Consider the following 56,565-nt stretch of genomic DNA (forward strand, 5'->3'; position numbering starts at 1 on the left):
ACCCAAAATCAGATCATCCAGCAGGCATCTCAGACTATTTTAAGTCAGGCTAACCAACGTCCTACTGTCGCTCTTAGCCTGTTAGGCCGCTAAACAAGGTTTCGTTTCTCATATTATCTCAAGGCCGTTTACTAACATTTGCGGCCTTTCTTAGGATGAACTTATCGCAGACAGTTTATTCGTAAGTGGCATGTATGCCCTTTACAAATACATTGATTGCAACATGCAAGGTGGAGATAGAGCCTCTTGGCATCTCTCTACTGACTACCACGATCGGAGAGACTCATCATGGCTCTATACGTCAACACTAATGTGAGCTCCATTAATGCTCAACGTAAGCTGGCCAACTCTACTTTAGCCCTCAATACCTCTTATCAGAGACTCTCTAGTGGTCTTCGTATCAATAGCTCTAAGGACGACGCTGCTGGTCTGCAGATCTCTGATCGCTTAACATCCCAGATAAATGGCTTAAATCAGGGAAATCGTAATGCTAACGACGGTATTGCCTTAGCTCAGACCATCGAAGGTGCACTCGACGAAACTACCAACATGCTGCAGCGTATCCGTACCTTAGCCGTACAAGCTGCAAACGGTACAAATACCGCAAAAGATCGTAAGGCACTCCAAGAAGAAGTAACCTCTTTGTCCCATGAGATCACTCGTATTGCTAAAAAGACCACCTTTGCTGGTGCTTTAGTTTTAGATGGCGGCGGTGACAATACCTTAATGCGTAAAAAAGGTCAGCCTGCAGGTGGTCAGCAGAAGTACGAGTACTTCTTTCAGATTGGCGCTAATGCTCAGGATGAAATCACCCTTGAGTCTGGAGCTTTCACCATGAAAGGCATTATGCTTATGGCTAATGAAGGCTTACAAGGTGCTGCCCAATTGAAGATCTCTAATAATGAGGCAGAAGCTGGAAAGGCAGGACATTTCGGTTTAGCTAAGCCTGCTGGTAACAATACTGACTCTGCAGCTTACTGGGTTGTATCAACACCTTCTGCAGCTCAGAACACTCTTGCAAGCATTGATAAGTTCATCGAAGCAGTGGACTCTAAGCGTGCTGCGCTTGGTGCTTTGCAAAATCGTATGGAATCAACCATCCGTAATCAGAGCTCTATTGCAGAAAATGAATCTGATGCTCGCAGCCGTATTCGCGATACTGACTTTGCCTCTGAGACTGCTGCGCTGACTCAAAACCAGATTATTCAGCAAGCATCTCAGACTATATTAAGCCAAGCTAATCAGCGTCCAACTGTTGCTCTTAGCCTGTTAGGTCGCTAGTAGATTTATAAAGGCACTGTCTTGCTAAAGGCATTGCCTTAGTTAAGGCAGTGACTTTCTAGAGGCAATGTCTTAGTAAAGATTTGATTCTCTTATATCGTTAAGGCTGCATACTCTCACTTGCGGCCTTCATTTTTTGAGTTAAATCTCTTTTGCGATGCAACATCGATTTGTAATGGGCGTTTTAGCCTCAAGAATGGCTGCTTCTAATGTGTCTCTTCTAGCTTGGCTAAGCTTTCTCTTATCTTTTTGGCCAGCTTAATATATCAAACCTATCTTTACTATCCCAATCTATCAGGCCTATCAAGGACAGTTACATATTTGCTGTTGCTTGTGTAGGCTCATAATGCAAAGGGGACACATAAAGTGTCCCCTTGCATTTTCATTAAGTATCGTGATTGTTTGACTATGGGATTACTTCTTATTGAATTGAAGCATTGGACGGTTACCAGAGCCTGCACGCATGATTTGGTATTCCATGAGAGCCTTGGCAGTTGCTGAAATAGTCATCTCACCAATACGCTGTGCACGTGATGGAGTGCCCTTAACATTACGTACGGAAACAGCCATAACCATACGATGTCCTCTCCACTCAATGTAGGCCATGTCATTTACCACTGAAATGTGACCTGGCATTTCCATAAAGCCACCAACACCCTCGAGTGAGTAGATTCGTAAGTTAGATGAATCAGTCTCCTGAATCAGAGCATTACGCACACCCTTTTGGATGGTCTTCTGGCTACTTGGATTGAAGTACATGATATCGTTGATGAAGGTACGCACATCAGAGTTAATGTAGTCATCCTGGAAATAACTAGCCATGAGCTTTGCTGACTCATAGAGTGGAGCTGCGTTCTCGTAGACCAGATTTGGATTTAAGAAAGTATCCACATCGTTATATCTGTAGTGCATACGCTCTACACCCTTAGTCTTACAGAACACATCTAAGGTAGGTAAACTGCCGATGTAAGAAAGAAGAATGCCGCTAGCATTAGAGTCTGCCTGGCCTAAAGAGTACTGCATCAGTTCCTTGATGCTCATAGACAGACGACGAGAGTCGGCATTCTTGAGTGCCTCAACCTCTTGATTGTACTGTTCGTATGTACCTTGTGGCTGGCTATGGAGTTTGGCCTGTTCTCGAGCGGCACTTACATCACCTGATTGGAATGCTTTAACCGCACCTGACAGCTGGCTTCGCTTTTGAGCTTTACTTTGTCTGTGAGCTGCACCACCAATAAGCTCGCCAGTTGGGTCCAAAATATCTCGACCTACGGTAGCAAAAAGGATCTCAACTAAAGGAGAGAATACAGAGCGATTAAGCTGCGATACATCAAAAGAAACACGATAGTCTGGACCATCAGATCGTGCTGACATTAAAGATCCGACTGCATAAGCTAAGTGGAATTTGCTCAGACCAAAGAGTGGGTAATCACGGTTGTCTTTAAGCGCAATAATGCCATTCTCGTCCATTAAAACAAAGCTCAGCTCTGCATTTAAATCTTTTTCAACACGCTGAATATCGCGAATGAGCTCAGTGGCATCATCTTCATTTTCAAGGAAGAATAAATTAGCTGTTTGAGGCAGACGCTTGAATATACGATCATGCTTAGAAAAGTCGCCAAAAGGCTTGTAGTTTGGATCGCTATTACGTGTCTCACGCTGCTCGTTGTCATAACGCTCTAAACGTTCTTGCTGATCATTTAAAGCGGACTGACTTGCCTCAAGTGCACGCTGCCTGCGCTCCTCTGCTAAGACATGAGCTGGCTTTTTGACAGTTCCAGTGATTGGATCGTAGTAAGGAGAGGCTAAAGGATTTTCCTCTTCTGCCTGTGCTGCTGTTGCAGTATAGCTGCTGTAATTAGCACTTAAGTTGCCGTGCTTGGCATAAACTGTATTGGCACCATAGTTAACTTTTGGATCCGGAGCTGGAACAAAAATGGTGCTGTTCTTTAAGGTTACGTTGTGTAGCTTCTCTTCAGATGCGTGTTCGTCTTCATACCACATCTGATATTCAACAGGCATAGCATAAGCGCTGCTAATCATTGCTACACTTGAAGCAATTAATGATGCACTCAGAGTAGTCATTACCGCCTTAGACAATAGGCTAGACTTAAAGATTCGCTTGTGACACTTTAACGAATTGGCAAGGCTGTGCTTATCAGATTCATCATTAGTGCAGAACATGACACTCTCCTTGAGTACTATCTTATGCAGTTCGATAACTAAGTTGTTATAGCTGCAGCTTCATTTAACGCTTCACAAAACTCTATAGCGATGTTCGTGCCATATTATATCTATGGCACCATTTTTAGTTATTATCGTGCACAATAGAAGCAATGAGATTAAGCAAGCTAAAGTACTAATCTTAACTAGTAAAGAAAACAAATCTAGCTAAAGCTATTAAGATTGTGAACATCATCATCACAAGTGCAGATAGACATACCGTATGAAAAGGTACGAATACGCTTATTGTATCCTAAAAAGGCATCTAGCTATCAGATAGCCACTGCTCTGCCCAATTTTTGCGAATTAAGTACAAATTCTGTAGCTCGTAGCTGCTTCCTGAACAGCTTTTACACGTAAAGAATGAGATGTTTCATCAAGTGTTGAACGTACAAAAAAGCATGTGTTTCACAGCTCAAGACTAGCGGCCTTGAACCTGCTTAAATAAGCAGTTTTATTGAGCTTCACGCCTTGTAAGATTGTAATTGCTCTTAACATGTATTACATGGCTTAAGATGCTAGATCTACTACGTTGAATAGCTGACGCTCAATCTCACTGACAGCAACCTTAAATGGATCATCTACTGAGTCTATCTGCTCTGCTGTTAGATGAGGGCCTTTAGATACCACATATGGGTTCTCGGTAAATGCCTCAATAAAACCACTTAAGATACCCGCAATAGACCCGCCTAAGATATCGGCCTTGCCAATTGGTACACGAACGATTTGGGCATTATGCTTAGTGTCACTCTCAAGCTGTCTGAAAAAATGATCAAGCTTACCCATATCAACTTCGGTATTTGGATAATACTTGCGGCAGAAATAATAGATTTTGACATCATCTAGCACTTCGTTATCTCGCTTAATCGAGCCAGTAAACAGCTTGTAGTAACGAGTATTCACATCGAGCTTTTGCTCAACGTTATGCAACAAGGTGCAGTACGGAACAGCACTTAAATTTAAAAAGCGGCTATTGCGACTTAATAAGAAGCGTGGAATTGATGGTTCTTCATCGCAATCAAAACTAACATTAGAGAACTTTAAATCTCTAATCTCGAGTGCAACAGAGCTCTTGGTCTCTTTGTACAGATCAGACTTAGTTAAAAAGATGTAAGAAAAGTTTGGGTCTAAACTACGTACACCAATGCCGTGCTTGATGCAGTAATTGCTAAGCACATTTACATCTGACAGTGTTGTCTTAGGATCGTATTGCTCATGCTTGCAAAACGAGTATGAAAAAGCCGGCAGAACCAACAGACCATCGTCTGCAATCACTTCAAAAATTGCATCCAAATAGAAACGTTCGAGCTCTCTACCGCCTAGAATTGGTCGACCCAACTTAAACAGGGAACAAAACGCAATCACCGTATCTGACTGCTTAAGTCCAGTAGCTTGAATAGCATGCACGAGCTCATCAAAAGTAAAGCGCGATGCTTTCTTATTCATATTTTGAGTGTCTGCTGAACTTAGAGGCATAGTTAGCTCCAAACGTAATGCTTTGTGACCCTTAGTTGACTCTGCTTAACAGTGTACAGAGGTTGTTTTTACAGCATCTGAACATTCTCAGTGGCATGCTGCCATGAGTATTAGCCAGCTGTATATGTGCTTAAGATGCGGTCTGTATTGCCCATGAGTCATGGGCATTTGTATGAGTTAATTAAAAAATGTTCTCATACAGTTCTAAGACAGTATCAGCATCTAAAATATCGCCAACCTCAACCTTTACACCATGAGTAGCAAGCTCCTCAATCAAGCTGAAAATGGTGATGGAGGAGTAATCTGGCAACTCTGAGATATCAGTATCATCAGAGATTTCGCTATTCAGGTGCTTGCCAATCAGTTTGTAAAATTCTACTTTGTCCATGGTTTTCTCGAAATGACTGAGCCAAATATGGCTGTACGATCTGTCTGGTTATACTTTGCAATTATAGTCATATGCATGCTAACAGACAGCTGTAGTGACTATGAGTAGTTGTTCTGAATATGAATGGCCTAGTCTAGCAGCAAGTTTGCTGTTTAGCATTTAGCTTACATCGGTATAGCCACTTAACTCACAGTATTTACTCATTAACAACTGTTTGATGGCCTTACGATCAACTTTGCCATTAACATTCAGAGGGAAGTCTTGTAGCGCTAAGACATAAGCTGGCTGCATATACACAGCTACATGTGCACGTCCTTTTTGATACAGGAGCTCACACTCCTTTTCATCGGCACCTTCTACGGCAAGCACTAGTTCATTTGAGCGACCGCCCTCATCAGGTACTTCATAAGCAATAGCTCGAACTACATAGTTAGTTAATGCGCCGAACTGCTCATCTACTTCGTACAAAGATATTCTAAAACCATGCAGTTTGAGCATGTCGCCATCACGACCGATGTAGTAAAAAACTCTCTTTGAGTTCTCATCTAATCTAAAGCATACTAAATCGCCGGTGCGATAGTACTTTGAGCCATTACGCTCAATGAAGGCGCTGGCATTTTTCTCAGGCATTTGCCAATATCCAGCGGTTACTTGTGGGCCGCCGATGAGTAACTCACCGACTTCACCTTCGCCTTTCTCTACCCCATCCTCGTCGCACACGCAAAACTCTACGCCATCAAAGGCATAGCCAAGAGGAACAATGTCGTGCAGCAGCGGTGTTTTTGCCGAATCTACTTTGGAGTCCTCTGAACCAGCCTCATCTTGTTGCATATTAGATAAGACAGATTTTTCAACCTCAAAGATCGATACAGCTACGGTTGCTTCAGTTGGACCATAAGTATTGTAGATAACTGTGTTTGGACACAGTAAAGAATAATCATACGCCTGCTTATACCACAAAGCCTCGCCAATAAATATGCTCAGACGAACGCTAGGCAAAGCGCCTACTTTGAACATACCAGATTTCTTGATATATGAGACCATGGCAGGAGTGATGTGCACGATGGTGATACTGTTCTTTTCAATAAACTTAACAGCATTCATCACATCACGCTTAGTAGCGCATACAACAGTTGCTCCACAAATCCATGCACAAATTGGATCTTGCAACGAGATATCAAAAGTTATCTCAGCAAAGTTAGAGAAGATATCAGACTCTTGATAGCGATAGATCTTGGTAATGGTCTCAAAATACTTAGACCAGTTAGCACGGGTAACCATAACTCCTTTAGGCGCTCCTGTAGTGCCTGAGGTATAGAGAATGTGCATGATATCTGAAGATGACATCTTGCTTCGTGCTAACTCAAAGTCAAATAGCTGCGCTTGTACAGCCATTGACTCTTCAGTGTCATCATAAATGATGGACTTAGCGATGACAGCGTTGATAAGCTCAATGGTTTGTGCGCTTATATCTGCAGCGCCTTGAGTAACTGCATCTGCTTGGCCTTGGCTATTGGCATCGACATGGCCCTGAGTGTTTGCCCCTGCAACGCTTTGAGTACAGGCAATGGCTTCTTGTACGGCATTTTTTAGCTCAAGAGCCACGCTATTATTACAGATTATGTCTATTGACTTGAGAGTCTCTTGAGGCATATTTAGCAGCATCTTAGCTGCATATGAAACCGCCTCTGGAGCAATAAAGATGTGCGAGCTTTGTGAATGGGCACAAATAAAGGCCGATTTTTCACATGGATTAATCAAATTAAGCGGAACATAAGTTACCCCGCTCATAATGCTTGCTGCAATGGTGGTGTACATATCAAATGTACGGCCAGTGCACAAAGCTATACGGCCGACCTTGTTAGCAAGGAGCAGTGCCGCAAAAGAAAAAGAGCGATCACGCAGGTTTGCATAGCTACAGCGCTCTTTTTTGACGATGAGTGCTGTCTTATTTGGCTCCTTAGCATGGTTAATTGCATTAAAAAGTTTGTCTGCAATAGACTCACAACTATCCACTACTAAGTCTGCCTTGTCCTGCATAATTACCTCAAAAACCTTATGTCATGCTATGTCACTCTGTTGCAAAAGTTCAGATAGCTTACAACAGAGCATTGTGGTTATGTCTAATCATTATGATACATGATGTCAACTAATGAACAGAGAACATAAGTCTGTTTGTGTCAGCCTAGTCGCATAGATCATGTGTTTGCTGGGCACGCCTAGTCGCATAGATCATGTGTTTGCTGGGCACGCCTAGTCGCATATATCATGTTTTTGCTGGGCAAGCCTAGTCGCATATATCATGTTTTTGCTGGGCAAGCCTAGTCGCATATATCATGTTTTTGCTGGGCAAGCCTACTTACATAGATCATCAGTGATCATATGTTTGCTTGTGCAGACTAAGTGCATAGAACATAAGGATATTGGTGCAGGCCTACACCCATCTGCATGCTATGCACGTTCATGGATAAAGCTATATTGTTGGCTAGTCGAACTCGAAAGAGTAGATGATGTCGACAGCCTGGTCGATGGATGAGACAAATTCGGCGTAGAGGTTACGGATGAGCTCGTAGCGAATCTTGAATTCGCCAACGGAGTTAAACACGCCGTAGCCATAGGACAGACGCAGCTTGCGTGTCACGTAGCCTTGAACTTCAACTTGAGTATTGTCACCACGACCTTGTGTACCAAGCTGCACATTATCTACACCAAAGGCACCTGCAACACCTTGAGCAAGGCCAGAGAGTCCTGAGACGCCTAAGCCTAAGATCATATTGGAGTTGTTGCTATCTTGGTTAGCTACATTCTTATCGAGGCCGTGGCCGTAGAGAATGTAAGAGAGCACCTCGTTTTCACTCATACTTGGCTTAGAGAAGAGCTTGATATCAGGAGCCTGAGCGGTACCAGTTACACGAGCACCCACTACAACATCGCCTTCAATTGACTCAGGATCGGCCACCACTTCAACATTTAAAGTTGGGTTAGCAATTTCGCCATTGAAGATCACGCGTGCAGTGGCAAAGTTAAACTTACGACCATAGACGTCAGCAGTACCGTCGACAACGCGAATCTCACCTGCTGATCTAATGTCTTTATGTTCTAACTTCTTGTAGATATCAATGCCGCCAGCAAGATTACCTTTAACCATGCCCATAGCCGCAAAGCGCACGTCATCACCAAACTTCACGCCTAAGTCGATAGTGCTCTTAAACTGTGGCTCACGAGCCTTTTTCATCAGAGATAGCGAACCATCATCCGGAACTAAGATTTCATCTGAGGATACCGACTTACCACTACCGGCAACATCATGCACAGTAATACGAGCAGTATTAATCTCTACATCACCAGAGATATCAAGAACTTCGCCTAAGGTTACCTTGGTGTTGATATCAGCTACAGCTGTACCATAGCCAACTAAGAACACTGGCAGCTTCTTGGCTTGAGCGACTAACGAGCCGTCTGCACCTGTAGACCAGTCTAAATCACCATCAAGCTTTAAGCTACCACCATTAAGCACGATAGTGCCATCTAAATCACCTTTTTGACCATTTAAGCCAACCTTAAAGTCAAAGTCATTGACCTGACCAACATCGTAGCGAGGTACAGCGCTACCCTTGGCAGTCATATTGCCAACGAGTAATGGGCTTGAAAGGTTACCACCGATCTTGCTATCTAAGTTAACCATACCCTTAAGCTCAGTAAAGCTTCTACCAACATTGGATAAGGTCTCTAAATCAAAATCGATAATCTTAAAGTAACCAGCAAGCTTAGCATCGGTGGCTGGATTTTTGATATCTAATACTGAGTCAATCTCTCCACGACCACCGCGTAACTTCATATTGACGGTGTTGTGCATGATGTTCTGACCGATATGTGAGGTAAGGTTGAATGAGTCGTATACGACGCCAGCACCAACATCATGGAAGACATAGCCATCAGCACTGTCTACTCTTAGATCAATATTTGGCTTGCCATTTTTAATCACCACATCGGCTGATGCCTGTAGTGGTACACGCATGCTCATGCCTTCAGGCATAAAGACACTTAAGCTTGATACATCAAAGTCGTTGATTTGCACTGAAGTCTTGAGATTGTCTTTTTCAAACTCAGTCTTAGCTACGTGGATCTTGCCAATTTCACCCGTGAGTTCAATTGGAGTTACGCTACCTTTAACCTTACCAAAATCAATATCAGCAAAGACTGGAGTTTCTAAGGAAATGCTACCTGCTTTATCGGTGGACAGATACAGTTCTAACAAGTTTGCTGTATAGAGCTTATCAAGGAAGTTCAAGCTACCATCAACAGTAACGTATACAGAAGATGCACCACCACAACTTGCTGAGAGATTGTGACGCAGTGGAGTACCAGACAGATCGATAAAGCAATTACGGTTAGCAGTTAGCGCCTTGGTTAGACGTACACGATCTGCAAGTGCAGTGAGGTTTAATGCGCGGGTTTGAGTGTTAAAGCCAGCATTTAAGATCACCTTACGCAGTACAGTATCACCATACTTAATACGTGGAGCGGAGCCTGAGATTTCAAAGTTGAGATCCTGCAATGAGCCAGTGCTATTGATAAACAGTGAGACACCGCCAATTAGTTTTGGATAGATGTACTCAAGGTTCTTAATATCAATCACCGCGCTTAAGTCAGCGCCATTTGGCGCTACCTTTCCTGAGGCGATTACCGTGTTATCGCTTTGGGTAACTCTGAGGCTATCAACTCTAAAGCCGTTGTGAATATCGCCTACGACATCCTCAATATCAAACGATGCCTTGTGACCATTTAAATGCACCTCACCACGGATAAAGCGAACATTGGCCATGACCTCTGGCAAATCTTTACTAAAGATTTGTTCAAGCATAGTGGCTGGTTTTGCTTGCACTTCTGAGGCAATACCTGTGGAGTCAGTATAAGAGCCAATATTATTTGGCTCATCGATAAAGCGCACTGCATCAACGTATTCTTGCTGAGAGATCAGTAGATCAGTTGGATTATCGGCTACACCATCAGCCCAAGCTGTTGTTCTTGCAAGAGGACGTACTGCCGCTAAGGACTGACCTTTTGAGACAGCCTCAACAGCTGCAGGAGTTGCAACTAAAGCTTGCGCAGCCTCAGTGTTGCCTGAGAGTAATGCCTCTTCAGCATCAGCAATCTCACTTGCGTCAATCGCACCAAAGGCCATCAGCGCAGAGCTCTTTGCTCTTTGTACACTTCTAGCTTTATCATCGGCTGGATCTTGAGAACCATCCTTAGCAGTGTTTTTCGCTGCTGCATTGGCTACCTTGAGCACCTTTGCCTTGCCAGTTACACCGCTTTTCTTTACCTCAGCAAGTAAACGGGCCTCTAAAGAGTCAGCATCGAAGTCATCGAGCTTAACTGAGGTCTTAGGAATACGGTTAGCAAGATAAGCTGGCTCACCTGCAACAGCTAACGCACTTGGGGCATTTTCCTTTCTATTCAGGATAGCCACTAAGTCACTATCGAGGCTAAAGGAGCCTGCTAGCATTGGGGAGACAAAGGATAAATCACTAATCTTGCCCTTAGCTTTAAGATCAGCACCATAAACTTCACCATAGAACAAATCGCCGGTGATATCGGCCATCATGTCATCGTTCTTGTATTTGCCGTTGATCTTAAAGGTATCGATATGAGCTCTTTCATAAGCGATACTAGACTTGATGTTAGTAACTACATTCTCAAAACCATAGCCAGAGATATTTGCCTTAAGCTCTACATCAATACCATCTGCTAAGTTACCTGCAGTATGTAAATCAAGCTTCTTAGCATTAACAATTGGCTTACCAAAGATTGGATAAGTAATATCTTTAGTCTTTAAATCGATGATAACTGGCAGAGCGCCGGATAAGACATTAGCGTGAACATTAAGCTCAGAGCTACCACCAAGGTTTAATAGGCTGTGAAGACGCAGATCAGTTAAGTCACCCTCAACTGAGACCTCGCCACTTAAGCCGTACAACAGACCTTGCAAGAAGTCATGAGTCTTGTCGTTTTTGTAGCCCTCACCTGAGAGAGTAAAGTTGAGATCAAAATACTTATCAAAGTTAAGATCACCAACAGCCTGCACCTTGCCAAAGACATGGTCTACATTAAGCTTGCTTACCTTAAGCTCAGTTCCGACCCATGAAGCATCGGCCTCAATGTCAGCGCTCAGAGTATCAAAACCCTCTTGATAGTAGCGAACCTTGGTAGCCTTAAACTTCTCTACAGTAATATCAAAAGGCAATACGATAGAAGGTAAGAACTCAATAGAACCATCCCCTGATCCAAATGCCTTAACAGCAGCATGAGGCTTCTTTAACTTAGCATTGTGCTTGGCAATAACCTCTTCACCCTTGTGAGATTTTTCTAAGCGAATCTGCTGAGCAATTGTGCTTGCAGTAGCGCCAGTTACTGCATCAATAAAGTCAGCTGCATTGAGAGCTGCAGCCTCAGATTGCGCATGAATTTGTTCAGAGATGCTTTGCTTACTTGCCTCAATGGACATGACACGCTCATGCTCGCTCATGACTTTGCCATTGCTAGCAACACCATTAGATGGTGCTGCGGCCTTTGAGTTTAGGGCCATAGCACTGCTTGCCATAGAGCTTCTAGAGGCATTGCTTGCGCTAGAGTGATTCTTATCTACGTTTAGAGCAGCACCATTATTGGCATCAGAGTAAGCATTGATACCCTTGAGTAAGGCTTTTTCATAGTCATCGACATTGGTAATATCATGACTACGAATCACGCCATCTTTCTTTGCCTTGTGAGGCTTAGTATCTTGTGGACGGGTGATGCTTGGCTTTTCGCTTAAGAGCACTGGCACTTTATGCTCGTTAAACAGAGCACTTTCCATGGCCTTGGCAAACTCTTCAGGATCTTTGTAGACAAGACTATCTGGACGAATAGTAATCTTGCGCTCACCCTTGGCCGCACTCTTATCGCCCGCTGCAGTCTTATTGGCTGCAACACTATTATCGCCTACTGCAAGCTTGTCACCTGCTGCAGTCTTATTGGCAGCAGCACTCTTGTCGCCTGCTGCAGTCTTGTCGCCTGTTGCGAGCTTATCCTTGGATGCTTGCTTGTCGGTAGCACCATTTGCAGCTACCTTGTTGCTAGTGCCATTGGCAGCTTGCTTATCGGCTGTGGTTTTAGCTGCGGTAAGCTCTTCTGGGCTGTCGATAGTAGCTGAGGCGGTGGCTGGGTTGAAGTCTTTAAAGAGCTCATCTTCGGCAACTTCAGCTTGGCGCTCGTTGTGCTCAGAGGCAATCACCATTTCTACAGTCTTGCCTTGCTTAGCTGCAGCAACTAAGGCCTTAGAGGCATCATCAAGATCGCTAAGACGAATGATCTGACCATCCACCATAACAGCAAGTGAGCTATCTACTCGGTTAACAGCCTCATTGTCGGCGTTCTCTTCAGCAACATCGGCCTCGTTCTTTAAATGAACGGTAGTGCCATCTACATACAGATGCTTAGAACCTACTTTATCCGAACGTGCCCATAAAGCAGAGTTTAAGGAGCTTAACTCTACATCCACAATTTGTGAGCGGAATGCAAAATCAGATACGTCAAAGCGGTGAATATCAATATCCACTGGGAATGACATTCTAAATGGCTCAGTGCTTGGCTCTTGCTTCTCTTTTGATGGGCCTTCAAAGAGCTTGTCGGACAGCGCTACAGTAAGCTTATGTGCCTCTAAATTATTAACTGTGAAGAGCATAGAGGTGATGTCTGACAGATCATAATCTAAGGTCAGTTCATCAGCGGAGATCGCTACTACATCACGGATATCAACTAAGGTATGACCAAGCTTTAGACCGCTTAAAACTGAGCCTGACTCAATGGTGGTATCGATAATGATGAAATCAGGAATAAAGCGTTGCGAAAGGGCTAAAGCATTGCGAGCACCAGATAAAGTGCCTAAGAAGTAATAGAGCACGCCAAAGAGAATGCACATGAATACAAATAGTGCACAGAGCATATGCTTAAAGCACTTAAGCATGCGTCTTTTAAGGCTCTGACGTGGCTTGCCATTTAGCTTGCTAGTAGCTGTGATCTTAGATGCTACTGTATTGCTCTTAGCATCTTTTGCTGAATCTTTTTTAGCTGCGTCAGAGGAGGATGCTCCTCCTTGAGCACTCATGTGGTTTTTCTCGTTTCGGTCCAAGGCCGAAGCTTTATGCTTGAAGTACATATTTTCGACCTTTACTAAAATTCAGGACCAAAGGCAAAGTGGAGCTGATAGACCTGTTCTTGGTTCTTTTGCAGACCCACTGCCACATCTACACGGACAATACCGTATGAAGATAAGAAACGATAGCCAAGACCTGGGCCATACATTAACTCATCTTTGTAATCATCAGTTGCTGTACCCACATCGCAAAATAGCGCTAAACGTGAGTTACTAATACCCATTGGGAATTGAAACTCTGCACTACCCACAGTTAAGTACTTAGCACCTTTAAGTCCACCCCATGGTTGTTTAGCTGATCTATCACGATAGCCAAAACCACGAATGGAGTTGTCGCCACCTGCAAAGAAACGCAGTGATGGAGGGACTTCACCAGCATCAGGACCAAAGTTAGCACCTTGTTCTAAACGGAACAAGAAGCGAGTGTTCTCACTAGGCGCAATCACACCCTTGTATGTGCCTTTGACCTGCACAAAACTGTTATCCGAGATCGCACCTGCTGCACCCAATGCCTCTAAAGTTATAGAGTAGCCACGAGTTGGATCATAGCCACCAGAGCTTTCACGACGGGTAAAAGACACTGCCGGCATTAAGTTGAGAGTACGGCCCTCTTCTTTTGCCTGATCAAAGTCTTCATACTCCAAACGCAAGGCATAATCACGTCTCCAACGACCAGTCTGATTAGCAATATAGTGCACCGCAAGCTGAGTACGATCAGATAAAGTGTCGTTAAAGTCAGTATGAGTCTGAGCTGCATTAATGGTGTAATAATCAAGATTTGGATTTTCGCCAGGGATCTTGTAAACGAGCTGTGCATCCTGAGTGATCTTAGTTAAGGTCATCAGAGTGCTTAATGAGTCACCACGAGAGTTCAAAAGTGGCTTATTCCACTCAAGCAATACACGAGGGCCTTCATCAGTGCTGTAGCCAAGACCAATACGCATATTGTTATTGGCACGACGCTCTAAATGCATCTCTACTGGCACTTGGAAGTTCTCAGCCTTATCCAATACCGGACGCACGTCTACAGAATTGTAATAGCCAGTCTGATTTAAAGAAGATACAAAGTTATTGATCTTCTTAGTGGCAAACTTATCGCCTGTCTTAAAGTTTTGTAGCGGATGGCTTGGCTTATAGAGCTCAGCAGTCTCGTCATTCATGATGAGTTCACCAAAGTCATAACGCTTGCCAGAATCGTAAACGAGCTCGATATCAGCAAAGTTTTGGTTTTGATAAACCATAATACGCTTTGAGGTGAACTTACCGTCAAAGAAGCCCATGGATAAAGCTGTGTTATGAATAGCGTTCTTTAGCTCTTCATAGACACCATGATTAAGAATCTTGTATGAGCCAAGTTCAGTATTTTTAAGCAGATCTTCAAAGACCTTGTACTTAACGCCCTCGCCTAAAACCTCAATCCTAGACTGACGAATGTACAAAGGCTTGCCTTGTTCTACCTCAACCTTAACTACTGTATCTTCTTTTTTGTCTTTCTCAGGCAGAGTAACTTTGATCTTTGGATGATAGTAACCATAGGCACGTAAGGCCTTAGTGGTAACTTCCTTAATCTCACGAATATAGAAAAAGGCACGCTTCTTTGGAATAACAGCAAGAGATCCTAAGTGCGCCTCAACATTAGTTAACAGCTCTCCAGATACACCACTAACGCTAAAGGACACAGGATCTTCAACTAAAACTTCACGCTCAGGCAAATCATCATTAGTCGAGCATGAACTAAGTGCCACCGATGCACAGCCAAGCATAGCTGCCCATACAGACAGACGTAAGTACTTACCACCCACCGCCATAAACGAGGCTAATGGAGATGTAACAGGAGCTGCGTGGGCTGCGACAGAAGATGCTAGCGCATCTGCCTTGCCACCATCCAAGATAGAAGGTACGCCCGCAGCAACGCTAGAGGCAAAGTCTTTCTCGCTGCCAAAGTTCATGGCAACAGTCTTTGCTGTCTTATTAATCTCTTGGCGCACACATTGAGCTACGCAACTTGGCTTGAGCTTAGATTCAAGAGATTGATTAGCAGCCAATGAAGCTAAACAGCTTTTTTCCTGAGCTGATGTAGCTAAAGACACTGCAGCAAGGCTACTGCAAACCTCATCCTTGCCATTGCGAACAACGACATGGCTTTGTTTATATGACTTGGAGGCCTTGTAGTGCTTATTAGAGTGCTTACGGCTCTTACTTGATGATTTGCTAGCTCGATTAGCTGTCTTGCTTGATGATTTGTTGGCTCGTTTAGCTGTATTTCTAAAGGCCTTAGAGGATGTATTAGCACGCACTGCAGCGCAGTTAGAGTGAGTTTGCTCTTGCTTAGTAGTATCTGCTGCGGTGTTGGCAACAGATGCATGGGAGAAATTACAAGAGCTCTTAAATTCGTTTACTGCAGAGTGTTTATAAAGATTTTGGGTGCAATGGAGCGTAGGATTACCAGTAATTTGTTTTACCGGTAAACGCTGACTTAATGCTGAAACTATGCTCTTGAGCATCTATTTCTCCGTTGCAACACAAGAAAAGTGCTAATTAGACTCTTAATTTAGTAGCTGTCATCAGCTTCGACAATAAAAGCCAAGTTTGCTTTGCCACCACAATATCACTATCTAAGCAAGCACTTTACAGATACGATGCATGAGACTGCATAGTGCTACTTTTAGCTAATGCCTTGAACTATGCAATGCCTCAGCTGTAACTTGCTTAAGCTGTAGCTTTTGTTGTTGGGCTTAGCAAATGCTTTAATCCATCTGACAAAAGTCATCTAAGCTACATGCTTGCATCCCTCTAACATGAAGCCTCTAAACTTCGTGCACGAGGGCGTTGCCCCCCATAGCGCTCTTTAGCGAGAGTGGACCATAGCTACAAAATTAATCCTAGCTTATCGTCAGAATGTTTAGAGTAGTGTAGTGATGCCTCTATCTACTCTCATCGTGCCGCATCTGCTAGCGTCAAGCGCTGCTTAGCTGAGCTTTTTGCGTGGGTGCGGCGCGATATGCAATTACTTAAGACGCTGCAGCTCACGTGAAGATAAAGTAGCAGCGGCATCGTTTGGATAAGTCTGAACTACTAATTGGAAGTAGCGAGTAGCCTTATCCTTATCGCCTAAGAACTTAGAGATCATGCCAAGCTTGTATAAGGCATCTGGACGCTTTTGTGAGTCGGCAAAACGAGCTACGTTTAAGAAGCTTAAACGTGCCTGCTCGTAGTTTGCCTGAGAGTACTGAACCTGACCGAGCCAGTACCAAGCATTTGGAGTTAAGGCATTGTCTGGATACTTCTCAACGTAGGCCTTAAATGCAGCAGCTGCGCCATTTAAGTCGTTATTCTGTACCTTGGCATAAGCATCGTTATAAGCCTTGCGAGACTCATCAGTTACGCCAGTGAGCTTACCAGTTGAAGATGAGGCAGCATTGTTGCTTGGAGCTGCAGGAGCTGCACTTGGGGTATTGCCAACTGGAAGATTGACTACAGTGTTATTGTTTGAGCTTGAAACTCCACCCTGGCGGCTTGCTAAATAACGTAATTGCTCAAGCTCACCACGTAAGGTCGCAATGTCCTGCTGCAGCTGATAGATCTGATTTTGCTGAGCATTCATGGTGCGCTGCTGCGCATCAAGCTGACGCTGCAAACTAGCCTCGTCAGCCATTGCGTTGGTTAACAACATTGTTGCAATGGTACCTGTCAGCATACCAAGCAAAAAGATAAATCCTACCTTAAACTTCACTGGTTATTCTCCCTTAACCCATAGACATATGGCGGTACATCATATCTACATACAGAACTCATGATGCCTACCTTGCCATTATCTTTTATGTGCAAGCAAGTACTTGCAAAAGCTTGTTTGCAATGCCCTCAGGCATTACACCAAAATCCTTAAACTTGCATACTAAGCAATATATGCAAGTAATCTTGCTAAACCTCATGGTTAGCAAGATGCGGCACTTTGTGCCTAAAAATCCTAGAGCATCAGACAGGTTATGAATAAAGCCTATCCTTGCTCAATACTAAGCTTAGTCATGCTCAGCAACAATGCTTGAGGCTACAGCATCTTCAGATGCTATGTGCACCATGCTTATAAGCGACTGTACAAAAGCGTGAGCGTTGCAAAACAATGGCACGTGCAGCTTAGAAAGGGCAAGCGTTGCTCAAGAATGGCAGGCATTGCTTTTCCTTACGTAGCATTGCCTTCATTGCCTTCATTGCCTTGTCTTGTTTTGCACATGCTTAATATGCATGAGAGTTAGCCTAGCAATTACATCACAAAAGGCATAGCTCTAAGACAGACTACTATCTTAACTAGCGTGCAGCTACTGCCGCTTTCGCTAGCCTTTGCATGTTGACAATACAGTTAAGCTTAGATTATAGCCCAGTAGTGGCGTATCGTCAGCCCTCATAAGCTTTTGATGCAATTGCACTGTAATTAACTTTGTTTATGAGCAATCTTTTTTGTTACTTAGCTTAAGGTCGATTTTTAGCCAAAAATTTCATCTAAAACCAGCCATGAGGCTAGATTGCATCTATGATGGCTTGAGATTTTTGAGCTTTTGAGATCACACTTTTTGCCGACATTTTTCACGATTGCGGCGCATTGTGACTTAGCTTAGCCATAAAGCCCGCCTATTTTGATTGCGACTACAGCAATTTGCTTTCGTCAAGAGCCGTAAATGACGCCATAGCACAAAAAATATTTTCTGCACGAAATTTCAAAATCTTGTATCGATTTTGAATGGTAGTTCACACTTTTAACATGTGCCCACCAAGCTCTCTTTTGTAAAACGGATTTTGTATACCACTTTTAAAGGCCTAATAATTGAGAACTGGCTCACAGAATTTGCAAGCACTTTCACTCCACACCCCAAAGTAGCTACTAAAAGCCCATATATACGCCATTCAAGCCTGCACAAACGGCTCATGCAAAAATCGCTAACCAAGCGTGATCGAGCTCACACTTGCTTTTCAGCACTACTATGGCCACTTCTGTCACTGTCATGCTGACAAACGCCGTATTTAAGCCATTTAAATAGATACAAATATGGCAAATTTGTCAAATAACTAAGCCTGCTTTGTCTAAATAGCAATCACCTTAGCAAAATGCCCAAACGTACATTTGAATCTACTATGAATCATTATTTCGGCAAATTTTTGAAAATCCGCCCATGGGTCTATCATTGCCTCAAAAGACGATGACCCGAGCAGCATTCAATAGCGCCCCCGCCACCGCCTAAGTAGTTCTCACGATATCTACCAACTGAAAGTGCACAGAGCCTATGCTTTGGCGCTTACGTTCCCTTAGCTTTAGCCACGCAGTTGCTTATGCTGCTGCGCTAACACTCAATAGCTTTCATTGGTTGGATTCACTGAAGAAGACGCCAGTTTGTAACTAAGGCCATGTGTTACTTATGCATAGCCTTGATGATTGCAAATCAAGACAGATTACAAAGCTGCAAGCTCGACTTAGTCAAGCTTCAATATGCGCAACTAATTTTGCTTTTCGGAGGCGGAAGACTCTATCACCAATTTTGCGGTGCTTAAGAGTTTTCCAATTATTTATGACTTGTTCCAATGCCCTTGCTCATTCCCAGGCTTTCGTGCATGCAGCTTGGTCAACTGAGCTAAATGATCTTGCTTTTAGCAAAACAAATTACTACCACCGACTCTTAAACAAGAGCATTACTCCCCACTCTAAATGGGCACTCCATCAGGACGCTGCACTCCTCTCTCAAGTGTATCAGCGTCAGCTATGTACACGCTTAGGACGTAGCAGCGCCTAGCAATCCACGCTTTTCAAAGTTCAAAGATAAAGGTGCTAAGCCGCAGCCATTAGACACAGCACAGCCCAATGAATTCAGCTACGGCCGATGCATGGACTAAGTCCATGCTGATGCTGATGCTGATGCTGATGCTGATGCTGATGCTTAGCAAGGCTAGCACCCTAGGCCTTTGCACGCCCAAATTAAGCTTACTGCACTCATACAAATACGATATTTATCGTATTTGCATACATAAAACGAACAACACTGCCTGAGCTATTCAGACATTCAAATGTATTAAAGAGGCCTTGGCCTCTGGAGTTTTTACTATGTCACTAGCCTGTTTCGGAGCTCGTTTAGCCCCTCAAGTTAACAATACTGCCACTAGCAGTCATGCTCCTAAGCAACCATGTGTTGATGCTACCCTCGCCTCATACAGCGCTGATGGAGTACTTCTGTGGAATCCGCATGGACAAAAGTCAGATGCTGTAAATAGAAATACTCGTAGCCATGGTGCTGCTAACTGTTCATATGCTGACTGCACCGCACCACGTTTGTCTACTTTTACCATCAGCTTGTTAATGGCATTAAGCTATATATCAGTCATGCTGCTCATTGTGTATCTGAGCATCTTTTGTATGCCCGATGCAAATGCCTCAGCAGCTAGCGCCGGTTCAGGTCTGCCATATGAAGTGTGGCTCTCAGCTCTGCAGCGTTCAGCCACCGGCCCAATTGCCTTTACCATTGCGCTTTTAGGCATTATTGGTTGTGGCGCTACCCTCATCTTTGCTGGTGGTGAAATCAGCCGTTTTATGCGCTCTATCATCTACATAATTTTGGTGATGACTCTCTTGCTAGGCGCTAACTCCCTCATGACCAACTTCTTTAATGGCGCTTCTATCAATCCACCTGTGGACGCTAAGAGCGCAGATGCAAAATCAAGCGCACAGAATACTGCAGCAGAAAGTGCACAGAATACTGCTGAAAAGTACGCAGCGGAGCACTCACACAAGGCCGATACTTCCACAGGAACTTTCGCATCTGACAGCGATGCTGCAGCAGCTGCAGCGCTAAATGAAAGCGCTAAGCCAGCAGTAGATCCACGTGCTGCTAATGGTTCTGATCCACTTTCTTTAGCATACAACAGCGCTGCTTATAACAAGCAAGCTCAGGATATGGCACGTAGAGAGCTTAAGCCTTCAGTTTTTGCTCAGCAAAGACAGAGCAGCGCAAACTCATCACATGACTTAATTGTTGTAGATGAGGCACTTGAGGAGTTAAGACAAGACTTCTTAGCCATCAATCCTGATCTTACATACGAAGAGCATATTGATCGCTTTATCTCAGGCCTTCTTAATGGCTATGGTATGGACTCTTCTAATCAGTCTAATGCCAATAACTCCAATACCAAAGACACCGATAAGTACAAGCATCCATCCGTCTTTGTGCCTAAGGAAAGTGTGTATAGCTCTCACCCTTACTTTAACAAGACCTTAAGCGCTCTAAGCGAGGTTTATGACCTTAACTCTTATCAGTCATCACCACTACCTCTGATGAATAACGAGCTTACCGTAAAGATGTCACAAGGCAGCAATGGTGATTTAGAACTACAGCTCTTTGAGTTCTCAAGTCGCACTTTAAAAGGCTTTATGCCAAGCCACCTTGACCTTAAAGACACGCGCCTATCCTGAATTGCTCCAGTGCTGATCTTGTTTTTAAACGTCATCTTTTTCTTTAGCTTTGTTAAAGACCAAAGAAACAGCACTCAAGCAAGCTTAGAAGATAGCTCTGACACATTCATACAGACAGACAATTTGCTGATTTAGTTTATGCGAGAACATCGAGTTTATAAGGCTTTAGGCAATTGCACGCAGATCTTAGGCTGCGACCGTGAGCTGTTTATGTGTAACACCTTAGCCTTAGTCACCTTAAGTATCTTCACGTACAACTTCGTCACCTTAATCATCACATTCACCATGTGTTTGATGATCTACTTTTGCCTCTATCAAATGGGCAAATACGATACACGTATGCGCCAGGTGTGGCTGAGATCTTTGCGCTACAAAAACTACTACACCGCGCATTGCCAATACTCAAACCAAAGCTTTTACGCCAAGCGTTAAAGCATCTTTAGTCCACGCCTGTAATGGCATGGTTTAGTCGGTGCCTCATTAGGCAATGAGTTCTCTGCGCCTCATTAGGCAATGAGAAGCACTAGCCTTTAGATTGGGCCTACATTGAAGGGCTTTTATGAAACAGCAAAATGGAGTTGTAAGACTCTCGGGACTTGCCAAGGTGGTAAGTACCGTAAATGAACTTAAGCGACATGGCAGCGTAGCCTCAGTGTGCGTTTTATCGCTCTCTTTAAGTTTTCTTCTGCTCGCAGCCTACATCAACCGCACCGAGCAAAGCATCATTGAGCCTTATTTGATTAGTGTGGACTCACATGGTGTGGTCTTAAATCAAGGGCGTATTAGTCACAAGCTCACTTCAAAAGAAGAGGTGCCAGCAGCGGTCATCGACTCACTCGTGTCTGACTTTATCCGCGACTTACGCACTGTAACTTTGGATAAACAACTGCAAGCACAGCTTATCAATAAGGTCTATGCCTATATTGAGCAAGGCTCGGCAGTACACCAAAAGATCAATAACTTCTACACAGACAATAATCCCATGAGCACCAACCTCGGTGGTTTGTCGGTGCAAGTTGATATTGCCAACTTAATTCATCTAGACAACCACACTGTGCAAGTGGACTGGAAAGAGTCGATTAGCTCTAAGCGCGATCTCAAAGTCAAAGTCCATAAAAAGCGAGCACTCATTAGCTTTAGCTTTGCTGATGCTAATCAAAAGACTGCCGCTAACTACTTAGACAATCCATTGCAGCTGTACATATCCGAACTCTTAATCTCAGACGTGATCGCCTGATAACTACACTTAAAACTAACTAGCAGGCCTTCTGGGAGTACTTATGAACTTACGCAAGTCTTTTCAAAATAATATAGCAGCCCCTGCAGCAGCATCTGATGAAGCTGCAGCTGTATACGAGTTTGCTGCTACCAATGCAGCTCCAAACTACACCTGGCGGCATCAAGCCATGCATGGTACAAGCATGCTGGGTACTAGCATGCAGGATACTTGCAAGCTGGGAAGTAGGATGCTGGGTAAGCGCACTTTTTCGCATCTTAAGCTTAATACCTGTGCCTGTTTATGCATGAGCGCCTTGCTGCTTACTAGTGTGCCTACTTGCTTTAGTCTTGCTCATGCTGATAGTGCCCTTGATGACATCATCGCTTTAGGAGGTAATCAAAATACTCTATCTAAGCAAGATATTGAGATTCTTAAGGCTTTAGAGGCATCTAACAATCCTAAAGCTAAAAAGTCAGCAGTAAGCCGTCCAATCGTTGAACGCCCTGGCGAAGTACGCTTTGTCTATGGTGCAGGCAGGCCTACCGTTGTGTGTTCTTTACTGCATGTGTGTGACATTTCACTTGAACCTGGCGAGAGCGTGGTAGATGTGCAAACTGGCGATTCAGCTCGATGGGTTGTAGGCAGATCAGCTCATGGTTCTGCTCAAGGCATGGTAGAGCATGTAACGATTAAACCTACCGACATTGGTCTTGAGTCTAATCTCACTATCTACACTGATAAGCGCAGTTACTCCATTGACATTAAGTCCTCAGCAAAAGACTTCATGCCTAATGTAAGTTTTATTTATACCGAACAGAGTATGCAGCGCTATCAAAACATCAAAAACGAACTGCTCGCCCGCAAACGTAATAACGAGCTGAACTTGTCAGCAAGTGGCGAGGAGCTAGCGTTAGCTGATGAAGATGAGTATGTATCAGAGACTGCAGCTATACCTGGACGCAAACGCGCTAAAAGCTCTGTAGCACTACTTTCTGGCCTGGACTTTAACTATCAGGTCAGTGGCGATAAGGAAGTCATTCCGCTACGTGTCTTTAATGATGGCAAACATACTTATGTACAAATGCCGCAAAAGCTCTCTGAGGGCATGTTGCCAGCCATAGTTGAGGTGACGCAAACCCATGTCTTCTCTGAAGACGCCACTGCAGTCACTAACTATCGTTTGCTGGGCAATAACTTTGTGGTCGATGGCATTCCACGCCATCTACGCCTCTTTATTGGAAATGAAGACTCAGGACGAGCTATGAGCGCCGATATTATCCGCAATTCTTAATATCACCCACAGTGCTCACACTCATAACACTTGTTTTATTGCGCTCTAGGCAATTACTCCTCTTAAGAGAGGTTTGCGATTAATTATGATTAACTCCAAACAGCATCAGTGCATCTTATCTCGCAGCAAGCTTGCACTTGCACTCACTGCTGCCTGCTCAACCATACTGTTAAATGCTTGCAACCTAAATGACTTTGCTAATTCATTTCGTGACTTTGGTGGTGTTCAGATCGATAGCCATGAACTCGAGCTTAAACAGCAGTATCTGTACTCAAAATATGTCTGCTTAGACTTTGTCCCAGCACTGTCTCACTACTATGCATTAAATCGCACTACCTTTGCAGTGTATGCCGATGATAAAGCTACTGATGAACTTAAGCAGCACTATGAGGCTTTAGCTGATGTCATGCAGCAGCATGGTGCTGCAGTATGCCGGAGTAAAGCAAGCTGCAAAGGTCGAGCAACTGTCGTTAACAGCTCTTTAATCAAATCTCAAGATGACAGTATCTACATGGTTAATGTGAATACCAATAAGCTCAAGCTCTCTCGTCTTTACACCACTCAAGGCGAGTCTTTAGGACCAATGAGTGTCTTATCGCACAAGAAGGCCCTCTACCGCAGCAAGCTTACCGAGCCTAATCAATACCGCAGCGCTCAAGACTTTGAGGCACAAGCCCAAGAGCAACTGTTAAATGCATACCGTGCACAGACCATTGAGCAAACTCAAGATCTGTTTATTGATGAAAACGCTCAGGCCACTGCCAACATCACTGGTGCAATCGCTGCTGCCGCTACCTCAACTAGCACAGCAACTAAAGCAAGCAAATCAGCTAAGTTAAAGGCCTCAAATAAATCAAGATCAGTAAACAAGACTAAGAGCAAGGCCATCGCCCGCGCCACAACAAACTCTGCATCGCCAGCAGCTTACGCATCAACATCTGCATCAGCTGCCTCAAGCAAGGCATCTGCAAATGCCAATGCCAATGCGATCGCTAGCTCTAATGCCAAGAGCGAAGGCACTTCACTAGCTCAGGTTAATGATGTTAATGCGGCATCTAAGCAAGGTGAGAGTTCAGGTGCTAGCAAGCGCAGTGAGAGTCTCTTACCATCTTTAGACATGATGAGCGCAAAGCTTAGAGTGAATCAGAATGTCGAGGGATCTTCATTAACTGGCACGCTGCTAAGTGAGTCAGTGATGAATAAAGGCGCTGCCGAGGTTAAGGGAAGTGTTGCTGATGAGACCAAAACTAGGATGAGTGCGCCTGATAGCAGCTTGAGTGCTCAAGATAATGGCGTAAAGAGCGAGGAGCGCAAGGGATCTATTGGAGCAAACTGGCTAAGTCGCCTTTTGGGCATATCATCTGCCAATGCCATGGGGCTTGGTGAGGCTATGGATTTGGCTAAGGACAAGGTGAGGCAAAAGTCAGAACTAGAAAATACCAGCACCGGACAATTAGCGAGCAAACAAGATCCGATACCCATCCCTGACCAACTTAAGGAAGTGAGTATTAAGCCACAAAAGGTAAGTAACAACAATCCGCTTGAAGGCTTTGTCAGAGATATTCAATACAAAAACTTATATGGCAACTCTGTAATCTGGAAGTTTCATCCTGAATTACAAGAAGCTAAACGTATTGAGCTTGAGCAAATGCTGGCACTTGATGCCGCTAAGACCAATCCTGACCTGTTCAGGGCCGATCTTGATTACCTTAACTACATGTGTATTAAGGTCCATCCACAAGAGCAGCAGGATGCTTTACATGATGTCTCACCAATAGCTCATACAAAGGATAAGTACTGGATTAAAGAGCGTTTGGATGCCAAGGGCTTCAATTTTGATGAGCACCAGCTTTACTTTGCTCATGATGGCACTATTAGAACTAAGTACACCAAGGATGAAGAAGAGCTCTTTAGCCGTCAGTTTGCTGCAGCCATCCATGAGGCCAAGAAACGAACCGTACCAGATGCATACCCTTGGGAAGTTACTGATAGTGATGAAGTTACTTTTGCTAAGGTCACTGCCATGGTTAACGAAGGTAAAACCCTCGATTTAACTTTAAAACCTTTAACCGATCTGTCGGACTTTGCCTCTTCTAAGTACTTAACTAAATACCTCGCTCCATATGAAGAGCAGCTAATGAAGAATGACTACAAGAACTTAATGATATTCAAGTACGTGCAGCCACATGAGGATCATAGTGCACCACATTATGATTGCCCTGCAGCCTACTATGGCCACTTTGCTTTATCTAAGTATTTATCCAAAGATGTAATGAATTACTTAACTAAGTCTTATGTACAGCACTTAACCACTAAACCTAACGATGCGCCATATGAGCACCAAACGCTAAGTGCTTAGCGCCTTGCAAGCACGTTTAACTCTTGGTCTTGCACACAGATTCATTGCCAAATCTTATCTCATGGCAATGAGCGTATTAGCAATCTCAAGCCATGAGTTAGCGACCAAGATCTTGCTGTACATATTCTTAAACTTAAAAATGGAGACGCAATTTCACCTTTCTTGATGACATGCTCGCTAGGCTTGCTTCACTAAGCTGTGATGTGCTGTGCTTGGTTTAGCTTAACTTGGCTTGGCTTGGCTTTACGGCTAGCTTGGTTTGGACAGGCTTGGCTTTATGGCTGGGCTTGGCTTGATTGTAGTTTGGGTGTGATTGCGTAATTGTTATGGAATGCCTTAATCAAAAAGTTAGCTCCTCACGAGCAACTAAAGCACCTTTGTACCTGCTTTTGGGTATATCTGCAGGCGTCAGTGTGCTCTCCATGCTCAGCTCCTTAGGCCAATCTGAGCGTAGTCAAACTATGGAAGATGAAGAGGATGCGATAACAACTGCCCATAGCTCAGCAATCTTAACTGAGCTTAAGTCATCCTCAGAAAAAGAGCATATCGCTTTAACCTCAACTGATGACTTCTTAAGCGACTTAGTTAACTACACCGGACTTTATGAAGGCGCAAGCTTTAATGAGCATAAAGCTGAGGAGCTACTGCCACAACCTCAAGAGAAAGTTGCACGGGTACAAATTGAGAGCCAAGCACCAGCGGTAGTAGTTGAGAGTGCCCACGATAAAGCTGTCAAAGCACTGCAAGAGCGCCGTGCCTCAGCACTACTTAAGGCCTTGTCCTCATCTGTAGCAGTTGAGTCTGTCATGCAAGACAAGACCAATCTAGCTGCCTCTACAAAACTTGTCTCTGGCCATGGCTACGAAGCAGCACGTGATGGTCATGCAGTTGGGGTTAATGCTCAGCAATATCTAAACAATGCCTCAGCACGATTAAATGCCATTAACTCAGCTTCCTTATCTAGCGACAGTGGCGTTTATACATCAGGTGCAAGCTCTTTAGGCACTGCTTTAGATGGCAGAACTATGGATGCATATAACTCGCTTGCTTATGCTGGTTCACACTTTGATACCACCATGCAAAAAGCAGCCTCTGCCTTTACTTTAATGCAAGGATCAGTAGTTCCATGCGTACTTTTAACTGGCGTTAACTCTGATGTTCCGGGTATGGTACAAGCCCAGGTAATATCAGATGTTTATGACTCTACTAGCGGCGAGCATGTACTCATTCCTAAAGGCTCCAAGCTTTTAGGCCAATATGCCTCAGGTCCAATGCGTGGCCAAAAGCGCATGATGTTTGGCTTTAATCGCCTTATCTTCCCAAACGGTCGCTCTATGCAATTAGGATCAATGCCTGCAAGTTCACGAGATGGTTATGCCGGCATTGGCGCTAATGTAGACAATCGCTTCTTTGAAATTCTTGGCAATGCCATTTTATTAGGCGGTGTCACTGCCGGCATTGCTCTGAGCGTTGATGATAACGATCGTGACGCTAATGGCGATCTCACTCTCAACGGAGCTCTTTCCCAAGGCCTTGGCCAATCTGTGGGTCGTGTTATCACGCAGATTATCGAGCGCAATATGAATATCGCGCCGACACTCACTATCAAACCAGGCTATGAGTTCAATATCACGCTCATGCAAGATATCAACTTTGCAAACTAAGTTGATTTAATCCAAAAACCTTTTGCCAAGCCCAAGCATAAGCACATAGAGCATCACTTAAGCGAGGCTAATTCCTGACTCTTATTTAAGGTATGCCCATTGATAGCTAATGCTTGCTGCTACAAGCGCTAGCGTTTGCATGGTTGCGCGTGTACGACGTAGCTTAGTGCGACGCAGTTTAGTACGGGTAGTTTAGTGCTTCGTTGCGCTGGTGCAGCGTTCACTGTTGACCGGATTTGTTTGTGCTCTTGGCAAACTTTAAAACTTTTACATTGGAGGGCAGCACACGGGCCTCTTTAACTAGAGGCTACGCACTGATTTGCGTATGTACGATCATAGACATATTAGCTATGTACTACCTAGTGGCGTGGATATGGGACTACTTCAAGCTGTTGCCCCAACGATCGAATGGAACAAGTTAAAGCGCAAAGTAAGCTATGAGCCAAAATTCAAAGCTAAGAGCACTATCGACAATGTACTCGTCTCTTTAAACGATGAGTCATTAGATAGCTCTTGTTATGAAGAAGGCCTTAAGCTCATTGAGCACTTTGAGTCTAATGACTGCCTCACTCTGTCACATAGCATTACCTCTGCTGCAGCTATCGTAGAGAGAGTCTTTGAGCACCTCAATGCCATTAAAGAACGCGCTATACAAGAAGTGCTCTTTGACAGACTCCCTGACTTTGACAAGCAGAATCAAGTAAAGAGCAAAACATCTAAGTTTTCTTCTACATCAAACCATGCTCTATCTTCTGCCAAGGCCGCTGCTGCTAAGGCTGTTAGCAGCATGGATAAGCCACTTAGCGATATGAACATACCAAGTGATGCCATGGCCGTGTTTGAAGATGGCGCTCAGGTGACTAGCAATGGACTTGAAGGTATTGCTGAGGCTACTAGCAATGGACTTGAAGGTGTTGCAAAGCTTGTGCATGGCGATGAGTTTGAGCATGGCTTTGAAGAGTCACTCAATTGCAATGCCATGAGCCAGTATGCTTCAGATACTACTTTGAGGCCTATTGTGTATGCCCTGTCCAATGGCAAGTTTATCAACATCAAAGCATCTGATGGATCGTACTTTCACTCCTTTGAAAACAAAGGCTATATAAAGCATTTGTACGACTCACAAGCTGCCTTTTCTCAAGATGAAGTACATGACATTAGCGTAAAGGTTAAGTCGCTCTCTAGTGAGTATAGCTGTGCACTGCAAAGCAAGAAGCAGCATGGCGGTGCAGCTCTTGCCAAACAGAGCTACCAAGATGAGGTCATGAAGATTTTCACAGAAGCTGGCTATCGTTATATGAGTATCAAACTCATTGCACAGCTCTATGAGACTCTCTGTGCTTTAGATAGTGCCCATCGTAGCTTGCATAACTATGTGCCTTTTGAACCAGTGAATAACTATGAAGTTAGCGCCATGCCGCTTGATGTTGAAGTCAGCCCCAAGATCCGTCTGTTTGTCCGTCTCCTAGGCCTTTATCGTCTGTGCTTTGATTACAGCAAGGACAATGAGTGGTGCTCCATCATGCAAGATAGCTTCACTCTCTTTAGAGACTATACCGCCGCACAGCTGTTTAATCGCGATGCCATCAAAGATGTGCCTCATGATTTAGCCGCTATGCAAATTGAGCACGATATCAATCGCTCCAAAGAGAACAAGCGCTTCTTTAGCAGCCCTGAGCTGTTAGATAACGATGCTTGCCTGCTGTATGACTGCCGCTTGCACCATATCACTAATGAACGAGCTATTAAGTTTGAAAATTTCTTAGCTATCGCAGCCTATATCAATGCACGGCAGCGCTTTGTTAAGCACTTACAGGCAAACTCATGCACGCAAACAGCTGCCACTACTTGTTGATTTAAAGCTCTAGATCGGGATAAAAGCCCTTGTAACTCTATATTTTTTTAGGAGGACGGCTCCAAGGGGCGGTGAGCTTGACTATGCTCATGGCCCTTGTGGTCCGATTAACTATGTCTAAGCACCAAGATTCTTTATTTTTTGCCTTAAGCGTCGCTCGCAGATTGTTTAGCAACGCCATCAAGCCTATTTTCTTAAATATGCATGAGCGTAAGGCTTTACAAAGCCTTGCATCTAAAGCATCATCGCAACTCAAAAGAGGCCCATCTTATCATGCAGCATCTAGCATTAAGCTTTCTGTGGCTCTTATTTTGGGACTAAATTGTACCAATGCTCATGGAGCAATGCCGGTCTTTGATGGTGCTGTACTTGCTCAGACTATACAGGAGCAAGTGCTAGCCGTTGAGCAATGGGCTCGCGATAACATCAATCAGGCTAGGCAAATTAATGAGCTGCTCTCAGGTAATACCATTGCTAGTGATACGCAAATGCTCATGGACAAGAATTACACCATGGATAACAAATACACCTGGGAGTATATTCACAAGCTGCAGCAAGATACTATGGCCATGCTCTACGCTTCCAAAGCAATCTGGGATGAGTTTGGCTCAGCTAATCGCTATTACACCTCATTTAGAAAAGCTCAAGCCTGGGATCAGTGCATGCAATCGGGCAATTGTACTTTCTCTCAGACCTTACAAAATCTTGAGGATAGCTCCATCTCTCAGGCCATGCAGGCTTATAAAAATGCCGAGCAAATGAATGACAAACTCTTAGTGCAGATTGATAAGCTCCAACGCATTGCAGATGAAACACAAAACACTAACTCACAAGCCGCCACATTAGATGGTCTGTCAAAGATTAACGGCTCAGTAGCCTCCTCCATGATTGATCTCAATGCACAAGTAGCGCAGCTTACTAAGCTGCAAGGACATGCACTAGCTAAGCAGAGCAATCAAGTCCTGGCAGATGAGTTTTACTTTAGAGAGGTTGCCAAAAGCACTTCCAAAAAAGTAGAAACTCTCCCCACTCGCTTGCCATAGCCACACAGCAGTGCCCCATCAGCTCAGCTTAGCTTAGCTTAATAGCTAAGCTTAGTAGCTAAGCCTTCATCTAACCAAGAGAAGCGCACTTTGTGGCTGTTGTCTGTGATCTTGTTTTATCTACCTGCATGGGATGATGTTTTCTCCAGAAACTCTGGAAGGTGTTTTATCCAAAACCTATGGATGGCAATTTATCCAAAACTGTGGAAGGTGCTCTATCCACAAAGTTAATGCACAAGTGCAAAATGCAAAGGTGCATGGTCAGTGAGGTTAAAGATATGGTGTTGCCACAGCAATTCGGCAATGCACAGCCTAATAAAAGCGCAATGCACACTCTTTATGTGAGCGGCGCTTATCTTGTGCTAACTGCGCTTGTCCTTGCATTAATGAGCATTGAGTGCAAGGCAGCAAGCACTAGTCTTAGTGATGAAATCAGTCTTGCAGAAGTGCTTAAGCTCTATGAATACAAGCTTTTAGATATGCGTATGAGCATCATGAGTTTTTGTCAGACTATGATGTTCTACTTAGGCGCTATTAGCCTGGTAATCGAGGGGTCTAAGGCTATCTTAAGACATGCCGATTACTTCTACATCTTCACAGCCATGATCCGCATTATTCTAACTTTTGGTGCGATCTACTTTCTCATTTTCAATGGCTATGAATTTGCCTCGGATGTCATCAACTCATTAATTCAACTTGGTGCTGGTGATGAGCATAGAGGAAACTTAGAGGGCATGCTGCAGTTAATTGAGTCGTTCTTTACCTTAGCCGACAATTACGCCAAGCAAATGGCCGGCAAGAGCAAAGTTTATTACTACGTCTTCTTAACTGTAATGTTTGTGCTCTTAGTTGCCTTTATCTTGCGCTATGTCACTCTCTACGTCTGGTCAATGCTCTTGTGTGTAGCCGGCATGATTCTAATTCCTTTTGGCGCTCTTGCCTCTACTCGTGGTCTAGCTATTAGCTACTTTAGAGCCGTATTAGCTACAGGTATAGCCTTGATGACCCTCACCATCATCTACATCATTGGTATAGACGTGATTAGACTGCTTACAGTCAGAATCAATAACTATATTGCATCTGGCGGAACTATCCATCTACAGGATGCTGGCTACATCGTTATGGTCATGCTTTTTGTGGTTGGCATGGGATTTAAGCTACCTAGCATGATGTCATCCTTGGTATCTGTAAGCTCCTTTAACTATTTTACGCGCTTAAGCTTGCGCCCAAATAATCAAATTGTCTAGCCAATCAAGCTAAACAGCAGCGCAAGTCTCAGCTGATCCACATAGCCGAGCTCAACAACAAACGCACTTAATAGCTTGCTGCCGTTTGGCAAGCTTAAAGCCTTACAACCTATCTTTCCAGCAAGTGCTGCTCGCCTATCTCGTCCCACTTAATCAGGCGAGCAGTTCCTACCATCTTTTCCCGCCTGCAGCCATAAAATCAGCTAATTAATGTCCCGCAATTACTACCTAACTACACAAAAGTCAGCTACTTTTAGCTCTTGATTAGCGATAACTATGCTCGTTAGGATTGCCACGATTATCGAGATTCACTCGCTGTCAATTGCTCTTACTTCGTAAGCACAGCATCTGTCCGCTCTGTATGCATAAGAGTGCTATACATGTATCCCATTTGCCATGCTTGCTTGATGAACTTGCCTTGATGGGCAGTTTGATCGCAAGCTTGATAGCTCTATTGCTGTATGGATGCATACTTGAGCGCTTGTTTGATGGCTGCTAACTTGATGGCAGCTTGCTTGATAGCCGCTGACTTGATGGCTCTAGCGCTTGATGGCGGCCTGCTTGGTGAGTCGGTGGCGGCGGCTTTGCAATTTATTGCAAAAGCGCTTGCTTGTATGCCATTGAGGATGGGTGATTTTCAGTTCAATCAGTCTTATTTTGACTGTAATTGAGGGCTAGTGAAAAAAGTTTTGCATCAAGCTAGACACTATCTCAAATGAGCATATACTTTGTAATAGCTTCCCAAATTAAGCACTAAGCAATGATGCTTATCAAGGCGCTAGAGAGACTAGAGTGTCTGCAAGATTTTGAAAAATTTGCATGCTCTTAGTTGTCAGAGTAAGGCACTTGATAATGAAAAATGCTTAGATACAAAATTCTACATAACACTGTATTTATTTTGCTAAACAGCGCTGCTCACTTAGCTTCAAATGGCTCTTAGTCTTATAGCCATCTAAGATATGATAAGTGAGCTTGAGTATCTGTAGTTAATTATCAGTCTTGCAATAGATCTGGCTAAAGGCCTTGGGCTTTTGGCACGGTCTTGTATTCTTTTAATTAATCAAGCTAGTGCTACGAAGGCTTTGAAGATAACTTAAGTTCGTGCATTACAGCTACATGAAAAGATCACTTGGCAAGATAGCATTGATAATCACAGATAAGCACATGGAATTAATGCATTTACATGCCATTAGTCCATGGGCATAGTACTTGGGAACTTAGGCCATCGTATTGTTTTGGACTTCTGGAGCTTTTAGTGAACTGGAAAGTAGTTTTGGGCCTTATGACCTGCAATGTCGTGCTGATGTCTGCAAGTTATACCATGTTAATTCCGTTTTTGCCTTTGTACCTCAAAAATGAGCTCGGCGCATCCCCTGACTCGATTAATCTGTGGTCAGGTGCGATTTTCGCTGTCTCCTTTGCTGTTTGTGCGGTGATGGCTCCTATTTGGGGCAAGATGTCCGACTCTAAAGGCAAAAAGCTCATGTTGTTGCGCTCTAGCACCATGATTGCCATTACCTATTTTGCCGGCGCTTTCGTTCAAACTCCATTTCAGCTCTTCTTAGTCCGTGCCTTCCAAGGCTTTGCAGCCGGTTTATGGCCAGCATCTTTAGCCCTGACCTCAGCCTATACTCCAGCTAACAAAGTTGGTCTTTCTATGGGTGTGATGCAGTCAGCTAATATTTGCGGTGGTATTTTAGGCCCACTCTTTGGCGGCATCCTCGCACAGTACTTTGGTATTCGCACTTCATTCATGATTGCAGGTTGCGCCTTAGTGATTATCACATTGCTCACCTTAGTCTTAATTAAAGAACCACCTGCAACTGACAAAAATAAGAAAGCCAAGCCTACTAGCTACAAAGAATTACTGCATCGTGACGGCGTCATGGTTATCTTGATTGCGGCTGGCCTTACCAACATGGTTATCATGCTCTTGCAGCCTATTTTGACCTTGTATGTAGGAGAGTTACGCGGCTCGGATGAAAACCTCATCATGATCTCAGGCTTTGTATTCTCTTTATCTGGCTTTGCTGGAGCTATTGCAGCTCCAATTTGGGGTCGAAAAGGTCAAGCCATTGGCTTTTACCGCACTATGGTCACGGGACTTACAGCCTCAGGATGCTTAATTGCACTGCAGTTTATTCCTAACACTTTAGTGCCTTTTGCCATGCTGCAGTTCTGTGTAGGTTTAGGCTTTTCTGGCATCTTCCCATCAGCTAACTCTATGGCCATCAATTTAACTAGCCCACTTGAGCGTGGTTCGATGTTTGGTATGCTCTTCTCTGCTCAGCAGGTGGGTGGAACCATTGGCCCAATCATTGGCGGTGCGATTGCAACCTATTTAAACCTAGCCTCTATCTTCTTACTCTCGGGCTGTACACTTTTGTGCATTGCTCTTTTTGTTGTGCTCAAGGCTCCTGCATCCTTAAAGGCTGCGCCATCTACTTGCGCCAAAGAAACTCGCTCTCACGATGCTATTGCTGAGATTAAGGAGCAAGTGGCCTCAGAAATTGCCTCACAGCTTGAGGCCGAGCAGGCTGCCGCTAAATCAGTGCGTATGCACAACAAACATGATTACGAAGAGCGCACTATCGACTAGGCCATTGCCAGCAAAAAAGTTAGTTTCATTACGCAAAAGGCCCAACATTGTTGGGCCTTTTTGCTATGGTCGTGCCTTATGGCACTTTGATGCGCCTATATCGATTAAGCTTACTTGCTATAGCTAGTTGAATAAGCTTACTTGCTATAGCTAGTTGAATAAGCTTACTTGCTACAGCTAGTCGATTAAGCTTGCTTGCTGTAGCTAAAGCTCATTGAGCCTTAGCTAGTTGCACGCATAAACGCTAGTCGAGCAAGCAAAATTTGGTGCTTTGCTCTAGTCGAGCAAGCAAGACTGGGTGCATTGCTCTAGTCGAGTAAGGAGTCGCTTAGAACTGGGAAGCGCATGAAGGATGATGGTGAGCAATCGTCCTTCTCGATGTGGAAGCCTGTGGCAAAACGCTCACGCTTCCACTGATTGCGACGGAAGAGCGCAAAGAAGCGGTTTACAAAGCGTGTGATGTCAGCATCAGTTAAGTTAAGGTCAGTGGTTACTGCCTTGTACTTATCGCCCTTACCTGCAATGAGCTCATCGATAATCTGAGCTGGCATGAGGCGCTTGAGGGCAAAGAGCTGACGAATAGTATCTAACAGTGGATATGGCATCAGGTCTTTTTCATCAGTCTGCTCGCCACCTGGACGTAACTCAGCAGTTGGTGCCTGAGCAACGATAAATGACATGGCAGGCACCTTAAAGCGCTGATCAAAGCCATCCAGAGCAATACCTTGAGCGGTGATATAGCGATTGATTTTAAGGATATTGCTCTTACCAATACCGGCAATTGGAGAAACACCACCTGCGGTGTCACCATCCATAGTGCAATAACCTACGGCAGCCTCTGAGAGGTTAGAGGTGGCCATGAGTAAAAAGCCCTTGTGGTTGGCAAGGAGCCAAATACTAGGCAAACGAGAACGTGCCTGAATATTTTGCAAGGCTAAATCATCACTCTCCCAAGAAAGCTCATAGCCAAGCGCACCTTGAACCGTCTCAATATAATTCTTAACACTTGATGAGATCGACCACTTTTTAAAGGTCGCGCCTAAGCACTCACTCATTTGACGAGCTGCAGTTTCAGTTACCGAGCCTGAGTAGTCAGAGCCTTGATAAGCACAGTAAAGAACTTGCGGCATAATGTGCTTTTTAACTGCATCAATTACCTGATCCATGATGATGGAATTAGTAGCTGACAGATATGGGCCTAAGCCTGCGTAGGATACTACTTCTTCAGTGAAAGCATCGTAGTCAAACTTAACGCCTAAGTTCTTAAGCTCGCTTACATATTTCTCGACGCCTAAGTGTTTGATGGCATAGACCTGAGAGAGTGCAAAGCAAGTGGCACATAAAGCCGAGTCTGCACCGCCGGACATGGACAGAGCATAGCCTTTAGAGTAAGTCTTTCTCATCCAGTCCCAAAGACCAATCGCCACAGCCTTGAGCATCTCATCGTATTGCTCTAAAGCTGGCTCTGAGCCAGTCTTGATATCGGTGATCTCATATGGTCTAAAGGAGAAAAGGACAGAGCGAGAGACTACTTCATTGTCCTTAATCATCAAGCACTGACCATCATAGAGCTTACCACCGGCCTCACAGCCTAAGTTATTCACTCTAATTAAAGGTAAATCTAAGATGGCGCTTAAGGTTAAAGCTTGCTGCTCATGCTTTTGCGGAGCATCGACCTCATATGTGTACAGCTCTGGAGCAACAATGTATGCAAACTCATCTTTGTGAGAGTTTACGTACTCTTGCATCATCTCTGAGGCAAAGAAGTTGACATCACCAAAAGCAATTAAGATTTTCTTATTGCCAATAGTAGCTACATAACCATGAGTGAGGCTAAAGCCTGGGAACTCATAGGCCTGATAGAAGTAGCGCATGGAGGTATCAATGCGTGATGACTCAGGCTGCAGCTTCGATGGTGCGCAAAACTCGATACCGTCGCGAGATACAAGCACATAAGCTGAACCAAGTGGGCCCTCAGAGCCGTGAGAAGCACCTTCATCCTCATCCTCATCAGAGCCTACCGCAATCGACTCGGCAAAGGCTTGAGGATCCTCAAAGGAATCAGGACTCATCACTGCTGGCATGCCTAAACCCACGATAAAGTCTAAAGGTAGATCCTTAGCAAATGCCTCTACCTCAGCTTTAACCATAGATATAAAGGCAGGGCTTAAGAACATATCGTCACATTCAGCACCGCTAACGCACAGTTCTCCACAGAACAGTGCATTTTTCCCTTGATCCACGGCCTCTTTGACTGCTTGTGCTATAGCAGCTAGATTACGCTTCACACCAAGTGCATGACAATTTAGGGCTAAGGCTGCGGCCTTATCAAAACTAAGCTCTACCATAAATCCTCGTCGTTTGCTCAACGCCATTAACACATTGCATTCAGGCACTATTAAGTACCACTGCAACGTTCTAGTTTAATCCTTTTAGCATGCTAGTGACATGCTATTGCAAAAGAGTTCTAGAGACGTTGCTACCACTTATCTTAAGGCGTCATCGCTATTTTTAATAGTTTGCCCGGATGTACTGCATCAAAATGGCCACTACACGGCCAAATTTGGGCAAAATACAGCCACAATAAAACGGCCGCAGAATTAGATATTATTGCTTGCTTTTACTAAGAACAATGGCACAATATGACGCGTCAAACTGACTTAGAACAAGCATTAGATTAACGCTGTCATAGATGTATTTTGCTAAGCAAGTGCGTTACATTTGCGTATCTGTTGTGTGCATCCGTACTATAGCTTGAAAGTAGAGTACTATTGCTTGAATGCGTTTGTTGCACTTAAGCTAACTTAGTTAGCTGCTTAGCCTCATAGCTTTATTGATTAATTTTGTTCTCATAAGCTGAGTTAATCAAATTTTCACTAACTAATGCTACCTTGAGTTGAGCATGGCTTGAAATGTAGCTGTGTATGGTGGTGTGTAGTGTTATGACCACATAGGCATTGTGACGCTGTGATGTCTCTTGTCTAAAAGCAATTAACAGCAAGATCAAAGAGCGCCCAATGTTGGTCTCACCTAACTTATCAAGCCGAGGCAATACATCTTATTTAGCCAATCACAAGCAATGGGGAGGAATTGTGAATCAGTATGTTATTTCCCAAGGACATTGCAGCTCGTTAGGAGCAACTATTGAAAAAGGTGGCGTTAACTTTGCCGTCTACTGCCCTGCTGCAGCTGTCATTGAGTTATTACTGTTCAAGGACGTAGAAGATACTGATCCAACAGTTATTCAGCTCTCATCTCCAATCTATCGCTCAGTTTACTACTGGCACGTCTTTGTTAAAGGCATTGGCGCTGGTCAAGTTTACGCCTGGCGAGTACGTGAGGCCGTTGGCACATACAAGCAATCCAAAGAAAATGTTGAGATTGGCAAAGTGCTTGTGGATCCTTATGGCAAGCGTATGCTCTTTCCTAAGAACTACAAGCGCTTCCAAGGCAATGATGAGGCAGAAAACCTATCTTGTGCTGCCCGCTCAGTTGTCGTTGATACCACCGAATATGACTGGGGTATTGAGTGCGCTCCAAAGCATGATTTGACCAAGACCGTGATCTACGAAATGCACGTTAAGGGCTTTACTGCTCATGAAAGCTCTGGCGTAGATGAGGACATTCGCGGTACTTATCGTGGTCTTATTGAAAAGATTCCACACTTAGTTGAATTAGGCGTAACTGCAGTTGAGCTGCTGCCTGTTTATCAGTTTGATAAATACGACGCACTACCAGGCAAGTTTAACTACTGGGGCTATTGCCCAATGAGCTTCTTTGCCGTTCATGAAGCTTACTCTTCTGATAAATCCATCATGGGCCCATTAGATGAGTTCCGTGACATGGTAAAGGCCCTGCATAGAAACGGCATCGAGGTTATCTTAGATGTGGTGTATAACCACACCTCTGAGGGCGATGCTAACGGCCCATGCTATAGCTTCAAGGGCTTTGATAAGCGTGCTTACTACATCATGAATGATCGTGGTGATTACTACAATTATTCTGGCTGTGGTAACACCTTAAACGCCAACAATCCTGTAGTGCGTAAGCTCATCTTAGATTCGCTTATTTTCTGGCATGAAGAGATGCATGTTGACGGATTCCGTTTCGATCTTGCATCGATCTTGGCGCGTGACTCTAACGGTGCTCCGCTGCCAAATGCCCCTGCCTTGCTCGATATTGACCACAATGTGCGCCTTGCTGATGCCAAGATCATCGCTGAGCCTTGGGATGCTGGTGGCTTATATCAGCTTGGCAACATCGCCGGTTCCAAGTGGCGTGAGTGGAATGGTCAATTCCGCGATGATGTGCGCTCCTTTATGCGTGGTGATGCCCAGTCCATCAAGAAGTTTGTACTAAGACTTATCGGCTCACCTGATATTTACAATGAGCGCGAAATCGATCCACAAAAGAGTATTAACTTCATTACTTGCCACGATGGCTTTACCTTAAACGATTTAGTGTCTTACTCATACAAACACAATATCGATAATGGTGAGCATGGCCGCGACGGTAATGACGCTAACTACTCTGCTAACTATGGCGTTGAAGGCGATACCGATGATGCAAATCTTTTAGATCTGCGTCTGCGTCAATGTAAGAATATGATTGCGCTTACCGTGCTTTCTATGGGTACACCGATGATCCTCATGGGTGATGAAATCTTACGTACCCAAAAGGGTAACAACAACGCCTACTGCCAAGACAATGAACTGTCCTGGATGAATTGGAATTTAGATGAACGACAAGAAGAAATGCTGCAGTTTACTAAGCAGATGATTCGTCGTCGTACCATCCGCACCCGCGTTGGCTCAAATCGCCGTTTAGGCAATTACACCATGCTCCATGGAGCACTGCGTAATACCAAGATCCAATGGCATGGTATCAAACCATTCCAAGCAGACTGGTCTGACAATTCCCACTCCGTTGGCATCATGATCTACTGGGGTCAGTACTCAATTTATGCTTACATCTTCGTCAATGCCTATTGGGAAGACTTAACTGTAGAACTGCCTCCTCTGCCACACAACGCCAAACGTCAGTGGTCCATGTTAGTAGACACTGCAAGCAAGTATCCAGAGGACGTGGTAAATATCTTTAACATGCCACGTCACTGTGCCGGCGACCTTCTTAAGGTAAAAGCCCGCTCCTTAGTCATCATGGTAGCCCCTGCTATATAAGCGCCCGCTCCCATAAGCTCGGCCTGGCACGTAACCATACCTTGCCAGGCCACCATCCACTCAGCACAATCAGCAGCAGCCTTCTTGCAACAAGCTGCCGCCTCTAGCAATTAGCATCTAGCTTTGCAACTAGCAACAAGCATCTAGCTTTGCGACGAGCAAAGCAATGCCCCGCCACACTTAGCTATTACGCTCTGACCTTAAGATCAGGCCTAACGCAAAATACCATCTGCCCTAACCTCAACTAATCTAAGCCTAAGTATTTGTCAGTATGATTGAGCTAAGCTGATAGTAGCCCATGATCTTGCCAAAAGAACCTAAGATCACCAGTGCTTTGCAAGCACAGACCACTCAAAGAGTGACCGTATTAGTCTCTAGCACGGACTTAGTCACACATCTTGACTTGCTTAGGCCTAATAGAGCGGCTTTGATGCTATTATGAGCCAAAACATTTTTCAAACAGGTGCAACATGTCCTTTAAGCCAATTCCGCCATCTGGCAATGTTCAAGACTTGCGTAATAACAAACCAAAAACACAAGAGCAGATTGATCAAGAAAAGCAGCAAAAGAGCGATAAAGTTCGTCGTAATCTGCGTCTTTTTGCTCTGGTATTGGCTGGATACTACTTTGCATCAGCAGGTTACTCTTGGTATCAGCAAAACCAATCCGAGTCTCAAGCTGTTGTAGCTGTCAATGAGCAAAATCCACTTAGAGACCCAGCTGCTTTTCGTGAGACTTTTAACCGTCTGATTAACCAAAAAGACACCTCCTTGCCTACAGCTAATGCCAATGACACCCCTGAGGGCTTTATTGCAGTACTCTCTACCGCTGTAGAAATGAAGGGCGTAGCTCGTCCAAACTCTAAAGAGCTGAATAATATTCAAATTCAAACACGCTACCCTGATGCCTTCCCACCAGAGAGCATTAATGCGTTCCAAACTTTTGTCCTCGCTTGTGAGCTCATGGCCAATCCATCTGCCACACAAGAAGAGGCTGACGCCATCTTAGATTCTCTTGGCATTATTCCTCGCGTTGATGCTAATGAGGCTGACAAGATGTTTGAAAACATGTCAGTTACTAGCTCAGCATATCGCTATGAGACTTACTTTACCTCAGGCCCAATTGATGAGCTGACTTTAACTGTCACCCCACTTGCTCACGAGATGCAAACTACAGATCCTGTAGACAATAGCTCCGCAGCAAGTGAAGCTAAAGAGCAAGATATGGCTGCCGATACACAACAGGATGTATCAGACGTTCCTCCAATGCCTGAAGAGCAAGGCAGCAGCAGTGACGTACCTGAGCTTTAAATTAAAGCTTAGGCAATGCTCATAGCGTTAAGACAGGAACTATAGGCAGCATCCATAAACATAAGCTGCTTCAACCAAAGCCACTTTCTAGCAAAATAAGGAGCCGCCATGAAGCTACTCAAGGTTTTATCTTGGGCATTCTTAACTGCAGCATTTATCTTTGCTGCCGCCCCTTCATATGCTGACGACGATGACGACGGATTCCGTGGTATCGGAGATGCTGCCGCATCCATCTTCACTGGTGATAATGATCGCTATGACGATGACGACGATGACGATGATGATGATCGCCGCTGGGGCCGTGATCGCGACGATGACGATGACGACGACCGTTGGGATCGCGACCGCGACGATGACGATGATGACGACGACGATGATCGCCGCTGGAGCCGTGATCGCGACGATGATGATGATGACGACGACGATTAATCGCTCAAGCATTGATCTGCAATGGCAAATGCAATGACTTTCTCAAGGCTAGTTTCGGTTCATCTGAAACTAGCTTTTTACTTTGTAAGCCCCCAAAAGATCATGGCAAGCACCAAGCATTTATGGCTATAGCCATGCGGCTAAAGGGATTTGATCGCTAAGATTTAGTTTGTAGCGCCTATATAGCAAAAAGCCCCGCAGATGCGGGGCTAATTGATCTTATGGCAATTGACCGGGATAGAAGTGCAATTGCTATGAGATAAGATATGATGCTGAAACTATTCAATTGCTTTCATTACAAGCAAAGCACTTGCAGCATCGATAGAGGCTTGTATTTTTGGCTTAAAGAGATACCTTACCCTCAAGCTTACCAACAAACTCACCACGGCTATCAGCAACACCCTTAACTGAAAGGTTGATTTGCTTTAAGAGCTGCAGCTGAGCACCGAGTTCAGCACTGAAAATACCGCCATCTCGACCAGAGTAGAGCTCGCCAATATCGTGGTATGTACGCTCAGCAGTGAATGAAATATAGTCTTCCTTCCACTTGTCCATATCAGCTACATCAACTGCATACTTTAAGTCTGAGTTGAAGGTGATAGAGGCAATATCGCTAAGAGCAATTGGCTTGCTATCCCAAGCTGCCTTAACAAAGAGCTCATGAGATTGCAGGCTGATGTCGCTTAAGATAGCGTTGTTAGCACCTAACTGACCATTTGGATCGGTGCCCTCACCGCCTACCTCACGGAATCCATCACGCTTGAAGAAGGTATTTACCATACCTGCTGATACTTCAACATCACCAAAGTCATTTAAGCTTAAGTCTTTGTAGAGCTCATTAGAGATGGCAAAGGACTGGCTGTTAAAGCGAGCAGTCTTTCCAAGACCTTCGTTCTTATTACGCTTCAAGTCGTTGTCAGAGAACATGAAGTTAAAGCCAGAACGCACACCAAAGTAATCGTTCTCATAGTTAATTCTATAACCAGCAACGAAGCTATTTACGTCGTTCTCTGAGCCATTTGCATAGTCGATGGCTGAGTTCATGTAGCCTACCATCATGGTGCCGTGAGCACCTTTAAACAGCTCCTGCTCAACACCAGCAAGTAAGGTCACATCAAATACATCGTACTCAGCAACAGTAGGCATATCTTCTTCAACATTCTTATTCCCACGAATGAAGATACCACCCTTAATGCCATTTGAGCCGCCGACAATGGCTCCCTCAGTAAGATCAGAGCTGTAAGATGCCGACATGAAGCTCTCGCCAGATGAGAACTTATCCTGGATCTCATTGAGCTCAATAGCACGGTTGCGCATCTGAGTGTTCAGCACAGCATATTCCTTGTGCTTCCAATCAATGGCCTTGAACATCTGCGAAAGTATCTTCTCACCTACGCCCTCATACATTACGTAGATGTTATTGTCATCGGAGGTGATTGATGTATAACCCTTACCTTTAGCGTCAGTATCTGAAAGTTGAATCGTAGCTCCAGTATTTGTCATTAAGGTTGGTCGTACACGATTTCTTGTGTCGTATGAGAATGCAACGAGGTAAACATCCTCAGTAAGGCTATGAGTACTGCTTTCAATTGCTGCAATACCCTTTGGCAGGAAATTCTCTTCAACCTTTACCCAATTCCATTCACCACTCTCATCTTGAGTGTACTCGAAGCAAAGTCTTCCTTCAGAATATGTTTGTAGCTGCTCATTTTTTACAGCGAGGCGGATCTTACCTTTGTGGTAGAAAATATTGCTCTCTGATGTTTTATCCATAGTATTTGCACCAGATGTCTTATCCTCAATGCTCGGAATTAACATCTTAGATACAGTCCAATTCTCACCGCCATCTTCAGAAACCATAAATCCTGAAGTCATAACAGCCCGCTTTGATCCAGGATTTGCTCCCATATTTTTATCAGTCGCCCAGGCCTGAATAGGTACATAGACTTTACCTTTATATACCATACCGCCACCTGGACCTTGGAATACAGCCGTGTATTGTGGTTTTCCTACAGGATTACCAACATTAACCTGCTTTAGAATGCTATCTGTAAGGTTCTTCTTTTCCCATGTTTGTCCATTATCTTTAGACTTGAACATGATGAAGTCAGTACTTTGCGTTGTTGGAATATTGATAACATCCTGTTCAGGATTTGAACCAGTTGTACCAAGAATAATCTGTACATTAGGTCTAAAACCAAACATGAAAACTGTATCGTTTTGCTGGTCTATGACAACTGCTGGATCTGTCGCTAAAGCAAAGAAGTCATTCTCAGAAACACCGTCTTGTGCCATAACGGTTTTAAGATCTGTCCAGTTGACACCACCATCATAGGAAATCTTTAGACCTAGATGAGTCTTATGCAATTGAGTTTGATTACCATTGCCCCATGAAGTAAGGTCATAATCACCACTATGATAACGAACATCAGTTGCGGCAATTACAATACCATTACCAGCAGCAACCGCTGGAATACGGAATCCAGCATTTGGATATCCTGCAACTTCAGCTTTGTTTTGGAAAAGTACTACACCAGAGCCATGGTAAATTTCGGATGGAGCAAAGTAATTAGCAGACTGAGCAATAGCCGGTGCAAAGGCAAGTGCAGCGGCTGCTAAAGCAAGAGATGACTTCTTCATAAAAGTGATTCTTATGCGAATTAGACGACTATTTGGAGTTTTTCTCCATGTTTTAAAAAATCCTAACATGAATTTTCATAATCGCTTTTTCACATTTGCACCAAACTTGACCCTTTTTTACAGTATTAAAATGTAGATCATCCTGCATAGATACGCATGCGTACAATTTCTTTCTGTATACATCTAGCCAAATATCTTTACAGCATCTAAATACTATTCTATCAATTGCACGCCAAACAATGCCCAATTCATAAATATTTAAAACTTCATTTGCGATTTATCACGATTGCTTAGGCACTTAAACTCGCTGTTTTATCAGTTATTTAAGCCACACATGAACGATTAAAATCACTAATTTGTATGTGTTCGTGGGTAGGTCTTGAGCTTTAGACTCAAAGCATGAGTAAAGCGGTCGCTCATGTATTTGAAGCATCCCCAAAGCAAAAAGCCCCGCAGATGCGGGGCTAATTGATCATATGGCAATTGACCGAGATAGAAGTGCAATTGCCATTCGATAAGATATGATGCTGCTGCTACTCATTTGCTTTCATTACAAGCAAAGCACTTGCAGCATCGATAGAGGCTTGTATTTTTGGCTTAAAGAGATACCTTACCCTCAAGCTTGCCAACAAACTCACCACGGCTATCGGCACCCCCCTTAACAGACAGGTTGATTTGCTTTAAGAGCTGCAGCTGAGCACCGAGTTCAGCACTGAAAATACCGCCATCACGACCTGAGTAGAGCTCGCCAATATCGTGGTATGTACGCTCAGCAGTGAATGAAATATAGTCTTCCTTCCACTTGTCCATATCAGCAACATCAACTGCATACTTTAAGTCTGAGTTGAAGGTGATAGAAGCAATATCGCTAAGAGCAATTGGCTTGCTATCCCAAGCGGCCTTAACAAAGAGCTCATGAGACTGCAGGCTGATGTCGCTTAAGATAGCGTTGTTAGCACCTAACTGACCATTTGGATCGGTGCCCTCACCGCCTACCTCACGGAAGCCATCACGCTTGAAGAAGGTATTAACCATACCTGCTGATACTTCAACATCACCAAAGTCATTTAAGCTTAAGTCTTTGTAGAGCTCATTAGAGATAGCAAATGATTGGCTGTTAAAGCGAGCAGTCTTACCAAGACCTTCGTTCTTATTACGCTTCAGGTCGTTATCAGAGAACATAAAGTTAAAGCCAGAACGCAAACCAAAGTAGTCGTTCTCATAGTTAATTCTATAACCAGCAACGAAGCTATTTACGTCGTTCTCTGAGCCATTTGCATAGTCGATAGCTGAGTTCATGTAGCCTACCATCATAGTGCCTAAAGCACCTTTAAACAGCTCGCGCTCAACACCAGCAAGCAAGGTCACATCAAAGACATCGTACTCAGCAACGGTAGGCATATCTTCTTCAACATTCTTATTGCCACGAATGAAGATACCGCCCTTAATGCCATTTGAGCCGCCGACAATGGAACCCTCAGTAAGATCGGAGCTGTAGGACACAGACATGAAGCTCTCGCCAGATGAGAACTTATCCTGAATCTCATTGAGCTCAATAGCACGGTTGCGCATCTGAGTGTTCAGCACAGCATAATCCTTGTGCTTCCAATCAATGGCCTTAAACATCTGAGAGAATCTATTAGGATCAACACCCTCATATAAAACGTAGATGTTGTTATCGTCTGAGCTAATAGATGTATAACCTAAGCCAGCACCAGTAGTTAACTGAATCTTGGCACCTGTGTTAGTTGCTAATACTGGATCGTTTCGCTCACTACCATTTTTATCAACAGAATATGATACTAAGTAAACGTCTTCCGTGAGGCTATGGGAGCTTGTCTCAATTTTTGTTAAGTTACTAGGAAGGAAGCTTTCTTCAACTTTCACCCAATTCCAATCACCGTTCTCATCTTGAGTATACTCAAAGCAGAGGCGGGACTCATTCTTATAGATACTCTTTTCTTCGTTCTTTACAGCAAGGCGAATTTTTCCCTTGTGGTAAAAGATATTGCTCTCTGATGTCTTATCCATTTTGAAGGAACCATCTAGCTTTGCTTTAACATCCGGGATCAACATCTTGGATACTTGCCAAGTCTTACCACCATCTAAAGACATGATAAAACCTGAAGTACTTATCCAATTAGAGCCAGTTGAGGTTGTAGATGCCCATGCTTGGATAGGCATATAGATATTGCCTTTATATGACATACCGCCACCAGGCCCCTGCAGAACCATGTCATATTTGGCACCAGTCTGACCTTTGTTGATAATGCCTAGCACATCTTGAGTAAGATCTCTCGATGTCCAAGTCTTACCTCTATCATTAGAGGTCATAAGAATTAGGTCTGTTTGCTTTGTGTTAGGCAAATTATCAAAACCGTTATTTACATCACCTGCTGGTGTACCTGGTGTACCACTGTAAAGATGTGAATTAGTACGGAATCCGAGCATGAAAATTGTGTTGCTATTTTCATCAAAAAGAATGGCTGGATCAGTAGCCATATTGAAGAAGTTATTTTCACCAGGTGTTCCGGTTACGTCATGAACCTTTAGTTCTGTCCATGTAAGACCACCATCATAAGAAATCTTAGTGCCTAACTTAGTCTTATATAAGCCTTGCATGGCCGCTAAGTCTCTATATCCGCCAGTGTAGCGAACATCAGATGCTGCGATCAGAATGCCCTTACCAGCAGTAATAGCAGGGATTCTAAAGCCAGTGTACTGATCAACCTCAGCTCCTTTCTTAAACAGAACTACACCAGATCCACGGTAAATGTCGGAAGGTGAATAGTAGGCAGGTGAAAAGTAATTGGCAGACTGAGCAAGAGCCGGTGCAAAGGCAAGTGCAGCGGCTGCTAAAGCAAGAGATGACTTCTTCATAACAGTGATTCTTATGCGGATTAGACGACTATTTGGAGTTTTTCTCCATGTTTTTAAAAAATCCTAACATAAATTTTCATAATCGCTTTTTCACATTTGCACCAAATTTGTCCCTCTTTTGCGATATTCAAATGTAGATCTTCCTGCATAGATATACATGCACATAAAGAGTTTATCTGTATATCTAGCTAAACAACATTAGAACTTCTAAAAACCATTCTGTAGATTGCATGATAAACATCAGCTATTTTGCTTCGATGTTGTAATGTGCTGAACACGTTAAGCCTGCCTAAACTAGGCTTTGAATGCAGAATAAGACTAACAGTATGTTTGTTTTGGGACTAACTTTAAGCTACTCCCAATTTTGTTAATCAAGGATAGTTCGTGGTCTTGTTGTAGTGCTTGCAATTAGCTAAATTAGTCTGAGATTGTCAGACTTCTAAGGAGTGTTATTAATGAAAGTCGGTATTCTTGCTGCAGGTGGCATAGCGCATAAGATGGCCAAAACCTTGGTTGGCTTAAACCACGCAGAAATTGAGCTGTATGCAGTAGCATCACGTTCGCTTGATAAAGCAAAAGCATTTGCCTCTGAGTACTCCATGCCTGTAGCTTATGGCTCATATGAAGAGCTTGCACAGGATGACAAGGTAGATCTTATCTACATTGCCTCCCCACACTCTGAGCATCATCATCACGCCATGCTCTGTCTTAAGCACAAAAAGGCTCTTTTAGTTGAAAAGGCATTTACTGCCAATGAGCAAATGGCTAAAGACGTTCTTGCTTTTGCTAAAGAGCAACATACTTTAGTCGCTGAAGCTATTTGGACTCGCTACATGCCAAGCCGCAGCATCATTGCCAAGGCTATTGACGAGGGCAAGATCGGCAAGGTTCACTCCATCATGGCTAACCTTGGCTATGCAGTTGCGGATAAAGAGCGCATCATTAAGCCAGAATTAGCTGGCGGTGCACTTTTAGACCTAGGTGTCTATCCAATTAACTTTGCCATGATGTTCTTTGGTCACGATTTAGCTAGTGTTTCAGGCACCTGTATTAAGGCAGATACTGGCGTAGACCTCATGGACAGCATCACTCTTACATGGAATGATGGCAAGATCGCCTGTCTGCACGCCACTGCCAATGGCCCTGCAGATCGCAATGGCATCATCTATGGCGAAAAGGGTTATATGGTCGTCACTAACATCAATAATCCTGAGAAAGTCGAGATCTTCGATAACGACCATAAGCTTGTGGAAGAACTTCCTCTGCCTAAACAAGTCTCTGGCTATGAGTACCAGGTAATCTCATGCCTCAATGCCCTCAAGGAAGGCAAGCTTGAGACTCCTGAAATGACACATACTGAGATCATTGAAGTCATGCAGGTCATGGACTCCTTGCGCTCAGACTGGGGTATCAAGTTCCCATTTGAATAGAGCTTAAGGCGATCTAACATCTTGTGCATAGCACTATGATCTATGCACTTAACTCAACCCTCCAACACAAACACGTATTTGAGCGGGCGCTGCTTAACTGCAAGCTTTGTTAAAGCCGCGCCCCTGTCTTATTCCATCCCAAGACTTTGCTCTAGAAAGTCTGCTGCACTCAATGCCACGCCTTTACCAAATATAGTTTGGACACATTTCAGCCCCAAACTTAATCTTGTGATTGGCTAACTCTTACTTTGATAGTGCCATCTTGATTTAGTTCGGGTGAACAATAAACAACGTTTTGGCTCCCATCTGAGTTAATTTTAGCAATTGCTCCTACTTTCCTGAGATCATTGCTAAACACTATGCAATAGCGATATGGTTCTGTTGCTGCATTGCTTTTATCTGAGACTTCTTCATGAGGCAGTGCTGCGGCGACTTAAGCTCAGCGATAGAACCTGTCTTAGCGAATTGAGCTGTGAGAAACCAAAAACCTCATACTGTTCCTGCTAATACACAAAGCGCCCAGTACTGCTTAGCAATACTGAGCGCTTATAAAAACCTATAGTAGCAATGAGCGTATCTGCTAGTTATATGCGTCTGCAGGCTTTAACAATGGATCTGCTTGCATTTCTTCTGATGCTTCTTGACCCTCGAGATCAACTGCCTGCGCAGACTCTTTCTTTAATCTTTCAGCCTCAGCTTTAGCTTTGGCTTCAGCCTCTGCCTTTGCTAATGCTTCAGCCTCTGCCTTAGCCTTTGCCTTTGCTAATGCTTCAGCTTCTGCCTTGGCTTTGGCTTCAGCCTCTGCCTTAGCCTTTGCTAGTGCCTCAGCTTCTGCTTTGGCTTTGGCTTCGGCTTCTGCCTTAGACTTTGCTAGTGCCTCAGCTTCTGCTTTGGCTTTGGCTTCAGCCTCTGCCTTAGCCTTTGCTAGTGCCTCAGCTTCTGCCTTGGCTTTGGCCTCCGCTTCTGCCTTGGCTTTAGCCTCTGCCTCTGCCTTAGCCTTTGCTAATGCCTCAGCCTCTGCTTTGGCTTTGGCTTCAGCCTCTGCCTTAGCCTTTGCCTTTGCTAATGCCTCAGCTTCTGCTTTGGCTTTGGCTTCAGACTCTGCCTTAGCCTTTGCTAGTGCCTCTGCTTCTGCCTTAGCTTTGGCTTCAGCCTCTGCCTTAGCCTTTGCTAGTGCCTCAGCTTCTGCTTTGGCTTTGGCTTCAGCCTCTGCCTTAGCCTTTGCTCGTGCCTCAGCTTCTGCCTTGGCTTTGGCTTCAGCCTCTGCCTTAGCCTGTGCTAGTGCCTCAGCTTCTGCTTTGGCTTTGGCTTCAGCCTCTGCCTTAGCTTTTGCTAGTGCCTCGGCTTCTGCCTTGGCTTTAGCTTCAGCCTCTGCCTTAGCCTTTGCTAGTGCCTCGGCTTCTGCCTTGGCTTTAGCTTCAGCCTCTGCCTTAGCCTTTGCTAGTGCCTCAGCTTCTGCTTTGGCTTTGGCTTTGGCTTCAGCATCTGCCTTAGCCTTTGCTAATGCCTCAGCTTCTGCTTTGGCTTTGGCATCGGCATCTGATTGTGCTGCGGCCTTGGCGTCAGCCTGTGGTGCAGCCGCTGTTTGGCTGTCAGTTGCTGCAGTGTTGGCGGTTGTGTCGTCGGCATAGCCTTCAACTGACTCATCTGCCTCTGGGGTAATGAGCTTTTCGTCTTCAAACTCTGTGCGAACACGACCTTGGTCAACACCAATGCGGCTTAGGATGTAAGAAACTACCTTGACTGAGCCAGCCCATGAGTAGTGCAGACCGTCTTGGTAAACTGGGATGAACTTGCCAACTAAGATCTCGCACTTGCCATCAATACAAATGGCTTCATTTGGATCGATGTAGTTAACTGCCTTATTAAGCTCAGTCTTGTAAGCATTTTGTGGCAGGTTATCAATGGTTGAGACGATATCTTGGTTAATTGGGATATCGGCTAAGTCCTTGTTCTTAGTGCAGGTGAATGTGCTGCGAATAAACTTAGACAATGGATTGTCTAAGGCATGTAAGAACATACAGGTGCTACCAACATCAAACACGGTTTGACGAGGAGTACCAATTACCCAAATCTTATGAGTGCTAAAGTCAACAGACAGTTGCTTTAAGTCCTCAAGCACTGCCTGAGTAAACTCATCTTCTTTAACCTGAGAATTGTCTTGGCGTCTTACTAAACCACTCTTGTAACGTGGCCAGTCTTGAGCAACTACAACCGGCAGATCTGGATACTTTTGTAATGCCTCTTTAGCTGACTCATAGCGCAGCTTACAAGCCTCATCGATATAGCCCTCAGAGCGGCGTGAGACATGGTTTGCATATGAATAGCAACCATCTCTAAACACGGTAATGACATGCAAGCCACGGTCAATGAGGTCTAAGGTGTAATGACGAGCAAAGCTATCGCCAATGAGAATAAAGTCAGGCTTTCTTTGTAGATCACCAATGGCGTTGACCTTGCCATCAAAAGGCACGTCATGACCACCGTATTGAGCGTACTTAGTAACTTGATGATCAAGTCTAAACTTAGCACCGGTAACACCAATGTAGTATGCAGTTGCGGTAACTACAATGTATAAGCCTAAGAAGGTGTAACCAAAGTTTCTACGCCTTTCTACAGCATAGTGCAGCAGGATGCCTAACAGCATGATTGGCACTAAGAGCTCTAAACACCAAACATTAAAACCAAGCTTGGTGATAAAGACGATTAATGGCCAGTGAGCCAGATAAATAGCATATGACCACAAGCCTAACTTTTGGAATACAACATTAGAAAGCAGCGAATTATGGTTATTAGCTGCAATACACAGATAGGCACCAATGAGAGGAATTACAGCCCATAAAGTTGGCCAGCCATGAGCATCATCGATAAATGCCAGTGAGATAGCAATGATGATGAGGCCTAAAAGCTCTACATGCCAAGGCTTTAAAGCACAAACGATGCGGGCTAAAGATGATGCGCCTAAGATGGATCTGCCACGGGCATTTTCTGACTTGAAGCTGTTTTGGAAGAACTGCAGTGGGTAGAAATAAGCTAAGGCACCAAAGAGCATTTCAAAGGCTCTTGATGGCAGAATGTAGTATGAGTAACGAGGGTACTCAATGGTACACCAGGCTGCAAAAAATACACTCAGCGCAGTCAGAATGACTAAAAATCTAGCTAAATACTGAGTCTTTAAGAAGCGGTGCAGAATCAGGATTAAGATTGGGTAGAAGATGTAGAACTGCCACTCAACTGATAATGACCAGGTATGCAAGAATGGCTGATCTAAAGCGGAGTTACCAAAGTAATCGGTCTTCTGCGCAAAGTGCATGTTCGATAAGAACAGCAATGCAGTAAAGCCCTCATACGCTAGACGCTTTAAGTCACCGCTACCGATGAGGAAGTAACCAAGACCCACAAAGATAGCTACGGTCACCATCAATGCTGGACAGATACGCTTCGCTCTGCGCTTGTAGAAGTCGAATAGAGAGAAGTTACCTTTCTCGATACCCTTCATGATGATCATGGTCATCAAATAACCTGAGATCACGAAGAAGATATCTACGCCTAAGAAACCACCTCTAAAAAACTCAACTTGAGGTAGTAGCACATGCACCAGGTGATAAATAGTCACCGAGATGACGGCTATAGCTCTTAAGCCCGTAATGTCCGATCTGAGTTCTTTAGCCATTAGATCATCCTTACCCACTTAGTCACAGTTCTAAAGCTTACTCAAATGTATTTGAACGTGCACAACTACAGCTATGCATGCTTTAGATACACATGTGACCAACACAACACCACTATGGGTGCAAACCGTTATTGCCACTAGAAAAACAGTGCTGCTAACACTAGTCACTTAAGCTATGTCCATGTACTTAGTTTACAAATGACAGTGCAAAATGCTTACTGCTATGCCTAGTTATCTTGAATACGAACTTGTCTTGATTATCTTGCCAATAGCGCAAAGCGCTAATTGCCGCCACAAAGGACAGCAAAGACTACTAAGATTGCCATATTCTAGCCTAGTTTGCACAACTAGCTAAATGGCTGCATCACGCAATTGCAACTGTCCATCAAGACAATGATTAATCGAGCCCACAAGATCTTAGTAAGCTTAGTAAAAGATACTACGCGCTATATCTATGCTGATGTTTGCATTGTAAAGGACGATGGGCAAAGTTCCTATAGCTAAGCATCACAAGCCCCATTTTGACGCGAGATATACGCATAGAAACAGCCACTTTATACAGCCTATTGCTAAAACCTTGCCCTTGTTACAAGAGCCGTTACCGTGAGATGCGGCTAGGTCTTGACTTGCTTGTAAACAAGCCTTTACTTGCTTGCCTTGATATAAGTCACTAGAGCATGTGTCTGCAGTTAACTTTCATACTTTGTATGGAAGCAACAATCGATTGAGTACCTATCCTCACATTGAGCTCTAGCTTGATGGCCTATTCATCTTTTGTGTCTATTGCATTAGATGCAAGCGATTATTCGACAGCAGCGCGGTAATGAACCTATGAATAGCCATGACCTACCCTGATGTAATGTTCTTTAGAGATACAAGGCCTGTTGGCTAGCTTGGTATCTTGGTGTGAAGGTTTGGCTGCTTTGCTAAGCCATGCATGGCTGACAGTGGGACTTAACAATTCATGCATAGCTTGGCTAGAGGCTCAGTTGTGATATAGATTGGCTATCTTAGCTGCTTAATTAGTTGGAAGCTTTGGTCTTGGCAATAACCTTGAGAGCACCCTTGGTCAAATCCACGAGCTCAGCTTCTAAATTGTCAGCCTCGTGATCTGGTAGCACTACATCAAAGTAAGCAATTTCAGCATAGCTCTCATTAGTAATGGTGGCACGATAGCGTGGCAGCATGTGCTGAAACTTTGGAATGTAACGATGCTCAAGACCAATAGAAAGCTTAGCTGCAATCATGCGCTCAGTGGTTGGCAAAGTCTCTAAGGCCTCTTGAACCGATCCTTGATAGGCCTTAACTAAACCGCCAGTGCCTAAAAGCACACCACCAAAATAACGAGTTACTACTGCAGTAAGCTCGCCTACTCCGCAATGTAACACTACATTGAGCATAGGCTGACCAGCGGTACCTTTTGGCTCGCCATCATCAGAGCAACCACAAAAGGCAGTTGAGCCTGGTGCCGTGGCGTTAAACGCAAAGCAATTGTGTCTAGCATCAGAGTAAATAGCTGAGATCTCTTCAATAAAAGCCTTGGCCTCCTCAACTGATGAGGTATGCGCAATGGTGGCAATAAAGCGAGAGCGCTTAATCACAATCTCATGAGTATGGTACTGACCTTTCTTTAAATCAGGCACTAAGTAGCTGTCTTTAGCGCTTTCCTTCTGATCAGCACCTTTTTTAGCCTGCGCCATACCATCTCCTCAATAAACCAAAAACTCTGATTGCAACCTCAGCCATGCTCTAAGCAGCATCGAAACTGTGGCTAGATAATTTCCGCTGCAATTATCCCATATACCGAGGGTATCAACAAATTATGGCAGGGCCTAATGATTCTTAAGAAGAGAGAAGCACTGCAACGAGCAATACATTAAAGGCAAGACAGACAATGAAGTCTTGGTTTGGTTTGGTTTGGTTTGGTTTGGTTTGGTTTGGTTTGGTTTGGTTTGGTTTGGTTTGGTTTGGTTTGGTTTGGTTTGGAGAGATTGAGACTGCGCACGGGCGGGAAACAAAATATTAGTGGACCGTTACGGAGGAGGTTATGACCCTAATAAGGTAGGAGGGCCAGTGCAACTAACCGCCTCAACGATCCACAACTTTGCTTTTCTTGTGGCAGGAGTAATTATAGCAAATCCAAAACTCATTACAAGTACTTTTTGATCTTTTTAGTAACTTTTTTATTACTACTAGTTACAACAATGCATATAAATGCGCGTTTACGCATTCAATAGATTCATTTTATACGCATAGATACAATATTAAGTAACTTACTATACTATTTATAATACAAACTTATAAGACTAAGATAGCCCATGAGCACAAAGCCCGTATTTAAGCCATTTGCCAAAAAACTGATCTTTTGTCCCTGAATAAGCTCACAACCATGCACGTAAAGTGCATTTTTACACCTACAAATTTACACTTAAAATAAAAGGCTCTTTTTGTGTCTAATTCACCAAACAGCATAAACATCAGCTTTTAAACCACTTTTCCCCATGCTTTTTCAGCAATATCGCTCCCACTCCAAACCATCACGACTTGATGATCTCCACCCACCAGCCTCAACATACTGCCAAATAAAATGGCCTATTTACGCCCTTTTGCTAAACACCCCAATCTCACCCGCAAAATATTGCTTTAACACCATCATTTAATTAAGAGGTCACTTTGAGGCCTAATTCACTGTCACCCAACAAAAACTACACTCAAACATGCTCTCATCATATTTTTGATCTTGCCAATGCAAGCTATCTGCGCATAGCTAAGTCCTAACATCACCTGCGTGACTAGTACCCACTCTGCGTGATTGGGCGCAGAGGCTAAAACTTCAGAAAGCTGTAACTGCAACCACTTATTTGCGCCTTATACCCGTAACTTGGGATCCACTGAAAACTTGTTCTAAAGCGTCTTCACCGTTTTCCAATAGTCATTTTGCAGGAGAGAGATATTCCTTGAATGAAGGGTGTATGATTTGACTACTAGAAAGCAGATAAGCCCATGGACTACTGTACTCATATCGTAGGCTAGGTTAAATCTTTCTCTTTGATCAGTATCGAGGTGGATTCTATGACAATGCGTTATATAACCGCAGGCAAGATCTTGTCTTTTGATGAAATGATTGACAAAACAACAGTCTATGTCGATAAGACTCAAGCTGTATGTTTGATGGCCTCTCAAGAGGACGATATTCTGCTAACTAGACCTCGTCGTATGGGCAAAAGCACGTTAGTAGATACACTTGAGTATCTGTTTTCTAAAGGCACAGTAGGCACAGAATGTCTCTACTGCCACGAGCATTGGCCTGATCCTAATCGCTATTTCGTCTTTCACTTTGACTGGAGTAAGTTTGACACATCTTCAGTAGATGATTTTAAGCAAAACTTAAATGAGGAGCTGGATGACTGGGCTTCATACTTAGGGTTTGAAATCCCTACAAACAAACGTTTAGCTAGGCGTTTCGAGTTTTTAATTAAAGCATGCATTGGCAAGCTTAAAGACGAGGCGTTTTTAGCTGCGCATCCTGAGCTAAAGGAGGGTGATCGCCCATTTTGTAGCGATAGAGTTGTGTTACTTATTGATGAGTATGATGCCCCTCTTTCTAGAAACTTAGATAATCCAGAGCTCTTTGAACAGCTACTGCCAATCTACACAGACATATTCGCTACTATCAAAAGTCTACCTTGCTTTCGTATGGTCTTCATGACAGGCGTGTGCTCGTTCTGTCGGGATTCGATCTTCTCAGTTGCTAATCAGTTTATAGATATCAGTCTTGATAGTGATTATGCAACCTGCTGTGGCTATACACGCGAAGAAATTGAGCACTACTTTGCTCCTGAGCTAAAGAAAGCACAAGAGGTCACTAACTTAAGCCACGATGAGCTTCTAAAGGCTATGAGCTATTTTTACGATGGTTATAGCTTTTCAAAAAAGCCCGAAGAACAAACTCGTGTCTTTAGCCCAGTTAGTCTCTCTTTATTCCTTAGCGAACCTGAAGAAGGCTTTAGGAACTACTGGTCTAACACTGGCTCTCAGTCATCGTTCACGCTCAAACTGTTCAAAAAGTGCAATCAATATATTGCACGCAGTTTTTTAAGAGATCTTTACCAATACTCGAGTCATCCACGTATTGAGATTGATGCATCGCTTGAAGATGTAATTGCCTCTCTCTTCCCTGTGTTTAGCTTGGCCGTAGATTTACCTGAGCAACTGCACTCTAACGTAAGCTTGATAAAGACAAGCTTACATAGCCTTTACATTGATCATAGATATATTAAGGAGCCCAGCTTAGATAATGCTATAGCCATTTTGTTCCAAGGTGGCTACTTAAGCATTAAGGAGGTTCTATACAACAATGCATACTTGGGTTTAGCCAATCATGAAGTTGCTTATTCTTTAGCCACTTTCTTAATAGGCGAGCTCAGAAATGAGCGACCAGCACTTGCTGATATCAATCATAAGCTCTTTAGCCTGCTTAGTGAGCATGAAGAAGTATTTGAACGCCTGCATCAAGGTCCTCAGAGGATTGCAGATCTATTAAATCTCATCCTCAATTGCCTTGATGAAAAGCTCTTCCAAGAGCCAAATTACGATGACGTGCTTACCTCGGCTATAACCATGTCACTGATATTTACTGGCTATGCCAAACAGCGTGACGTTAAATCCCTTTTTGGCCCTGCAGATTTAGTGATTTTTAAGGAAGATATTGGGGTCAAAGTACCTGACGTA

29 protein-coding genes are annotated in these 56,565 nt (G+C 43.9%); 17 read left to right on the forward strand and 12 right to left on the reverse strand.

All coding sequences use genetic code 11. The features are described 5' to 3' along the window. Positions 1-288 precede the first annotated feature (288 nt). A complete protein-coding gene (locus H524_RS0104025; protein WP_027939295.1) occupies positions 289-1,281 on the forward strand; it encodes a flagellin N-terminal helical domain-containing protein in 993 nt (330 codons plus the stop codon). Between the two features lie 414 nt (positions 1,282-1,695). On the opposite strand, the gene H524_RS0104030 is transcribed toward H524_RS0104025, so the two are convergent. The 7 genes from H524_RS0104030 to ybgF all read right to left on the reverse strand — a co-directional run bounded on the left by H524_RS0104030 (position 1,696) and on the right by ybgF (position 17,298). Continuing rightward, positions 1,696-3,465 (reverse strand): serine hydrolase, encoded by a 1,770-nt coding sequence (locus tag H524_RS0104030; protein WP_027939296.1) that lies wholly within the window; start codon positions 3,463-3,465, stop codon positions 1,696-1,698. A gap of 549 nt (positions 3,466-4,014) precedes the next feature. Then, positions 4,015-4,980 carry an AAC(3) family N-acetyltransferase gene (locus H524_RS0104035; protein WP_027939297.1) on the reverse strand — a complete coding sequence of 322 codons (966 nt, stop codon included), beginning with the start codon at positions 4,978-4,980 and terminating at the stop codon, positions 4,015-4,017. Between the two features lie 181 nt (positions 4,981-5,161). Continuing rightward, on the reverse strand, positions 5,162-5,368 hold the full coding sequence (locus H524_RS0104040) for a hypothetical protein (protein ID WP_027939298.1): 207 nt from the start codon (positions 5,366-5,368) through the stop codon (positions 5,162-5,164). A gap of 159 nt (positions 5,369-5,527) precedes the next feature. Next, positions 5,528-7,408, reverse strand: a complete 1,881-nt coding sequence (locus H524_RS0104045; RefSeq protein ID WP_027939299.1) for an AMP-binding protein — start codon at positions 7,406-7,408, stop codon at positions 5,528-5,530. Positions 7,409-7,853: 445 nt separating this feature from the next. Continuing rightward, complete coding sequence (locus H524_RS0104050; RefSeq protein WP_169726127.1) at positions 7,854-13,517, reverse strand: translocation/assembly module TamB domain-containing protein; 5,664 nt, start codon at positions 13,515-13,517, stop codon at positions 7,854-7,856. Between the two features lie 65 nt (positions 13,518-13,582). After that, the gene (locus H524_RS0104055) at positions 13,583-16,069 is read right to left on the reverse strand and encodes an autotransporter assembly complex protein TamA (RefSeq protein ID WP_027939301.1); all 2,487 of its coding nucleotides are present in this window, start codon (positions 16,067-16,069) and stop codon (positions 13,583-13,585) included. 503 nt (positions 16,070-16,572) lie between these two features. Next, positions 16,573-17,298 carry a tol-pal system protein YbgF gene (ybgF, locus tag H524_RS0104060; RefSeq protein WP_027939302.1) on the reverse strand — a complete coding sequence of 242 codons (726 nt, stop codon included), beginning with the start codon at positions 17,296-17,298 and terminating at the stop codon, positions 16,573-16,575. Positions 17,299-19,653: 2,355 nt separating this feature from the next. Between ybgF and H524_RS17005 the strand changes: the two genes are divergently transcribed. The 11 genes from H524_RS17005 to H524_RS14205 all read left to right on the forward strand — a co-directional run bounded on the left by H524_RS17005 (position 19,654) and on the right by H524_RS14205 (position 34,292). Continuing rightward, positions 19,654-21,015 (forward strand): TrbC/VirB2 family protein, encoded by a 1,362-nt coding sequence (locus tag H524_RS17005; RefSeq protein WP_156907529.1) that lies wholly within the window; start codon positions 19,654-19,656, stop codon positions 21,013-21,015. 138 nt (positions 21,016-21,153) lie between these two features. Then, complete coding sequence (locus H524_RS0104085; RefSeq protein ID WP_027939304.1) at positions 21,154-21,447, forward strand: VirB3 family type IV secretion system protein; 294 nt, start codon at positions 21,154-21,156, stop codon at positions 21,445-21,447. A gap of 127 nt (positions 21,448-21,574) precedes the next feature. Next, on the forward strand, positions 21,575-22,252 hold the full coding sequence (locus H524_RS0104090; protein ID WP_027939305.1) for a VirB8 family type IV secretion system protein: 678 nt from the start codon (positions 21,575-21,577) through the stop codon (positions 22,250-22,252). Positions 22,253-22,295: 43 nt separating this feature from the next. After that, entirely contained in the window at positions 22,296-23,525 is a 1,230-nt protein-coding gene (locus H524_RS0104095) for a TrbG/VirB9 family P-type conjugative transfer protein (protein ID WP_027939306.1), read from the forward strand. Between the two features lie 85 nt (positions 23,526-23,610). Then, on the forward strand, positions 23,611-25,884 hold the full coding sequence (locus tag H524_RS0104100; RefSeq protein WP_027939307.1) for a conjugal transfer lipoprotein TrbH: 2,274 nt from the start codon (positions 23,611-23,613) through the stop codon (positions 25,882-25,884). Between the two features lie 326 nt (positions 25,885-26,210). After that, positions 26,211-27,548, forward strand: coding sequence for a TraB/TrbI/VirB10 family type IV secretion system protein (locus H524_RS16380; protein WP_084281646.1), 1,338 nt, complete (start codon positions 26,211-26,213; stop codon positions 27,546-27,548). A gap of 373 nt (positions 27,549-27,921) precedes the next feature. Continuing rightward, entirely contained in the window at positions 27,922-29,403 is a 1,482-nt protein-coding gene (locus H524_RS0104120; RefSeq protein WP_027939308.1) for a hypothetical protein, read from the forward strand. A gap of 311 nt (positions 29,404-29,714) precedes the next feature. Then, positions 29,715-30,446, forward strand: a complete 732-nt coding sequence (locus H524_RS0104125; protein ID WP_156907530.1) for a hypothetical protein — start codon at positions 29,715-29,717, stop codon at positions 30,444-30,446. Positions 30,447-30,703: 257 nt separating this feature from the next. Then, on the forward strand, positions 30,704-31,693 hold the full coding sequence (locus tag H524_RS0104130; protein ID WP_169726128.1) for a type IV secretion system protein: 990 nt from the start codon (positions 30,704-30,706) through the stop codon (positions 31,691-31,693). A 461-nt stretch (positions 31,694-32,154) separates the two neighbouring features. Continuing rightward, entirely contained in the window at positions 32,155-32,364 is a 210-nt protein-coding gene (locus H524_RS17425; RefSeq protein ID WP_044121463.1) for a hypothetical protein, read from the forward strand. Positions 32,365-32,948: 584 nt separating this feature from the next. Further along, positions 32,949-34,292: an MFS transporter gene (locus H524_RS14205; RefSeq protein WP_084281647.1), complete on the forward strand. Its 1,344-nt coding sequence runs from the start codon at positions 32,949-32,951 to the stop codon at positions 34,290-34,292. A 308-nt stretch (positions 34,293-34,600) separates the two neighbouring features. Here H524_RS14205 and nadE read toward each other — a convergent pair whose 3' ends face one another. Next, the gene (nadE, locus tag H524_RS16385; RefSeq protein ID WP_052338903.1) at positions 34,601-36,640 is read right to left on the reverse strand and encodes an NAD(+) synthase; all 2,040 of its coding nucleotides are present in this window, start codon (positions 36,638-36,640) and stop codon (positions 34,601-34,603) included. Between the two features lie 744 nt (positions 36,641-37,384). Between nadE and H524_RS0104155 the strand changes: the two genes are divergently transcribed. From H524_RS0104155 to H524_RS0104165, 3 genes are all read left to right on the forward strand, one after another. Beyond that, entirely contained in the window at positions 37,385-39,472 is a 2,088-nt protein-coding gene (locus H524_RS0104155; RefSeq protein WP_245580439.1) for a glycogen debranching protein, read from the forward strand. Between the two features lie 470 nt (positions 39,473-39,942). Next, the gene (locus H524_RS0104160) at positions 39,943-40,782 is read left to right on the forward strand and encodes a hypothetical protein (RefSeq protein WP_027939313.1); all 840 of its coding nucleotides are present in this window, start codon (positions 39,943-39,945) and stop codon (positions 40,780-40,782) included. Positions 40,783-40,890: 108 nt separating this feature from the next. Then, entirely contained in the window at positions 40,891-41,211 is a 321-nt protein-coding gene (locus H524_RS0104165) for a hypothetical protein (RefSeq protein WP_084281650.1), read from the forward strand. Between the two features lie 342 nt (positions 41,212-41,553). On the opposite strand, the gene H524_RS0104170 is transcribed toward H524_RS0104165, so the two are convergent. Both H524_RS0104170 and H524_RS0104175 read right to left on the reverse strand, forming a co-directional pair. Then, entirely contained in the window at positions 41,554-43,851 is a 2,298-nt protein-coding gene (locus H524_RS0104170) for an autotransporter domain-containing protein (RefSeq protein ID WP_027939315.1), read from the reverse strand. Positions 43,852-44,448: 597 nt separating this feature from the next. Then, positions 44,449-46,731 carry an autotransporter domain-containing protein gene (locus H524_RS0104175; RefSeq protein ID WP_027939316.1) on the reverse strand — a complete coding sequence of 761 codons (2,283 nt, stop codon included), beginning with the start codon at positions 46,729-46,731 and terminating at the stop codon, positions 44,449-44,451. A 455-nt stretch (positions 46,732-47,186) separates the two neighbouring features. Here H524_RS0104175 and H524_RS0104180 point away from each other — a divergent pair, with 455 nt between their 5' ends. Next, positions 47,187-48,161 (forward strand): Gfo/Idh/MocA family protein, encoded by a 975-nt coding sequence (locus tag H524_RS0104180; RefSeq protein WP_027939317.1) that lies wholly within the window; start codon positions 47,187-47,189, stop codon positions 48,159-48,161. 580 nt (positions 48,162-48,741) lie between these two features. Here the strand turns inward: H524_RS0104180 and H524_RS16390 are convergent. Together H524_RS16390 and H524_RS0104195 are read right to left on the reverse strand one after the other, a co-directional pair. Beyond that, on the reverse strand, positions 48,742-51,834 hold the full coding sequence (locus tag H524_RS16390) for an acyltransferase family protein (RefSeq protein WP_052338904.1): 3,093 nt from the start codon (positions 51,832-51,834) through the stop codon (positions 48,742-48,744). Positions 51,835-52,856: 1,022 nt separating this feature from the next. Then, the gene (locus H524_RS0104195) at positions 52,857-53,534 is read right to left on the reverse strand and encodes a YigZ family protein (RefSeq protein WP_044121464.1); all 678 of its coding nucleotides are present in this window, start codon (positions 53,532-53,534) and stop codon (positions 52,857-52,859) included. 1,372 nt (positions 53,535-54,906) lie between these two features. On the opposite strand from H524_RS0104195, the gene H524_RS0104210 reads away from it, so the two are divergent. Then, positions 54,907-56,565, forward strand: a 1,659-nt coding sequence (locus H524_RS0104210) for an AAA family ATPase (protein WP_027939319.1), incomplete at its 3' end; no start/stop codon positions are given.

This window comes from Anaerobiospirillum succiniciproducens DSM 6400, from assembly GCF_000482845.1.
In the GTDB taxonomy this organism is placed as follows: Bacteria; Pseudomonadota; Gammaproteobacteria; order Enterobacterales; family Succinivibrionaceae; genus Anaerobiospirillum; species Anaerobiospirillum succiniciproducens.

Excerpts from the sequence above, each read along its gene's own strand:
- H524_RS0104025 (WP_027939295.1), top strand. The coding sequence starts at position 289 with ATGGCTCTATACGTCAACACTAATGTGAGCTCCATTAATGCTCAACGT.
- H524_RS0104030 (WP_027939296.1), bottom strand. The coding sequence starts at position 3,465 with ATGTTCTGCACTAATGATGAATCTGATAAGCACAGCCTTGCCAATTCG.
- H524_RS0104035 (WP_027939297.1), bottom strand. The coding sequence starts at position 4,980 with ATGCCTCTAAGTTCAGCAGACACTCAAAATATGAATAAGAAAGCATCG.
- H524_RS0104040 (WP_027939298.1), bottom strand. The coding sequence starts at position 5,368 with ATGGACAAAGTAGAATTTTACAAACTGATTGGCAAGCACCTGAATAGC.
- H524_RS0104045 (WP_027939299.1), bottom strand. The coding sequence starts at position 7,408 with ATGCAGGACAAGGCAGACTTAGTAGTGGATAGTTGTGAGTCTATTGCA.
- H524_RS0104050 (WP_169726127.1), bottom strand. The coding sequence starts at position 13,517 with ATGAGTGCTCAAGGAGGAGCATCCTCCTCTGACGCAGCTAAAAAAGAT.
- H524_RS0104055 (WP_027939301.1), bottom strand. The coding sequence starts at position 16,069 with ATGCTCAAGAGCATAGTTTCAGCATTAAGTCAGCGTTTACCGGTAAAA.
- H524_RS17005 (WP_156907529.1), top strand. The coding sequence starts at position 19,654 with ATGTCACTAGCCTGTTTCGGAGCTCGTTTAGCCCCTCAAGTTAACAAT.
- H524_RS0104085 (WP_027939304.1), top strand. The coding sequence starts at position 21,154 with ATGCGAGAACATCGAGTTTATAAGGCTTTAGGCAATTGCACGCAGATC.
- H524_RS0104090 (WP_027939305.1), top strand. The coding sequence starts at position 21,575 with ATGAAACAGCAAAATGGAGTTGTAAGACTCTCGGGACTTGCCAAGGTG.
- H524_RS0104095 (WP_027939306.1), top strand. The coding sequence starts at position 22,296 with ATGAACTTACGCAAGTCTTTTCAAAATAATATAGCAGCCCCTGCAGCA.
- H524_RS0104100 (WP_027939307.1), top strand. The coding sequence starts at position 23,611 with ATGATTAACTCCAAACAGCATCAGTGCATCTTATCTCGCAGCAAGCTT.
- H524_RS16380 (WP_084281646.1), top strand. The coding sequence starts at position 26,211 with ATGGAATGCCTTAATCAAAAAGTTAGCTCCTCACGAGCAACTAAAGCA.
- H524_RS0104120 (WP_027939308.1), top strand. The coding sequence starts at position 27,922 with ATGGGACTACTTCAAGCTGTTGCCCCAACGATCGAATGGAACAAGTTA.
- H524_RS0104130 (WP_169726128.1), top strand. The coding sequence starts at position 30,704 with ATGGTCAGTGAGGTTAAAGATATGGTGTTGCCACAGCAATTCGGCAAT.
- H524_RS17425 (WP_044121463.1), top strand. The coding sequence starts at position 32,155 with ATGGATGCATACTTGAGCGCTTGTTTGATGGCTGCTAACTTGATGGCA.
- nadE (WP_052338903.1), bottom strand. The coding sequence starts at position 36,640 with ATGGTAGAGCTTAGTTTTGATAAGGCCGCAGCCTTAGCCCTAAATTGT.
- H524_RS0104160 (WP_027939313.1), top strand. The coding sequence starts at position 39,943 with ATGTCCTTTAAGCCAATTCCGCCATCTGGCAATGTTCAAGACTTGCGT.
- H524_RS0104165 (WP_084281650.1), top strand. The coding sequence starts at position 40,891 with ATGAAGCTACTCAAGGTTTTATCTTGGGCATTCTTAACTGCAGCATTT.
- H524_RS0104170 (WP_027939315.1), bottom strand. The coding sequence starts at position 43,851 with ATGAAGAAGTCATCTCTTGCTTTAGCAGCCGCTGCACTTGCCTTTGCA.
- H524_RS0104175 (WP_027939316.1), bottom strand. The coding sequence starts at position 46,731 with ATGAAGAAGTCATCTCTTGCTTTAGCAGCCGCTGCACTTGCCTTTGCA.
- H524_RS0104180 (WP_027939317.1), top strand. The coding sequence starts at position 47,187 with ATGAAAGTCGGTATTCTTGCTGCAGGTGGCATAGCGCATAAGATGGCC.
- H524_RS16390 (WP_052338904.1), bottom strand. The coding sequence starts at position 51,834 with ATGGCTAAAGAACTCAGATCGGACATTACGGGCTTAAGAGCTATAGCC.
- H524_RS0104195 (WP_044121464.1), bottom strand. The coding sequence starts at position 53,534 with ATGGCGCAGGCTAAAAAAGGTGCTGATCAGAAGGAAAGCGCTAAAGAC.